The 57,671-nt window shown below is 47.4% G+C and carries 41 protein-coding genes (1 of these 41 running past the window's edge); 22 read left to right on the top strand and 19 right to left on the bottom strand.

Features of this window, described 5'->3' with window-relative positions; genetic code table 11:
- On the top strand, nt 1–1,702 hold the 3' portion of the coding sequence (locus tag QUA34_RS20450; RefSeq protein WP_333389068.1) for a DNA polymerase III subunit gamma/tau. Its footprint begins 380 nt before the window's first position; the window shows 1,702 of its 2,082 coding nt (coding positions 381–2,082); its start codon lies off the left edge, out of view; the stop codon is at nt 1,700–1,702.
- A gap of 137 nt (nt 1,703–1,839) precedes the next feature.
- Here QUA34_RS20450 and clpX read toward each other — a convergent pair whose 3' ends face one another.
- From clpX to tig, 3 genes are all read right to left on the bottom strand, one after another.
- Nucleotides 1,840–3,183, bottom strand: coding sequence for an ATP-dependent protease ATP-binding subunit ClpX (clpX, locus tag QUA34_RS20445; RefSeq protein ID WP_333328174.1), 1,344 nt, complete (start codon nt 3,181–3,183; stop codon nt 1,840–1,842).
- Nucleotides 3,184–3,192: 9 nt separating this feature from the next.
- A complete protein-coding gene (gene clpP, locus QUA34_RS20440) occupies nt 3,193–3,882 on the bottom strand; it encodes an ATP-dependent Clp endopeptidase proteolytic subunit ClpP (protein WP_333075055.1) in 690 nt (229 codons plus the stop codon).
- Between the two features lie 348 nt (nt 3,883–4,230).
- Nucleotides 4,231–5,646 carry a trigger factor gene (gene tig, locus QUA34_RS20435; RefSeq protein WP_333328171.1) on the bottom strand — a complete coding sequence of 472 codons (1,416 nt, stop codon included), beginning with the start codon at nt 5,644–5,646 and terminating at the stop codon, nt 4,231–4,233.
- A gap of 1,015 nt (nt 5,647–6,661) precedes the next feature.
- Between tig and QUA34_RS20430 the strand changes: the two genes are divergently transcribed.
- From QUA34_RS20430 to QUA34_RS20420, 3 genes are all read left to right on the top strand, one after another.
- Nucleotides 6,662–7,705, top strand: a complete 1,044-nt coding sequence (locus tag QUA34_RS20430) for an aspartate-semialdehyde dehydrogenase (RefSeq protein WP_333389067.1) — start codon at nt 6,662–6,664, stop codon at nt 7,703–7,705.
- Between the two features lie 106 nt (nt 7,706–7,811).
- Nucleotides 7,812–8,735 (top strand): 4-hydroxy-tetrahydrodipicolinate synthase, encoded by a 924-nt coding sequence (gene dapA / locus QUA34_RS20425; protein ID WP_333389066.1) that lies wholly within the window; start codon nt 7,812–7,814, stop codon nt 8,733–8,735.
- A gap of 267 nt (nt 8,736–9,002) precedes the next feature.
- A complete protein-coding gene (locus QUA34_RS20420; RefSeq protein WP_333389065.1) occupies nt 9,003–10,892 on the top strand; it encodes a ribonuclease J in 1,890 nt (629 codons plus the stop codon).
- 370 nt (nt 10,893–11,262) lie between these two features.
- Here the strand turns inward: QUA34_RS20420 and QUA34_RS20415 are convergent, their stop codons facing one another.
- The 3 genes from QUA34_RS20415 to QUA34_RS20405 all read right to left on the bottom strand — a co-directional run bounded on the left by QUA34_RS20415 (nt 11,263) and on the right by QUA34_RS20405 (nt 13,789).
- Complete coding sequence (locus tag QUA34_RS20415; RefSeq protein ID WP_333389064.1) at nt 11,263–11,538, bottom strand: MoaD/ThiS family protein; 276 nt, start codon at nt 11,536–11,538, stop codon at nt 11,263–11,265.
- Nucleotides 11,539–11,743: 205 nt separating this feature from the next.
- Nucleotides 11,744–13,042, bottom strand: a complete 1,299-nt coding sequence (gene thrC / locus QUA34_RS20410) for a threonine synthase (RefSeq protein WP_333389063.1) — start codon at nt 13,040–13,042, stop codon at nt 11,744–11,746.
- A 486-nt stretch (nt 13,043–13,528) separates the two neighbouring features.
- The gene (locus tag QUA34_RS20405; RefSeq protein WP_015179186.1) at nt 13,529–13,789 is read right to left on the bottom strand and encodes a MoaD/ThiS family protein; all 261 of its coding nucleotides are present in this window, start codon (nt 13,787–13,789) and stop codon (nt 13,529–13,531) included.
- 494 nt (nt 13,790–14,283) lie between these two features.
- Between QUA34_RS20405 and QUA34_RS20400 the strand changes: the two genes are divergently transcribed.
- A complete protein-coding gene (locus QUA34_RS20400; RefSeq protein WP_333389062.1) occupies nt 14,284–14,571 on the top strand; it encodes a hypothetical protein in 288 nt (95 codons plus the stop codon).
- Nucleotides 14,572–14,973: 402 nt separating this feature from the next.
- Here QUA34_RS20400 and QUA34_RS20395 read toward each other — a convergent pair whose 3' ends face one another.
- The 3 genes from QUA34_RS20395 to QUA34_RS20385 all read right to left on the bottom strand — a co-directional run bounded on the left by QUA34_RS20395 (nt 14,974) and on the right by QUA34_RS20385 (nt 17,233).
- Nucleotides 14,974–15,138, bottom strand: a complete 165-nt coding sequence (locus QUA34_RS20395; protein WP_333389061.1) for a hypothetical protein — start codon at nt 15,136–15,138, stop codon at nt 14,974–14,976.
- A complete protein-coding gene (locus tag QUA34_RS20390; protein WP_333389060.1) occupies nt 15,113–16,489 on the bottom strand; it encodes a cytochrome P450 in 1,377 nt (458 codons plus the stop codon). The genes QUA34_RS20395 and QUA34_RS20390 overlap by 26 nt, the downstream gene beginning before the upstream one ends.
- A gap of 138 nt (nt 16,490–16,627) precedes the next feature.
- Entirely contained in the window at nt 16,628–17,233 is a 606-nt protein-coding gene (locus QUA34_RS20385) for a hypothetical protein (protein WP_333389059.1), read from the bottom strand.
- A 680-nt stretch (nt 17,234–17,913) separates the two neighbouring features.
- On the opposite strand from QUA34_RS20385, the gene QUA34_RS20380 reads away from it, so the two are divergent.
- Nucleotides 17,914–18,522 (top strand): COP23 domain-containing protein, encoded by a 609-nt coding sequence (locus QUA34_RS20380; protein ID WP_333389058.1) that lies wholly within the window; start codon nt 17,914–17,916, stop codon nt 18,520–18,522.
- 134 nt (nt 18,523–18,656) lie between these two features.
- On the opposite strand, the gene QUA34_RS20375 is transcribed toward QUA34_RS20380, so the two are convergent.
- Nucleotides 18,657–18,878, bottom strand: coding sequence for a hypothetical protein (locus QUA34_RS20375; RefSeq protein WP_333389057.1), 222 nt, complete (start codon nt 18,876–18,878; stop codon nt 18,657–18,659).
- Between the two features lie 128 nt (nt 18,879–19,006).
- On the opposite strand from QUA34_RS20375, the gene QUA34_RS20370 reads away from it, so the two are divergent.
- From QUA34_RS20370 to QUA34_RS20355, 4 genes are all read left to right on the top strand, one after another.
- Nucleotides 19,007–19,171: a hypothetical protein gene (locus QUA34_RS20370; protein WP_333389056.1), complete on the top strand. Its 165-nt coding sequence runs from the start codon at nt 19,007–19,009 to the stop codon at nt 19,169–19,171.
- Nucleotides 19,161–20,507 carry a COP23 domain-containing protein gene (locus QUA34_RS20365; RefSeq protein ID WP_333389055.1) on the top strand — a complete coding sequence of 449 codons (1,347 nt, stop codon included), beginning with the start codon at nt 19,161–19,163 and terminating at the stop codon, nt 20,505–20,507. Before QUA34_RS20370 ends, QUA34_RS20365 begins: the two co-directional genes overlap by 11 nt.
- Before the next feature lie 217 nt (nt 20,508–20,724).
- Nucleotides 20,725–22,965, top strand: a complete 2,241-nt coding sequence (locus QUA34_RS20360) for a phosphoketolase (protein WP_333328148.1) — start codon at nt 20,725–20,727, stop codon at nt 22,963–22,965.
- A 79-nt stretch (nt 22,966–23,044) separates the two neighbouring features.
- A complete protein-coding gene (locus tag QUA34_RS20355; RefSeq protein ID WP_333389054.1) occupies nt 23,045–23,644 on the top strand; it encodes a Uma2 family endonuclease in 600 nt (199 codons plus the stop codon).
- A 535-nt stretch (nt 23,645–24,179) separates the two neighbouring features.
- Here the strand turns inward: QUA34_RS20355 and QUA34_RS20350 are convergent.
- Nucleotides 24,180–25,052, bottom strand: a complete 873-nt coding sequence (locus tag QUA34_RS20350) for a class I SAM-dependent methyltransferase (protein ID WP_333389053.1) — start codon at nt 25,050–25,052, stop codon at nt 24,180–24,182.
- Nucleotides 25,053–25,351: 299 nt separating this feature from the next.
- Between QUA34_RS20350 and QUA34_RS20345 the strand changes: the two genes are divergently transcribed.
- The 7 genes from QUA34_RS20345 (at nt 25,352) to QUA34_RS20315 (ending at nt 39,015) form a co-directional block, all read left to right on the top strand.
- Nucleotides 25,352–26,023, top strand: a complete 672-nt coding sequence (locus QUA34_RS20345) for a response regulator transcription factor (protein WP_333328139.1) — start codon at nt 25,352–25,354, stop codon at nt 26,021–26,023.
- Nucleotides 26,023–27,978 (top strand): CHASE2 domain-containing protein, encoded by a 1,956-nt coding sequence (locus QUA34_RS20340; protein WP_333389052.1) that lies wholly within the window; start codon nt 26,023–26,025, stop codon nt 27,976–27,978. The genes QUA34_RS20345 and QUA34_RS20340 overlap by 1 nt, the downstream gene beginning before the upstream one ends.
- A 512-nt stretch (nt 27,979–28,490) precedes the next feature.
- Entirely contained in the window at nt 28,491–29,237 is a 747-nt protein-coding gene (locus QUA34_RS20335; protein WP_333328132.1) for a DUF928 domain-containing protein, read from the top strand.
- A gap of 26 nt (nt 29,238–29,263) precedes the next feature.
- Complete coding sequence (locus tag QUA34_RS20330) at nt 29,264–32,560, top strand: tetratricopeptide repeat protein (RefSeq protein WP_333328130.1); 3,297 nt, start codon at nt 29,264–29,266, stop codon at nt 32,558–32,560.
- A 425-nt stretch (nt 32,561–32,985) separates the two neighbouring features.
- Nucleotides 32,986–33,771, top strand: a complete 786-nt coding sequence (locus QUA34_RS20325; RefSeq protein ID WP_333328127.1) for a calcium-binding protein — start codon at nt 32,986–32,988, stop codon at nt 33,769–33,771.
- Nucleotides 33,772–34,155: 384 nt separating this feature from the next.
- Nucleotides 34,156–35,874 (top strand): S8 family serine peptidase, encoded by a 1,719-nt coding sequence (locus tag QUA34_RS20320; protein ID WP_333389051.1) that lies wholly within the window; start codon nt 34,156–34,158, stop codon nt 35,872–35,874.
- A 399-nt stretch (nt 35,875–36,273) separates the two neighbouring features.
- Nucleotides 36,274–39,015: a tetratricopeptide repeat protein gene (locus QUA34_RS20315; protein WP_333389050.1), complete on the top strand. Its 2,742-nt coding sequence runs from the start codon at nt 36,274–36,276 to the stop codon at nt 39,013–39,015.
- A 48-nt stretch (nt 39,016–39,063) separates the two neighbouring features.
- Here the strand turns inward: QUA34_RS20315 and QUA34_RS20310 are convergent, their stop codons facing one another.
- Both QUA34_RS20310 and QUA34_RS20305 read right to left on the bottom strand, forming a co-directional pair.
- On the bottom strand, nt 39,064–41,022 hold the full coding sequence (locus tag QUA34_RS20310) for a cation:proton antiporter domain-containing protein (protein ID WP_333328113.1): 1,959 nt from the start codon (nt 41,020–41,022) through the stop codon (nt 39,064–39,066).
- A gap of 535 nt (nt 41,023–41,557) precedes the next feature.
- Nucleotides 41,558–42,838: a GH25 family lysozyme gene (locus tag QUA34_RS20305; protein WP_333328110.1), complete on the bottom strand. Its 1,281-nt coding sequence runs from the start codon at nt 42,836–42,838 to the stop codon at nt 41,558–41,560.
- A 113-nt stretch (nt 42,839–42,951) separates the two neighbouring features.
- Here QUA34_RS20305 and QUA34_RS20300 point away from each other — a divergent pair, with 113 nt between their 5' ends.
- Nucleotides 42,952–43,446, top strand: a complete 495-nt coding sequence (locus tag QUA34_RS20300; RefSeq protein ID WP_333389049.1) for a DUF427 domain-containing protein — start codon at nt 42,952–42,954, stop codon at nt 43,444–43,446.
- A 413-nt stretch (nt 43,447–43,859) separates the two neighbouring features.
- Nucleotides 43,860–44,969 carry a diguanylate cyclase domain-containing protein gene (locus tag QUA34_RS20295; RefSeq protein ID WP_333328104.1) on the top strand — a complete coding sequence of 370 codons (1,110 nt, stop codon included), beginning with the start codon at nt 43,860–43,862 and terminating at the stop codon, nt 44,967–44,969.
- Between the two features lie 52 nt (nt 44,970–45,021).
- Here QUA34_RS20295 and QUA34_RS20290 read toward each other — a convergent pair whose 3' ends face one another.
- On the bottom strand, nt 45,022–45,261 hold the full coding sequence (locus QUA34_RS20290) for a helix-turn-helix transcriptional regulator (RefSeq protein WP_333328101.1): 240 nt from the start codon (nt 45,259–45,261) through the stop codon (nt 45,022–45,024).
- A gap of 370 nt (nt 45,262–45,631) precedes the next feature.
- Complete coding sequence (locus tag QUA34_RS20285) at nt 45,632–46,648, bottom strand: methyltransferase domain-containing protein (protein ID WP_333389048.1); 1,017 nt, start codon at nt 46,646–46,648, stop codon at nt 45,632–45,634.
- A 585-nt stretch (nt 46,649–47,233) separates the two neighbouring features.
- Here QUA34_RS20285 and trxB point away from each other — a divergent pair.
- The 3 genes from trxB (at nt 47,234) to rpoD (ending at nt 52,636) form a co-directional block, all read left to right on the top strand.
- Nucleotides 47,234–48,604, top strand: a complete 1,371-nt coding sequence (gene trxB / locus QUA34_RS20280) for a thioredoxin-disulfide reductase (protein ID WP_333389047.1) — start codon at nt 47,234–47,236, stop codon at nt 48,602–48,604.
- Nucleotides 48,605–48,733: 129 nt separating this feature from the next.
- A complete protein-coding gene (locus QUA34_RS20275) occupies nt 48,734–49,618 on the top strand; it encodes an ABC transporter permease (RefSeq protein WP_006632901.1) in 885 nt (294 codons plus the stop codon).
- Between the two features lie 1,851 nt (nt 49,619–51,469).
- Nucleotides 51,470–52,636, top strand: coding sequence for an RNA polymerase sigma factor RpoD (gene rpoD / locus QUA34_RS20270; RefSeq protein WP_333389046.1), 1,167 nt, complete (start codon nt 51,470–51,472; stop codon nt 52,634–52,636).
- Between the two features lie 210 nt (nt 52,637–52,846).
- Here the strand turns inward: rpoD and QUA34_RS20265 are convergent, their stop codons facing one another.
- From QUA34_RS20265 to QUA34_RS20250, 4 genes are all read right to left on the bottom strand, one after another.
- On the bottom strand, nt 52,847–52,999 hold the full coding sequence (locus tag QUA34_RS20265; RefSeq protein WP_015179166.1) for a high light inducible protein: 153 nt from the start codon (nt 52,997–52,999) through the stop codon (nt 52,847–52,849).
- A gap of 125 nt (nt 53,000–53,124) precedes the next feature.
- Entirely contained in the window at nt 53,125–54,555 is a 1,431-nt protein-coding gene (locus QUA34_RS20260; protein WP_333389045.1) for an ABC transporter ATP-binding protein, read from the bottom strand.
- A gap of 87 nt (nt 54,556–54,642) precedes the next feature.
- Entirely contained in the window at nt 54,643–57,195 is a 2,553-nt protein-coding gene (locus QUA34_RS20255; RefSeq protein WP_333389044.1) for a DNA topoisomerase (ATP-hydrolyzing), read from the bottom strand.
- A gap of 244 nt (nt 57,196–57,439) precedes the next feature.
- The coding region (locus tag QUA34_RS20250) for a hypothetical protein (protein WP_333389043.1) at nt 57,440–57,671 on the bottom strand (232 nt) is incomplete at its 5' end.

The following is a 57,671-nucleotide window of genomic DNA, read 5'->3' as shown; positions in this document are numbered from 1 at the left end:
CGACGAAGTTCATATGCTCAGTACCCAGGCATTTAATGCCTTATTAAAAACATTAGAAGAGCCGCCCGATCGCGTTGTATTCGTCCTCGCAACAACCGACCCACAAAGAGTATTACCAACTATTATTTCTCGTTGCCAAAAGTTCGACTTCCGCCGCATCCCCCTCGATGCAATGATTGCTCACTTGCACAAAATTGCCCAATTAGAAAATATCAATATTGCCAGCGATGCAGTACAAATGGTTGCTCAAATCGCCCAAGGTGGTCTGCGAGATGCCGAAAGTTTGCTCGACCAACTAAGCTTATTTCAGGGTGAAGTAACAGTCGAAAAGGTTTGGGATTTAGTCGGTGCAGTACCCGAAAATGACTTAATGGATTTGCTGCAAGCTATTGATACAGATAACGCTACAGCACTAATAGACATGACCCGCCACCTCATGGATCGCGGTCGGGAACCGCTAATCGTGCTGCAAAGTCTCGCCAGCTTTTACCGAGATTTGCTAATAGCTAAAGCTGCACCAAAACGGTCAGATTTAGTAGCTTTAACATCGGCAACTTGGGAAAAACTGGGGGATTTTGGCCGCCATTGGGATGCGGAGTTGATTTTGGCAGGTCAGAAACATTTGCAAACCCACGAAGTGCAAATTAAAAACACTACTCAGCCGCGTTTGTGGCTGGAAGTAACGCTATTGGGATTGTTGCCCTCAGCAATTAGAACTCAGCAGCAACCAACAGCGGAACCAGCTAAAAATATTACTCAACCACCACAAAATCACCCCCCCCAACCCAGGGCGGGCACGGGGGCACCGCCCCTACAATCGGGGGGGAGTCAGATATCTAATATTGAACAATCTTCAGTTCCCAATTCGCAAAATCCTCCGCCTCAGTCGCAGCCTGTGGCTAATCGAACAGAAAGCCCACCTCCTGCAGCGATTCCCGCACCTGTACCAACTGCTGAAACGAATCAAACAAATTATTCACCGACTAATTCAGCCGATGAAATCGATTTAAATCGAGTGTGGGAACAGGTACTTGACCGCGTGCGGCCGCATGGAACTCAATCGCTGCTTCGCCAACATGGACAGCTAGTAATTTTTAGCAATAATACTGCTCATGTTAAGATTAGTTCCCAGCCGTTGCTGAATATGGTTAAAGACAAAGTAGCTAATATTGAAGAAGCTTTTTTGCAAATTTTTAACCGTCGAGTAACAGTAAAAGTGGGATTGACAAATCCCGCTGAAACTAATAATTCCCGCGCTAAGGATTTGCCAAGTTCTAACGGACGTGTTGGCGAAAATCCCAGGAATTCTCATCCTGCGGATGATGTCGGCCAACAGGTGCAGAACTCGGCGAGTTCGGAGATTACAGATGATTTTTTGGGGAATAGGGGAGAAGAACAAAAACACCCGCCAGCGCCTGAAAATACCGCCGTTAATGTGCCCCTAATTTCCGAATCACGATCGCCCACCAACGGCTCTACAGCCTCTCAAAATGACTTTAACGCTCAGGCTATAGCGGTGCGTGATGACGCTCAATATGTCGCGAATACGGCTAGGAAATTGGCTGATATGTTTGACGGGGAAGTAGTCGATTTGTCGGATGACCTGGAGATTTGGGAGTCGAAAACTTTTAGATTGGAATCTGAACCGGATTTTTCCGAGTTATCTTCTGAGTTAGGTGAGGATGATTTTATAGATTGGTAATGTAGATCACTAAAAAAACCGGGTTTCTCGGTTTTTTTAGTAGGGCGCTGCTAAGAGTGGCCGCCCTTCCAGGTTTCTTAATACCCTAAAAGTTTTATGTTTAATTAAAGTCACCTAGTGATTGTGAATATCTACTTTTAAGCTGACTCTGGCTTGGGCAGGGAAGACGGAAGTACCAACAACTCGGCGGTCGATCGCTTCTCGACCATTTCCTTCGTAATCGTACATCGGGCAACATCCTTGCGCGACGGCAACTCGTACATCACATCCAACATCAATTCTTCGACAATTCCCCGCAGCGCCCGTGCTCCAGTTTTGCGGCGGTATGCTTCCTGGGCGATCGCCCGAATCGCCTCTGGCTTAAAGTCCAACTGCACATTATCCATCTTCAGCAGCTTTTGATACTGCTTAACCAAAGCATTGCGCGGCTCAGTCAAAATCGCCATCAGCGTTTCCTCATCCAGCGGTTCCAACACCGCCGCCACCGGCACCCGCCCAATAAACTCAGGAATCATCCCAAACTTCACCAAATCATCCGGTTCCAGTTGCTTGAGTACATCAGCAGCCCGCTTTTCCTTCGGCTGAGCTTCTCCGGGCTGAATAAAACCCATTGACTTTTTACCCGTTCTCTGCTCAATCACTTTCTCTAGACCGACAAAAGCACCGCCGCAGATAAACATGATATTGCTAGTATCAATTTGGATGCAGTCTTGGTAGGGATGCTTGCGGCCGCCTTGGGGAGGTACATTGGCGATCGTCCCCTCCAGCATTTTCAGCAGCGCCTGCTGCACGCCTTCACCCGACACATCTCGCGTAATCGAAGGATTTTCGCTCTTGCGGGCTATTTTGTCAATTTCATCAATATAAATAATTCCGCGCTGCGCCTCTTCCACGTCCATATCTGCCACTTGCAGCAGCCGCAGCAAAATATTTTCCACATCTTCCCCGACATAGCCCGCTTCCGTCAGCGTCGTCGCGTCAGCCACCGCAAAGGGTACATCCAGCATATCCGCCAACGTCTGAGCCAGCAGAGTTTTTCCGCAGCCCGTGGGCCCGATTAACAAAATATTCGATTTTTGCAGTTCTACTTCTTCCGGCGGGTGCTTGCCGCTATTTTTGGCATGGATAAAGCTCAGGCGCTTGTAGTGGTTGTAAACAGCCACCGAGAGCACCTTTTTCGCCTCATCTTGCCCGATCGCATTTTCGTCGAGGTAATTTTTAATTTCCCTGGGCTTGGGAATTTGGCTCATCGACATACTTTTGCCCGAGGAAGCGCGGCGCTTTGGCGTCGTTTCCTGCTTCGGTGCCACCGCCGCAGCAGGCACTGCACTCGAATCAAACAACTCCTCATCTAAAATTTCATTGCACAAGTCTACGCATTCGTCGCAGATATACACCCCGGGCCCTGCGATCAACTTGCGTACTTGCTCTTGAGACTTGCCACAAAACGAACATTTTAGATGGGAGTCGTACTTAGACATAACAGCCTCTTAATTCAGTGCAGTGACATTCTCTCCCGCCGCCGGAAGGTTTTCTTTAGCGATAACTCGATCGACCAAACCGTAATTTTTGGCTTCCTCGGCTGACATAAAAAAGTCGCGCTCTGTATCCGCCTCTAATTTGTCGATCGGTTGACCCGTGTGGTGCGCTAGAAGTTGATTCAGCTTACGCTTATGATAAAGGATTTCTTTGGCTTGAATCTCAATATCAACTGCTTGACCTTGAGCGCCTCCAAGCGGCTGGTGAATCATAATCCGGGAACTCGGAAGAGACATCCGCTTACCGTGGGCTCCTGCTGTCAGTAGAAATGCGCCCATACTCGCTGCCAAACCGTAACAAATCGTTACCACATCGGGGCGGATTTGCTGCATTGTGTCATAAATTGCCATGCCGGCCGTCACCGAGCCGCCGGGGGAATTTATGTACATTTGGACATCTTTCTCTGGGTCTTCGGCATCTAGATACAATAGCTGAGCCACTATCGAGTCAGCAACTTCGTCGGTTACGGGAGTTCCTAAAAACACAATTCGCTCCCGCAGCAAGCGCGAGTAAATGTCAAAAGCCCGCTCGCCCATCCCCGACTGTTCTAGTACCATCGGCACTACATTGCTGGGGCTGGAACTGACATCAAAATCGTTATAGCTTGTAATTAGGTAATTGGAAGATTGAGATACAACCATAAGACACCAGTCAAGGATTCTAGACAATTTGCTGCTGCTGATGAAAGCTTTAAATTAAGCCGCCAGCTTTTAACTATTATGCCTCTTCTGAACAGATATCGGGGGAATGCGGAGTTTTGAGTCTGTGAGATTGCTTTCTGTGTTCGGCGCAACGCGGGCGTGAATCGCAAGGTTCGCGGGGTGAATGAGTTAAAACACTCACTTGTCAATCATAGCTGCTTCTAGTGGACGCCCCGAGGTTTTAGTAAGGATCGGGCGCACCCGGAGCTTGTAGTTAAGGATCGGGTGCGCCGTTAAAATCGCGGTTGATTTCATGCCCCCAATTAGGACATTTGAACAAATTAAGTTCTATTCTTCGCCTACGACTTCCACTTCAACGCTCGTGGCTGCTTCTGCTGAATCTTCAGCGTCCGATTCTTCTGATTCTTCTGCTGCGGGAGTCAGAGAGCCTTCAGGTACGAGTTCGATTGTTCCTTTTTCTTCCAACCATTTCAGGGTTTTTTGTTTGAGCAAGTCTTCGGCTACAAATTCCTGCAACCTTTGGGGGTCAAAATCTCCTTTGGGAAACTGCTTTCTGATTTTTGCTACTTCGGCTGCTACTTCTGCTGGTTCAACAGATAAGGATTCCAGCTTGGCTACTTCTGCCAGAGCTAAATTCTGCTTGAGGCGCTCGATTGCTTCCGGGCGCGAGCGTTCCCGCATCGGGCCCATATTTTCTTCGGTAAACAGTTGGTTGATATCTATGCCGTAATTTTTCAATTGGACGGCTTGTTGATTCAACAAATAATCGATTTCGCGATCGACCATTGTTTCGGGAATTTCCACGTCTATTAGCTGCACGAGGGCTGCTGATATAGCTTTTTCCTTATTAGCTGATGTCTTGTTTTCTTGGTCTGCTTTAAACCGAGTTTCGAGCGATTCGCGCAGTTCTGCTAAAGTTTCAAACTCACTGACTTCTTGGGCGAAGTCGTCGTCCAACTCCGGCAATTCTTTTTCCTTAAGTTCTTTGAGGGTAATCGTAAAGACTGCGGGTTTTCCGGCTAATTCTTCACTGCTATACTCATCTGGGAACTGCACGGAAACTTCTCTAGTTTCTCCCGGATTCATCCCGATCATGCCTTGGATAAAGCCCGGTACAAACTGATTTTCCGATAATTCTACTTGGAAGTCTTCTGCTTCGCCACCAGGAATTTCTGCGGGAGTTTCGCCTTCGGCTGCTTCCGCAAATTTACCGGAGAAATCAACCAAAGCCACGTCTCCCAACTGAGCCGGCCGGCCTTCTACGGGGATTAAAGTAGCTTTGTCCGAGCGATATTTTGCCAATACCTCATCTACCTGAGCCTCATCATACTTAGCTTCTTCTGCTTGAAGCTGCAAACCAGTGTACTGACCCATTTTCACTTCTGGTTGTACATCAACCTTCGCCGAAAAAATCAGAGGCTGTTCTGGATCGAACTTCTCTAGTAATTCTTCAAACTCGGTGCGAAGTTCAAAACTGCCAATTGCGGCAATTTTTTCTTGTTCGAGGGCTTTTTGCAGGGAATCATTAATCAAATTTTCCAAAGCCGTCGCCTTCAAGCGAGTCTGGCCTAGGCGCTGTAGCAAAACTTGACGGGGAACTTTGCCTTTGCGGAACCCAGGAATATTAACCTCGCGAGCAAATTGTTTAATTACTTGCTCGTAAGCTTGTTTTGACTTTTCTGACGGTACTTCGATTTCCAGACCAATTTGGCTAGCTGGAAGTTTTTCCTGGGTTACTTTCATCGGCTTTTTTGATATTTAACAATAGTGTATTGACACTCCCTGACCTAAAGGACAGGGATTCTTAATTCAGCGACTGACCTTAAAATGTTGCGTCCTTGCGGCAATCCTCAAACTTTTTAACCGTAGAAATCCTACCAATTAACGAGCCTGATTCGCAGTCATCCCAGAGGGTCTATCTCCAAAAGCGTACTAGGATATTTACCTAGAGTTCGGGTATGCCCTACCCTACTTAACAAGACTAAATAGTTTGTTTCTCTGGTTAAAGGAACTGTGTTAAGCCCCTAGCTGTTTATAGAGTTTTCGCCGCTCTTTGTCCCCCGGTTTACGCGCTAAAGTGTGTCGTTAACTGTTTTTATGCACTATGGCGCAGGAGTTTAACCTTGACTACTGTAGTATACTAGAAATTTCCTGACTTTTAGGAAGGGATTTAAGAAATTAAAGCCGTCCTAGAAGGACAGGGTTTTAGACCCAATTTCCTTGATAAAATACATACAAATCTGACTTTGCCTGCATTTTAATTTTGTTACGCTTTGACTCGTAACGGCACAACTACAAAACCTTTACCGGATGAGACTGTAAGTCATTGTCGGCTACTTTTTTGGCTCTTGCCAAATAGTTTTGGTTTGAGGATACTAGCTTTTGCTGCTAGGAATGTGGAGGTTAAGTCCACTAATTGCCGATGCACCATAGCACATATCGCCCTGTGATGTCAATCTTGCCGGCCTAGGCAGCTAGTTAAAGTCAATGGATGCGCCTGCGAAAATGCAGATATATCGCAAAACTTAACCGGATGCGGATTGGGCGTGGGCGATTGGCAAAAGATGCTAAACTGGCATTGGGTACGATCGCACGTCGAAATCAGGAAGTCCGATCGCCCGTTTCGGTTAACTGCACCATTGCCATCCTCTCATGCTCCTGATGTCGCATAACATTAATTAAGTTTGATATTGAGAATTGCAGTTATTTAAATTTTTGATTTCGATCGTTTAGACTTTAATTTGTGGAGGAAACTAATTTGTCTCAATCCTATCGAGTTGCCATTTTAGGAGCTACCGGCGCAGTCGGGGCAGAGTTGCTAGAACTCTTGCACAGCCGGAGTTTTCCGATTTCTCACTTGAAGCTGCTGGCTTCGGAACGTTCAGCAGGCACAACTTTGCCTTTTGGCGATGAGATGCTGCCGGTCGAAGCAGTTTCGGCGCGATCGTTTGATAATGTAGATTTGGTGCTCGCCTCTGCCGGCGGCTCTACTTCTAAATTATGGGCTCCGCAAGCTGTGGCAGCCGGGGCAGTGGTAATTGACAATTCTAGCGCTTTCCGCATGGATGCGAACGTACCGCTAGTGGTTCCCGAAGTCAATCCCCAAGCAGCGGCCGCTCACCGAGGTATAATTGCTAATCCCAACTGCACGACGATTTTGATGGCAGTTGCCGTTTGGCCACTTCACAAAGTTAGGCCGATACAGCGCATCGTGGTAGCGACTTACCAGTCAGCCAGCGGAGCCGGGGCAAGGGCAATGGAGGAAATGAAAGCTCAAGCAAGAGCAATTTTGCAGGGGGAAACTCCCAAAACAGATATATTTCCCTACCCCTTAGCATTTAATTTGTTTCCGCACAACACCCCGATTAATGATTTGGGGTATTGTGAAGAAGAGATGAAAATGGTAAACGAAACTCGGAAGATATTTGGTACGGACGAGATTAAAATTACGGCAACTTGTGTGCGGGTTCCCGTACTGCGTGCTCATTCGGAAGCGATTAATCTAGAGTTTGCAGAGCCTTTTAGCGCGATCGAGGCCAGGGAAATCTTAAAGCAGGCAAGCGGGGTTAAGCTGGTAGAAGACTGGAAAGCTAATTATTTCCCGATGCCCGCAGAAGCCAGCGGTAAGGATGAGGTGTTAGTTGGCAGGATTCGCCAAGATATTTCTCACCCCTGCGGGTTGGAGATGTGGCTGTCGGGCGATCAAATTCGCAAAGGGGCGGCTTTAAATGCGGTGCAGATAGCTGAGTTGCTGGTAGAAAAAAATTTGTTGCGAAGCCAAGTGGCGGCGGCTTCTAATTAGGGAAACCCTGGCAATTTGGAAATTGAAATTGGGGATTTTAGATAAACCTTTCATCTGAAATCAAAAATTTAAAATCAAACATCAACAGTCTAAAATCGGAGAAAGTGTGGTAAAGTTTGGACGGGTTCTGACTGCAATGATTACGCCGTTTAAGGAAGACGGCAGCGTTAACTATGCGGTAGCAGAACAATTGGCAGTTCATTTAGCCGATCACGGTACAGATAGCTTGGTAGTGTGCGGCACTACTGGCGAGTCTCCCACTATGACCTGGGATGAAGAGTACGAATTATTTCAGGTGGTACAAAAGGCAGTGGTCGGTAAGGCGTTGGTAATCGCAGGAGCCGGATCGAATTCTACTTCAGAAGCAGTCGCAGCTACCCAAAAAGCAGCTAAACTCGGGTTAGACGGCTGTTTGCAGGTGGTTCCTTATTACAACAAACCCCCGCAAGAAGGTTTATATAATCATTTTCGGGCGATCGCGCAATCTGCTCCAGAATTGCCTATAATGTTATATAACATCCCCGGTCGCACTGGTCAGAATATGTTGCCGGAGACGGTGGCTCGATTGGCAGAAATCCCCAACATTGTGGCCGTAAAAGAAGCAAGTGGCAACTTGGATCAAGCAAGTCAAATTCGGTGCTTGACATCCCCTGAATTTGCCATCTATTCTGGAGATGATTCCCTAACTTTGCCAATGTTGGCAGTAGGAGGATCTGGTGTAGTTAGCGTAGCCAGCCATCTGGTAGGAGAACAACTGCAACAGATGATCAAAGCTTTCGAGGCCGGTCAAGTTCAAGTCGCTACCCAGATTCACTTGCAACTTTTCGACCTGTTTAAAGCTCTTTTTCTCACCACAAATCCCATTCTCGTCAAGACAGCTCTCAAACTTCAAGGCTGGGATGTAGGCTCCACCCGTCCGCCCCTGTGCGATCCACCCGTTGAGGTAACTCAAAAGTTAAAGGACGTACTGAGTCAGCTAGCAGCAGTATCAGCTAGCAAGACGAGCGAGAACGAGTTTTCAGACAACTGAATATTGGTTGTTATCAGTCATTAGTTCTGAGTCATCAGTCATTAGTAATTAAGTGTTGGTAAGTAGCTAACAGTCAAGGATTAAAGACTGAAGATAAAAGAATGAAGACCCAAGACAACTGACTGTACGGGATAGTAAAACCCGCCAGGGATTTTTCCATAAATATTTGGAAAAATATCGCCCTACCAACAAACAGTAGACGAAAGACGAAAGACCACAGACCACAGACCACAGACCAATAACAAAAATAACTAACAAAGGATACGCATGATCAAAAATACAACTGCATCTGCTCTAAAAGTTATTCCCCTCGGCGGGCTGCACGAAATCGGTAAAAACACTTGTGTGTTCGAGTACGGCGACGAAATTATTCTTTTAGATGCCGGTTTAGCGTTCCCGACAGATGGAATGCACGGGGTAAATATTGTCCTTCCAGACATGACTTACCTGCGGGAAAACAGCCACAAAATTAAAGGTATGATCGTGACACACGGTCACGAAGACCACATAGGGGGAATTCCTTACCACCTCAAACAATTTGAAATTCCGGTCATCTACGGCCCCCGTTTGGCGATGGCATTGCTAGCGGGAAAACTCGAAGAAGCCGGAGTGTCTCACCGCACTGAATTGAGGACGGTTCGACCCAGGGATACTGTCAGAATTGGCAAGAATTTCTTAGTCGAATACATCCGCAACACTCACTCGATGGCCGACAGTTTTACGGTGGCAATTCACACTCCCGTCGGAATTGTGATCCACACCGGGGACTTTAAAATTGACCACACTCCTGTAGACGGCGAGCATTTTGATTTGCAAAAGCTGGCGGAGTACGGCGAGAGAGGCGTGCTTTGCTTGATCAGCGATTCTACTAACTCGGAAGTTCCCGGTTTTACCGCTTCGGAAAGTTCTGTGGCGCCGAATTTAGACAGAATTATCGCTCAAGCACCGGGACGAGTGATGCTGACAACTTTTGCTTCGTCGGTACACCGATTGCAAATTGTTTTGGACTTGGCTAAGAAAAACAATCGGTATGTCGGAGTGGTTGGTCGGTCGATGCTTAACGTCATCGCTCACTGCCGCAATCTCGGCTACATCAAGTGCGAAGATAGTATTTTCAAACCGCTGAAAGAAATCCGCAATTTGGCTGAAGATAAGGTGCTGATTTTAACTACAGGTTCCCAAGGTGAACCGATGGCGGCGATGACTCGCATTGCTAACGGCGAACATCACGAACTGAAAATCAGAAAGGGCGATACAGTCATTTTCTCGGCTAATCCGATTCCCGGAAATACGATCGCAGTGGTAAACACGATCGATAAACTGATGATGCTGGGAGCACACGTGGTTTACGGCCGCGACAAAGGCATTCACGTTTCCGGCCACGGCTGTCAAGAAGACCAAAAGTTAATGATTAACATGACTCGTCCCAAGTTCTTCTTGCCGGTTCACGGGGAACACAGGATGCTGATCCAGCACTCCAAGACGGCTCAAAGCATGGGCATTCCCGCTAGCAATATGGTAGTTATTGATAACGGCGATGTCGTAGAATTAACTGAAAATTCAATGCGAGTCGCTGGTCAAGTGCCTTCAGGAATTGAATTGGTAGATGCTTCTCGATCGGGCGTGGTCAAAGCTAGCGTCCTCAAGGAACGTCAGCAGTTGGCCGGAGATGGCGTTGTAACTGTAGCGGCGGCTTTGAATTGGGAAGGCAAATTAGTTGCCAAACCAGAAGTTCACTTAAAAGGTGTAGTGACATCAGCCGATCGCGCGGAGGTGATCAAATTAATCACTCAAACTATTGAAACAGTTTTGAGCGATCGCTGGTCAGAATTTGTAAAACCCGCCACTGCTGACTCGCAAGTTGACATTGACTGGGTAGGAGTGCAAACCCAAATAGAAAAAGCAATTCAGCGAGTGATGCGCCGGGAACTTCAAAGCAATCCCCTGCTGGTATTCCTGATGCAGATTCCTGAAGAAGCAGTGCGATCGGAAAAAGCAGCAGTATCTCCAGGTTCCCTGGAAGCACCTAAGCTATTATCATCGCCCTCATCGGCATCGCCCTCCTTGCCATCGCCATCCTTGCCATCTCCTGCCAATCAGGTGACTGGCCGGCGCCGTCCCCGGACTGCTACAAGGGCAGCTTCCGTCGCCTCCTAAGTTTGATCGTGATTAGCAACCGCAGATGAACGCCAAATGAACGCAGATAGATTTAATGTAATAATTATCTGCGTTCATATGTGTTTATCTGCCTCAATCTGCGGTTAAAAAACCACAGGAATTAAAACTTTCATTTCAACCGCAGACGAACGCAAATGAACGCAGATAGATTTAAATAACTATCTGCGTTCATCTGTGCTTATCTGCCTAAATCTGCAGTTGAAAATTAATCATATCGTTTCCGGTAGCATCGGAATTATTAGCCAAAATTAGGACACCGCGAGTGCCTTTGTCCCTACAATATTATTTTCGGTAGGGACACGGCATTGCCGTGTCCTTTATATCATAAGGAGTGCAACCGGAATTGATATCAGCCACCAGCAACAGCAGGAACAATGCTAACTTCATCACCATCTTGGAGGGCTGTTTTTGAGCCATCCAAAAAGCGGATGTCTTCGCTGTTGACGTAGAAGTTGAGAAATCTGCGGGGTTCTCCCTGTTCATCGCACAGGCTTTTTTTGATGCCGGGACAATTGGTTTCCAGCGATTCAATGAGTTCGGAAATGTTATCGCCGGCGCATTCGATGGTGGCTTGATTGTTGGTAAATTTTTGCAGAGGGGTTGGAATTAAAACTTTAACAGTCATTTTTTAGTCCTTAGTCAGTAGTCAGTAGTCCTTAGTCAGTAGTCACTAGTCAGTAGTCAGTAGTCCTTAGTCAGTAGTCAGTAGTCAGCAGCTTAATAACTAATAACTAATGACTAATGACTGATGACTATTAATCAGTCAGTAGTCATTAGTCAACAGCTTAATAACTAATAACTAATGACTAATGACTGATGACTAATAGCTATTAAACCGAAACTTGTTGCCATTCTAAGCGTTCGAGGGTGCGGGCGCGTTCTAGGGCGCGCTCGAACGCTTCTAGTTTCGGTTCGAGGGTGATGGGTTCGCCGATGTAGCCTTGAACTGCTTCTTGCGTTTTCAAACCGTTGCCGGTGATGTAAGCGACGGTGGTTTCATCGGGATTGATTTTACCTGCTTCTACGAGTTTCTTCAAGACTGCGATGGTCGTGCCACCTGCGGTTTCTGTGAATATGCCTTCAGTTTCTGCTAGCAGTTTCATGCCTTCGATGATTTCGGTGTCGCTAACGGATTCAATGTTGCCGCCTGTTTTGCGGGCGATTTCCAAGGCGTACATACCGTCGGCTGGATTGCCGATCGCGATCGACTTAGCAATTGTATTCGGTTTCACCGGTTTGACGAAATCACGGCCTTCGCGGAATGCTTGGGCGATGGGGGAACAGCCGTCAGCTTGGGCACCGCTGAATCTGACTTTCTTTTCGTCCACTAAACCGACTTCGGTGAATTCTTGAAAACCTTTGTAAATTTTTGTGAATAAAGAGCCGGAGGCGAGGGGAGCGACGATGTGATCGGGCAATTGCCAGCCTAGTTGTTCGGCAACTTCGTAACCGAGGGTTTTTGAGCCTTCGGAATAGTAGGGACGCAAGTTGATATTGACAAATCCCCAGCCATGTGTATTGGCGACTTCGCAACAGAGACGGTTAACTTGGTCGTAGTTGCCGTGAACTGCCATGACAGTTGGATTATAAATCAGAGTGCCGAGGACTTTGCCTGCTTCTAAGTCGGAGGGGATGAAGACTACGCAGTCGAGTCCGGCGTGGGCGGCGATCGCAGCGGTGGAGTTAGCTAAATTGCCGGTGCTGGCACAGGATACCGTTGTGAAACCCAATTCTCTGGCTCTGCTGAGGGCGACTGACACCACTCTGTCTTTAAAGCTGAGAGTGGGCATATTGACGGCATCGTTTTTAATATAAAGATTTTTTAGACCGAGGCGGCGCGCCAAGCGGTGGGATTTTAATAGAGGAGTCATCCCAGTGCCGACATCGATGACGTTATCTGTAGCGACTGGTAAAAATGCGCGGTAGCGCCAGATCGAGTTGGGGCCGGCTGCGATGGTTTGGCGAGTGACGGTGCGGCGGATGGCGTCGTAGTCGTACTTGACTTCAAGCGGGCCAAAACAGCAATCGCAGACGTGCTTGGCTTGGAGTTCGTACTCTTCGCCGCATTCTTTACATTTGAGGGCTGTGAAGGTTGCTGCTGTGGATTGTGTTCGGGTCGCCTGGGTCATAGCTCAACTCTCTAGTTTTGCGATGTTTGTTAATTCTTTTCCCAGAATACCACGCTCAAATTAGTGCGTCAACCATACCCGACTTTTTTCGTCGGGATTGATTGTCAGTTAAACAGTGGTGTATTTAACTTGGATCTTTTGGCGGGCGAGACGCTTACCCCACAAGGATTTGACTTGTTTTCAGGAGCGGGCTGGGAATCGAGATTGTCAGGCCCGCACGCAAGCTTGATCGAGTTCAAGGATGATTTGCCGCCGGAATTGTTACAAAACTTAATAAATCTTTTTTGGGCTAACAATTGGGCAGTCGTGCGATCGAACACAACTACAAAACCTCGAATTTTTGATTAACTGAGATATGGCACCATTCTCAAGAACAGGCAAGATGCTTGTTCCACAAGAGATGAATTTTCTTGTGGAAAAGGCATCTTGCCTGTTCATAAAAAGCTTATTGAGAATGGTGCAACATTTTAGATTAACCAACTTAGCCTACCCGCCGCTGACGGGGGGGATGAGGACAACTTCGTCGCCGTCTTGGAGGATGGTGTCGGGGGAGACGAATTCCAGGTTGAGGCCGAAGCGGGTGCGATCGCGCCATTGTTCTAATTGAGGATATTGGGCGATCGAGCTTTCGAGCACTTGAGACACTGGGGTTTCGGGAGGAAGTTCTAATGTAAGTTCCGAAACGCCGTAGGCTTCACCGAAGGCGGCGAAAAGTTTAACGGTGATGGTAATCGAAGAGTTAGACACGGCGGTTGAGTGCGATCGACGGTTTGGCAATTATCAACTACACCATACAATTAATTAGGAATTAGGCACGTCGAAGCTTAGAATTGAAAGCAGCAATCTCTAGTTAAGTTTTACCCCATCGGGTAAAGAGGATAGTTGATTGCAGCAAAAAGTCTTAACAGGATTGTATGTTGATCGCTCTCACCAACCAGGCGTTAGAAGCAGTTAGCATCCACTTCGATGCAGCTAGCTAAGGTCTAGTGGGCTGTTGTTGAGGCTAATGCGAGAATATTTTTTGAGGATGCGGTATAGATACTTGACAGTAATTGTGAGAGAGTACAAAAAGATTGCACTAAATTTAGCAGGCAAAAACGCAGACAAGGCCCTGCCAACCCGCTTCTCCTGACTAAAAATCAGGTGATCTAGTGCGGCTTGGGATGGTCAAACCTTTGCCATGCTTAGCAAGCTAGCCGTTCTATCTAAGAAGAATACTGCAGTTAACGCGATAGAAATATATGGCACATAACGATTTTAAAGTGCTTCAAATTATTGAAGCTAAAGGCTGGTATGCCTTTGGGAGTACGAAGCAAAGCCAGCACGTAGAGAGGTGGGTAAGACCTGTCGTGTGTTGGGTTTTAATAGAAGATAAAAAAAAGCGACGAATTGTGACTGCTACCGCTAGCTATCAGATCGAGATTGATGACAAAGAAGTCGAGTTTTTTGCCCACGAAAGCGAAATTCAAGATATCGAGAGTCTCCCGAAGTCTGTCTCGGTCTCGGAATTTCTGAAAACCGAAGATTGAGAGAAGGGCGGAAAGAACTCATTTAATAATTTATTAATTATTCCTTAGTAATTCTTTAAACTTGCTAAGTAAGCCACTGCCAAAACAGAATACCCATAGCCTCGACTTCTTGAACAAGTCGGGGATCTATGCGAATGCGTGTCATGTCCTTCTTCCCTCTTCTTCCCTCTTCGCTCTTCCTTCTTCCTTATAAAAAATAAAGAGGCCGGAAGATTGCGGGCAATGCCAACACGCTTCCGACCTAGCTGAATAACAGGGTATGCATATGTTTTTAAAGTATGGCAGGCAGGCTTTCGAGATATCAAGAGGGCTATTGCAATTACCCACTTTTGCTTTCAGGGTATATTTGCAAGGTTCATACCATTTTAGACTAAAAATTTGAAACTTGAGAGCGGGCGATGGTTACAGGTTAAGGATTCTAGCTGTTTTTTGGTAGCGGGTGCTACAAAAAATGGTGGCATTGGCGGACGATCGCACATTCTCGCTAAATTGTTTGCACTCAAAGCCCAAAGTTCGATCGCCCCCTGCAACTGCTGCGACTTTAAACCCCACTAGCAACAGGTTCACGCTTCTGCTGCGACATCCGCCGCCCTAGCAGGGCCATCCGCACGCCGCCGGCAGGCCCTAAAGTTACCCCTCGGCGTTTGGCCTGTACGGGTTTTTTCTCGGCCAATACTAGCTCAAAATCCCGCAAAATGGTTGCCAGCACGAGTTTCATCTCCAACTGCGCCAGCGCCAAGCCGATACAGCGGCGACTACCGCCTCCAAAAGGCAAATACTCATAAGGCGAGAATTGCCTCTCCAAAAACCGTTCCGGTTTAAATTGCAGCGGTTCTGGATACAAATCCTCCCGTCTGTGGGTCAAATAAATCGAGCCGACGACAACCGTGCCCGGTTCGAGTTGATATCCCATCAGTTCCACGGGCGTGAGCACTTCTCGCGGAAACGTGAGCATTGCCACGGGGTAAATTCGCAGCGTCTCCTGACAAACTGCACTCAGGTAAGGTAAGCGGAAAATCGTCATGGGGTCGGGATTTTCCCCCAAACTGTCCAATTCTTCCAGCAACTTCTGGCGCACGGAGGGCAAGCGGTGAATCCAGTAAAACGCCCAAGCTAGGGCCGTTGCTGTGGTTTCGTGGCCGGCAAACAGCAGCGTCATCAACTCGTCGCGCAATTCTTCATTGGTCATTGGTTGCCCGTTTTCGTCGCGCGCGGCCATCATTAAGCTGAGAATGTCGGTGCGGCTGGCGTCTGGTTGCTGTCTGCGTTCTTCAATTTCGGCAGAGATTAGTTCGTCAATTTTCCGCTGCCGCTGTTTCATGCGTCCCCAAGGACTCCAAGAGCCCCAATCTTGCTGCATCCAGGCGAAAAACAGTATGCTCGATCGCAGGGGAGAGTTGGTCAAATCGAGGACTGCGGCAAGTAGGGGCCTGATCTCTTCCAATCGCGGCCCGTCATCCATGCCGAAGACAGCTTGCAAGATTACCCGCATGGTGACTTCCTGCATCGCGCTGCGGGCCACAAAAGGTCGATCGACCGACCATTTGCTGGCAACATCTTGAGCGATATCGCAAATTAGTTGGCCGTAATTCCGCATCCGTTCCCCGTGGAAGGGTGGCATCAATAATTGGCGCTCGCGTTTGTGCCTTTCTCCCGAGAGAATAATCATAGATTGTTCTCCCAGCAGGGGTTTGAGAATACTGTTCAGGCTGCCTGGAGCGTGAAACGCGTTGCTGTTGAGCATCTCTTGGACAGCTTGCGGGTGGTGGATCATCACCAATGGTTTCCCGTTGTTCACTTGAGCTGTGAAAATGTCGCCGTATTGTTTGGCACATTTATCCATGAATGTCAGGGGATCGCCGATCCATTGAATTAGCTGCACAAAGGGTGGAGCTGTGGGGCCGTTAGGTAGTGTCATAGGAATTACCTGGGTTTGGGTCACAGAACTTAGCAGCATCAAAAAACTTCAAAGGGTTTGAAGGTTTATTCAATCCCTCCCAACCCTTGTTTTTAAGGGGAGAATTGTGTAAGTCCCATCTCCAATAATTTTAATAGCTTATTCTCGAACTGTGCTCAAAATATCCTCTCCAAGCTCTGTAAAACGAACTGTTTTGATTTGCCAAGGAGCATAACTGGTTAAAGTTTGGCGCACGCCCCCGAATAAACCTAACATTTGACAACTGGACAGATTTTGCAATTTCTGCCGTGAACTTCCCGATGCACGAAGATCCACGGTAGCTATTCCGAGGTCGCGATCGATATTGAGGCGATAACCAGCCAAACCAAGACTATCGAAAATCTGCTGCTTTAACACTTCATTAACCGCCGATGACATTAACTGGCTCTCTGGGCCTGTAACTGTTTCCGGCTTCAGAGTTTGACACAAATTATCTACCTTATAAACCGTAACGGTGACAGTATTTTCTGAGAGGGTAGCACTGCCTAAAACTGAGGCAACAGAGTTAGAAGGTTGCGTTAATTGACTCGATCGAGCCTCAATTTGATTTCGCGTTAGCTGTAGGTGTTGGAAGTGAGGGGCGCTTGCTGAGAGTTGCCTCTGCTTTTCGGTTGAGGTAGCTGCATCTGAGCTAGAACAACTGCTACCGCCTATCAAAATTAACGAAACGCCTAAATATCCTAACTGTTTGCAGATACGGTTCATAGTTTTTAATACTCTACTAAACGTCAGTGTATGGAGGGTGAATTTTGGTGGTAGAAAGCACTTAGACCCTGATTACACTCACTTAGAAGTATTTCCCGCAGTACGGAGATGAAAACAAGTTAAGAGTTCTTGTTAATACGTGGATTTTAGTGTTAGATCAGGTAATAGGGGCTTTACCCCTCGCGGGTATGACCCAGCAGTGTACCTGTCTCAGCAGATCAAGCTCGCGACCCAGCTCGTAAGTGATATCAAATACCTTGTCAGTGGTGTGATGTACCGTTGCAACTCGATCCTTTCCAAGGTCTGAGGTGAAAAGCCTCTTTCCGGTTGGTAAAAGCCTGAGTTTGATTAGTAGTAATGAGGACAGAATTCAGAGTGGTGCGCGCATTTTAAGCTCGGCTTCGGAGCGCTTTTTTAACAGCGCCGAAATCGCGGTTAGAGGGAATGTGCAAGTCGCGAACAATATCAAAACTTACGTATCAACAGCAAAGAAACCGGGTTGTTTAACCAGGCATAAGGGCTGCAACGAAGTGTTTTCGTAAAAAAAACTGGTTTCTGGTCAAGTCGGGAATCACATAATTCCCCAGTCAGCGGATCTTTAAGGAACAGGCGTGTCAAGGGTGTTATCGCAGCATTCGGTGATTTTTGTGCCGAATCTCATAAAACACAGTGAAAAAATCATGAAACAGCAATTATGGACAAAAGTTTTGGTGGCAACAGCCATCGCCCTCAGCGGCCTGACGGTTGCTTCTCAACCGAGTTACGGTCGGCGAGCATCGGGGGAAAGTGGATTTTGGTGCAGTATCTCGACTGGTGCGCCGGTGACGGTGTACCAAAACGCTCAAGGTGCCGTAGAGCCTTGGATTGAGTGGACTTCCGATTATTTCTCCGGTTCTGGCTACGATCCGGCAACTCGGTGTCAATTAGTGAGTCAACGCCTCGAAATCTATCGCCGCCAACGAATGCTTAAGTACATTACTGCGGGCCAAATGAACGGCCAGAACGTCATCTGTACGGCGAATCAAGTCAATGGGCGGTGTCAAAATTTGATTTATACCCTCAGACCCGGCCAAGACCCGATCGGCTCTTTGTATAATTTGTTGGCTTGGCGCCAAGGATATGTCGGGATGCCGTCTTTTGATGAAAGCAGTAAAATTCCTTACATTGATGTCAGCGAAAAGCTAGGGGAAAACATGGAGGATGAGGCGCAACTACCCCCTTTTCCCCACCGTTCGGACAGCCTTAAAGATTGGCAAATTTTCCATCCCATCACCAATTCCAAGGATTGAGGTGGCAAATTTGGCGCGTCAAACAGCGGTACGCATCCCGACGGGAATGTCTCCTGGTTCTGGGACGATCGTCCGGCAGCAGGGCTAAACCTATAGGGTGCTGACTAACTAGCAGGTTGTGGCGATCGGGCTTGTCAGCGACGACAGCCTCCTCCACCCACTGCTAGGAGTTCTGAGGCGGCTTGGCGATATCGATCGGGCGATCGTTCAGTTTCGCAGCGCGATCGAGTATAAAATAGCACCATTGAGCTTTGAGCCAGGAGCGGTGTCTGAGCCAGTGTTGGCAGTAGGCTTTCCTGCGGGTGCTGAGGTTGGGAGTTTCGCTGACCACGAATTTCAAAGGTGGTACCCGCCACGTGATTTATCCGTGGAGTCAATCCCAAATCGAAAATCGAAAATCCTCAAGCCCCCGCATTTATCCGTGGGGTCGCCTCTAAAATCTAAAATCTAAAATCTAAAATCGATTGACGCGGGCTTCGTTTCGGTGCTGCTACCCAAATCTTTGCCTCAAGGTTATAGCTTGGGCTATACAAATGAGGTTAAAATCGGTACGAGTGGCAGCCCGATTTTTAATGCCAAAGGTTTCTTGGTTAAGATTAACGGTAGGGGCAAGTATCGAGATCCAAATTTTGGCGTCTATGAAGAATGAAGATGGAAGTGAACCAACAGCGGAATTATCGGAGAAAAAGGTTAAATCCAGTTGGGGAATTCCGATTAGTATATATTTGCAGTTCGCCTCGTCTCCAGAAAGGGAGTTATCGATGAATGTGTGGAGTTTGCGGTTTGACGCGCTGACAATCATCTTGACAGGTGCATTAACAGTGACGGCGGTTGTCAGCCAACAATATGCTGCCTGTGCCAAAACAGCCGAAGAAATTGCCCAGCTAGCGACGTTGACAACTGTGGAAGTCAACAATACACTGGGTTTTTTTGCTAGTGGATCGGGAGTAATTATTGCCAAACAGGGTAATATTTACACTGTTCTGACAGCTAATCATGTGGTGGCAAGCCTCGCTCAAAAATACAGCATTCGCACTCATTTGGAGAAGGATTATGCTGCGATTAGAATACAGCGCTTACCAAAAAATGACCGGGATATAGACTTGGCTTTGATACAGTTTCAGAGCCGAGAACAGTATCCAGTAGCACCAATGGGCGAGTCAGAACGTGCTGTTGTTGGTTCTGCTATCTATGTTTCTGGCTATCCGCTGCCTATTTCGGGATTTGAACGAAAACTTGAGTTTACTGCTGGCATCATCTCTTCTCGCTTGGGCAGCGCCTCATCAGGATATCGTCTGCGCTACCAAGCTGTAACCAGGCGCGGGATGAGCGGCGGGCCTGTATTTGATGCTGATGGCAGGGTGGTAGGAATTCACGGCCAGGGGGATACTGTTGGCACAATTAGGAGTCAGTGGAACGGTCAGATTGAGGAGATAAAAACGGGGTTGAACGCGGCAATCCCGATCGATGCTTTTAGGGAGTTGCTATCACAAAATAAGCATAACGGTTTTGATATTCTCAGCAATCTTTCTATCAGCAGCGCCTCGGATCAAAACCAACCGAATCGGGGTTATGGAGGATTTGTCTGCGATACCTCAACAGGCGAGCCGGTGACTGTGTATCAAAATCCGCAAGGTTTCAGGGAGCCTTGGATTCGCTGGAGTTCTAATTTCTTTTCTAGTTCGGGCTACGATCCTCTAACTCGCTGCCAACAAGTCACTCAGCGCCTTGAGAATTATAACCGAAATAAACAGCTAAATTATGTGACTGTGGGTATGGTAAATAACCAGAAAGCGATTTGCACGACTAGCCGTGTTAATGGGCCTTGCGAAGGTTTGATCTACACCCTGCGGCGCGATCAAGATCCGACTCCTGCACTGAGCAGTTTTTTTGTTTGGCTGCGGAATCAAAAGGCTGTGCCTTCTCTTTCTGAAAGCGGTACTGTGCCTTATATAGATGTTCGGGAACGGCTAGAACAATTTTAGATTTGGGATTTGAGATTTAAGATGGATTAGTAATGCGTAAACACAGAACCCCGACTTATGAAAAAAGTCGGGGTGCTCAAACAACTACTTATTAGCTTAAAAATTGAGATATTTTCCTTATTTATCACTGACATAATAGAACTAATGATTTTTTGGAACACGGAAGCTATAAAATTACTCTTACATTAATCCAATTCCAATTTTTCAGGTATCAAGCATGACAGCAACTACTCCGCAGGCAACGTCAACAACGCCCGCTTTTTGTGAAGGCATTCAATATTTTTCTGAAACAGTCCCTGGTTTTGACACTTATGGGAAAGCACCTGCGATCGCCGAGGGGAGCAAGTCGATCGCCGATCCTGCCGATCCCGTCGCCGTCTTTCAAACGATGCTGGGAGCAGACGCCCTGCGCTACCTGACGCTGCAAGTTACCGCTAGCAAGGCATCGGGACATCCGGGGGGTTTTGCTAGCCAAGCTGAGGCTTATGCCGCTTTGGTAATGCTCGGACACAAGAACATTGTCACCGAAGTCGGCCATCACGCGCCGGGATTTTACAGCGCCATGTTTCTCGATCGATCTTTGGAGGATATGGGAATTTTCAACGTGCAGCAAGTGCGCGATAAATTCCGAGAAAAAGACGGTTTGTTAGGACATCTTTCCGGTTTCATTCCCGGCCTTTTAGCGCCTGCAGGCCCCCTCGGACAAGGGCAGCATTTCGCAATGGCTGGAGCGCTTTTGCACCCCGACAAACTGTTTGCTTTCACAATGGGCGACGGCGGCATGGGCGAACCCTATCCGATGAGCAGCATGGCGCATTTCCACACTGCTTATCCCAAAGCTACTAACTTTTTGCCTGTATTGGTTTGGAACGGATATTCTCAGGAACATCACAGCATGGTTTCGACTAAAACTAATGCTGAAATGATTGCTTATTGGCAAGGCAACGGTTTTGAAGAAGTTATCTTAGTTGATGCTAAGGAATTTGACGATAAAAATCAACCGGAAGATTATGTTGACAGCACTGCTTTTTCGCTCGAACAGCGGATGGCATTTACCAAAGCTGTTTTACAAGGAGTTGACAAAGCGGCAAAATCTGCTCTCGGCGGCAAATTAACTGCGTTTATTATCAAACAGTTGAAAGGTGCCGGCGTCCACGCGCGCGGAGCAAAATCTCACAACCTTTATCCGAAAGATACGCTGGATGCACCGCACATTATCAGTGCTTTAAAAGAGCGCGCTTTGACTGCGGCCGCTTGGGATCTGGTGCGGAAAAATTGCGAGCGTGCGGGCGGCGGGCCGGCGGCGAAAACAGTTGTTACTGAGTTTACATTGCCGCTGCCCGATCTAGGCGAATTGCCTTTAGAAGAATTTGCCGTTGGGGGAGAACCGAAGATTTCGACGACAGCAATGGGACGTTTGGTAGGGAAAGTTGGCGAGCGCGATCGTACTTTTCTTGTCACTAATGCTGACGGCAATGAAGCATCGGCAATTGCTAATATCAACCAAGCTCTCAAGATTATTCACCCGACGACAGATGACCTGTACAATCAATCGCCAAACGGTCAAGTTTATGAACCTTTGAGTGAAGATGCTTGCGCTGGTTTAGCCGTAGGTTTATCGCTATTTGGAGCGCGGAGTTTGTGGTGTTCCTACGAATCTTTTGCCATTAACGGTTTACCAATTTGGCAAACTGTAACCCAAGCAATGGCAGAATTGCGTCGTCCAACTCCCGCAACTGTCACCTTATTTACAGCGGGTGCATTGGAACAAGGCCGCAACGGTTGGACGCACCAGCGGCCGGAAATTGAGGCTTATTTTGCGGCGATGATGCGGAACGGAAATGTGTTTCCTTTGTTTCCACCGGATGCTAACAGCATTCAAGCTTGTTACGAGTGGGCTTTGACTGCTAAAAATAAGGGAGTTGTGATTACTGCGAGCAAGTCACCGCTGCCAATTCGCACTACTTTTGAACAGAGTCGCCAGGGTTTGCAAGACGGTGCAATAGTGCTGCACGAAGTCGATTCCCCGCAAGCTTCCCAGAATCAAGGGGGGAGCAAGAAAGTTGTGTTTGCAGTTGTCGGCGACATGACTTTAATGCCAGTGTTTGAAGCAGCGGCATTTTTGGAAACAGAAGGGATTGGAGTGCGGATTGTTTCTGTTGTGAATCCTCGGCGTTTGTATCGTGCTAGCGATGTTGCTTGGGATACTTGTTCGGAAGCTGACGGCGGCTTTTTGAGCGATGAGAAATTTGCCGAATTGTTTGGCGGAGATGCCTTAATTGGCGTGACAGGCGGTGCTTCTGGGATGTTAGAACCTGTGATGCTCCGCAGCAATTGCAAGCGGGATACTTTCGCTTGGAAGCGGGGGGAAACTACTGCTAGTGCTGGTCAGTTGATGGCGTTTAATGGGTTGACTGCTGAGGCGTTGACTAAAAGGGCGATCGAGCTAGTTCATTAAGTTAGAATGTGAGTGAATGCCCCTGCCTGGTTTGTGCTGGGTAGGGGCTAGTAATATTTAAAATAGGATTGTGATACCTATGACAGCAAAAATTTTAGAAGAAATAGGTACGCTTGCGGAACAGCGATTGATTCTCCCCGGTTATTATACTTGGGAGCAATTTGAGGCGATCGAATCTTTGATGGCCGACTCTCCGGGTTTACGGATAACTTATCTTGATGGGTGGATCGAGTTTATGACAGTGGGCGAAGCACATGAAAGCTTTAAAAAAGCGATCGCTATATTACTGGAAGCATACTTTTTTGAACTCGGAATTGAATTCTTTCCTGTAGGGAGTGCAACTCGCAGAAACCGGGCAAGAGATGTATCATTTGAACCAGACGAGTCTTATTATATAGGTTCCATAAAAGAGCATCCCGATTTAGCCGTGGAAGTAACGATTACTAGCGGTAGCACCAATAAACTAGCTAAATATCTGCGACTTCGCATTGCTGAAGTTGGGTTTTGGGAAAATAATCGGCTTGCTGTCTATCGGCTGCGCGAGGATGATTACGAGCAAGTTTCAAGAAGTGAGTTTTTGCCGGAATTGGATTTAGAATTGTTGGTACGCTGCGTGTTAATGCCTTCAAGGATTGAGGCAAGGACAGAGTTTCTTAATGGGGTTCGCCAAGTGGGTTGAATGCTGAGGAGTTTGTCAAAAGTGCGATCGCCTACGAGGGCTTCGCTAACGACTTGATTGGTTAAGCTAAAATGTGACAGACAACCATTGGCTCTCACAAACAACCTTTGGGCGATCGGCTCCAAGGATTTATTAGACTTGTAGGTGTAAAGTTACTAAGCTCAGAAATATGAAAATTTATAGGTTTTATATTAAATATTTTAGAATCGGAATTATTCCTCTCTCTTTTCTCGACCTCGGCGTTAATCTGCGTCAATCCATTGTCATCTGCGGTTAATACATTCTCTTTTTTTTACCGCAGATGAGGGCAGATAAACGCAGATAAACGCAGATAAATTATATCAATTCCGGTGGCAGCGTCCGTGATTTTTGGCTGTTGACTAGATTTTACGACCGACGATGCTAGCGGATATGATATGATTCTAGAGCTATACGTGCAGATTGAACCTAATGTTGAGGGAAGAATTTATTCTGAATTTTTTCTGGTTTACTGTTAGATAAGTTTGCTTTGTTAGCTGGTATTTGAGCAAGAGTGCTAGAGGTTGTGCTGCGACGGGACATCAATATTGTGTGAAATATCTGTCTTAATTTTATTGCTTTTTTCCCCGCAAGCCATTAACCAAAAACTCATCATCGATCGATCGCCCGCAGCGACAAACTCATCCCGCGAAACCAGATAGCTGGCTATTTCCGACTCTGAAATCAGCCCTTGTTTGACCATCTGCAAAATGGGCCCGGAGTCCAGCAAAGGTTCAAACGCTTCAATTCCCATTAAATCGCTGTGGCTGACAACCGCTTCTAAATCAACGCTACAAAACCCAGCTTCTTTGAGAATGCGGCACAGATTTCGCCCGATGCATAAATTGCCGCCCCGCGATGCCATTACCTGCTTGAATTTCTCCCTGACAATCTCGACTGACAAAGGTGGATTTGTCAGCCAAAACAAATCCGCGTCGCTATCAATAATCACCAGTTTGCCGCCCGGTTTCAAGATGCGGAATATTTCTCTAGCTGCGGCGACGGGCTCTGGGAGGTGAACGAACAGCAAACGGGCGATCGCAAAGTCAAACGTATTATCATCCAAACCAGTATCCGCAACCGATGCTTGGACGTGATTTACTCGATCGCCCCCTTTGTCCTGCAAATATGCTACTGCTTTTTCGTGCAGTACCGGGTCGATTTCTACCGCTGTCACCGAACTGTTTGGCAGCAATTCTAAGAGTTTTTCCGTGAAAAATCCCGGCCCGCTACCAGCTTCCAAAACATTCATCCCGTCGGCTAAACCGAACCAAGTTAAATTGCGCGCTTCCTTTTCCCAACTGAGGAGAACTTGACTTTTTAACCGCTGGATTTCTGCGTCAAGTTCCAGATTGTACGTGCTGGCTTGATACGAACCTTCTGCTGCCATAAAATCATTCTTTTTCCTGCTGCGACACCTAGATTATAATAGAACTGCGCTTTAGCGCAATTCTCGTTGCGGACATCCACAACCCCAGTTGGCGGACAGATGCAGGACGGGAGCCAGGTAATTCCTCTATTGTAAGAAGATGACCGAGACGATTTTAGATTTGGGATTTTGAATGAGAATTTCAGCGGTTTAAAGCCCCTAGTTTCAACTAGGTCACAAATCGAAAATCGTAAATTCCAAATCTAAAAGGGGTGGACGGATTACCTAAACTGACGATGTTGTGTGGCAACGAATAAATTATGCCCCAGACTTTACCTCAACCGGAGAAACGAACATTTTTACTTGTGGATGACCATGCGATGGTGTTAGGTGGGACGCTTAACATTCTGAAGCAAGAATATCCAGAGGCAGACATTCTGACGGCTCCGACGGCTCAGGCAGCCCTTCAGCAAATAGCGCAGACGACGCCGGATTTGGTGATTGTGGATTTGGTGATGCCAGAGACGACCGGCGAAACAGCTCAAGCGAATTCAGGGCTTCAACTCCTCAAAACCTTGATGGAGCAGTATCCGAGTCTGAATATTGTGGTGCAGAGTGCCCATGTTCGGACTTTAGTTTGGCTGAAACCGTCGATCGACAATCACATGGGCGGCTTCACAGTTGTCGATAAGAGCCAGCCGATGAAAGACTTGCTGGCAATGGTTGATTGGGCGCTGCATGAGCGGATTTATACACCCCGAGAGATCCGCAATGGGCTGCAACTCAAACCCGCCTGGATGCAGGTGTTGCAATTTGCTTTTCACGAGAGCTTACAGGATACTGCGATCGCCAAACGGATGAATGTTTCTGAACGCACTGTGCAGTATTACTGGACTAAGATTCGAGATGTGCTAGAGGTGTATCCTGATGATGATAAGAATCTGCGGATTCAAACGGAAGTGCGAGCTAGGGAAGAAGGATTGATTGATTAGTGAAGCCCGATCGATGGCAAGCAGTGAAATCGGATGTCACGACTTGGGGACGAGGAGCGCTTCCAGGGGTGATGGTGATTGTCGCTGTGATGATGGCTAGATTGAGCGGTGCGCTTCAGTTTTGGGAGTTGGTTGCGTTCGATCAATTTCTGCGTTTGCGTCCTCCTGAGCCAATGGATGAACGGATTGTAATTGTCGGCATCACTGAGGAAGATATTCAACGCGCTAGAACTTATCCGATTCCCGATCGCGATATTGCCGATTTACTCAAACGGTTGCAAACGTATGGCTCGATCGCGATCGGGCTGGATATTGTCCGCGATATTCCGGTGGAACCAGGTCATGCTGAACTAACATCGGTGTTTCGCAGCAGCAAGAATGCGATCGGAGTGGAGATTGCTTTGCCCGATCGCAGTGGCTTTATCGTCAAACCTCCGCCCGCGCTACCACCCGAACAGGTTGGCTTTGCAGATGCCGTTCTCGATGCTGATGGCTACCAGCGCCGCAGTTTATTGGGCGCTGGTAGCCATCAGCAGGAATACCGTTTTTCCTTCGCAATCCGGCTGGCAGAGCGCTATTTAGCAACCCGAGGAATTAAGCTAGGTAATGGAATTCGCGATCGGGAGGCGATGCGCTTTGGCAGCATTGAATTTACCAGAGTGCAGTCAAACTCTGGCGGATATGTGGGGGCGGATGCAGGCGGCAACCAAATTTTACTGAATGTTCGCAGCGGGACAATGCCATTTCGCGTGCTTTCCCTGGAGCAAATCAAGGCGGGACAAGTAGATCCGAACTGGATTCGAGGCAAAATTGTGCTGATTGGGATGATGTCTTTTAGCGCGAAGGATCTGGCAAGTTCAGGTGCGATCGCAGGTATCAATCCCGGACGGATTTACGGAGTCGAAATGCAAGCCCACGAAACCAGCCAGATGATTAGCGCGGTGCTCGATCGGCGGCCGTTGCTTCAGGTTTGGGGGGAGGGTTGGGAAACGCTCTGGATTGCGGTCTGGGGACTGTTGGGGATGAGTTTGGGACAATTTCTGCGATCGCCCTGGAAAATTTTGATCGGGCTCTTAGTCGCCAGCATTAGCCCGATCGCGCTCTGTTATTGGCTGATTCTTTTGGGATGGTGGGTGCCGATCGTGCCTGTGTTGCTCGTACTCGTGTTGAATGGGGCTGGGTTGACGGCAGCGTTATTTTATCGCCACGAACAGGAACTCCGACTGCGGTTGGAAGAACGTCAGTTTGCGATCGAGCAGACCTTTAATGCAATTCATAGCGGCCCGTTACAAACATTGGTTGGAATTTTGAGAACTGCTCAAGGAGAAGCCACACCGTCGCCATTTCTACCGGAGTTGCAACGCTTGAATCAAGAATTGCGGGCAGTTTACGGCTCTGTGCAACGAGACGCGATCGCGGATGAACCGCATCTCCGCATGGGAAGTGCGATCGAATTGGCCCTGCAGGCTCCATTGCATGAATTGCTCTACAAGGTCTATTCCAACACGCTCGAACAAGAATTGCCCTACCTCAAAACGATCAAATTCAAAATTGTGCAGTTCGATCCCTTGAACACCTCGCATCTGCGGTTGGAACACAAGCGAGCACTCTGCCGCTTTCTAGAAGAAGCGCTCTGCAATGTGGGGAAACACGCGATCGAAGCCACTCGCTTGACCGTAATTTGCACTCAAGAGGGCGATCGGCAGGTGATTCGGGTGGCGGATAATGGTAGGGGGAAACAGTCTCAGTCAGAAACGCTTAGCTTGGCTGCAATCGATCGAGACAGGGAAATAACCGAAGATCCAAACCCTAAACTTCAACCTTCAGGATTAGGAACCCAGCTTGCAAAGAACTTAGCCAAACAGTTAGGCGGAGCATTTCGGCGCTACCCGAATCAACCGAAGGGGATGGTGTGCGAGTTAACCTGGCCAGCAAAACGGCGGTGGTTCTGGTGATCGCTGTGGCTCACGCTTGTTATATCGGAGCTAATTGAGATGAGATATTGCACCCTTTTCAATAAGGCGTTTATGAAGGGGCAGGATGCCAGTTCCACAAGAAATTCACTCTTTGTGGAACGGGCATCTTGCCGGTTCTTGAGAATGGTCCAAGAGCTCAGATATAACGATCGACAACACGGCAACTCTGGATACGGCAAGGCCCAAAGCGTGTCAACTTAAGCTGTCACTCCACCCAGTCCTCCCGCCCACCCGCCAGTCCACCAGGGAATGAATTCCCTGTCTCATAGCGAAAGTCCTCTCAAAGAGGACTGAAGAACTCATTAGTCGTCTTCAGACGACTTTCGCTTTGAGGCAGGGGTTTAAACCCCTGCCGGACTGCCGGACAGAGGGTTTGCCCTTAAGCTGACACCAATATCTTTGCACCTTCCCGCAAACGAAGCTTGCGGGCAGTCCTCTATTGTGTTTTTGTATTGTTGATTACTGTAGAAATAGTTACACAGGGGATTGCGATGATGACTCACGAGTGGAAGCGTCGAACCGTTTACTCTGCGGGCATTGCGAGTTTAATGCTGAGTGTTTCGTTCTGGGTCGCTCCTGTAGCGCTGGCAAAATACACTCCTCCTGAAAACCCTTCTAAACCGAAAGAAACGGGGACAAATACCACTCGCAGCGGCGGTTGTGAAGGTAATTCATCGGCGAGATTGACTGCCTTAGTGCCGTTTAGCCATGTGGGAGTGACGATTTCTGGGCATCCGACCTTTACCTGGTTTGTACCCGATAGCCCTCCTCGTCCGCTGCAATTGAGGCTGTTTACTCGCACGGGACAACTGCTCTACAGAACCGAGATGCAGAGTCAGCCAGGAATAATGTCGGTTGCTTTGCCCTCAAATCTCCCCCAACTGTCGATCGGGCAATCCTATCAGTGGCAAGTGGTGTTGGTCTGCGATCCGGATGATCCTGCGAGCAATGTGGTGGCGGCGGCAGAAATCCAAGTAGTCCAGCCTGCTGCGTCGTTGCAGTCTCAACTTGCAGCAGCCCAAACTCCCCAACAGCGGATCGACTTGTATGCGGAGGCGGGGCTGTGGTATGACGCGATCGCCGAAGCGCGCAAGGCCTCTGAGACTTCTCAAAACCAAGCGGCTGTGCTGGAATTGCTAGATTCTCTCGCTAGTTCGGAAGCCGAACCTTTGAAAGATTGGAGCGATCGATTGCGACAAATTAGGGCGATCGAACAACAGCGACAAGGACAGCGCTAACCTTCGCAATCCAAAGACTAAATCCTATGAAATCTTTCTCGCTAAAACTGCTTAAATCCAGTAATTGCAAAGTGCGATCGCGTTTTCTCTTTCCCCTCGCTTTTTGCCTTTTGTCTGTTGCCTTTTATATTCCTCGGCACTCTCAACTCCCGGTTGTTGCTCAAACTACGGATGCCCGTCAAGCAGAGGCCGATCGGCTACTGCAGCAGGGGATACAACAGGAAGAGACTGGCCAATTAAGAGGAGCGATGAATTCCTGGCAACAGGCACTGCAAATTTATCGCGCCCTCAAAAACCGCCGAAAGGAAGGTGTAACACTAGGCATTTTGGGAGTTGCTTACCGCTCAGCAGGCAACAATGCTAAAGCAATTGAGTATGCACAGCTCAGTTTAGCCATCGCCCGTGAAATTAAAGACCGCCAAAGTGAAGGTTTGGCACTGAGCATTTTGGGACTTGCTTACGCCTCTCTGGGCAACTATGACAAAGCCATTGAGTATGCACAGCTCAGTTTAGCCATCGCTCGTGAAATTAAAGACCGCGGGGTAGAATATGAGGCTCTGGGCAATTTGGGACTTGCTTACATCTATCTGGGCAACAATGCTAAAGCAATTGAGTATGCACAGCAGAGTTTAGCCATCGCCCGTCAAATTAAAGACCGCCGAAGTGAAGGTTTGGCACTGGGCATTTTGGGAGCTGCTTACCTATCTCTGGGCAACTATGACACAGCGATTGAGTATGCACAGCTCAGTTTAGCCATCGCTCGTGAAATTAAAGACCGCCGAAGTGAAGGTTGGGCACTGGGCATTTTGGGAGGTACTTACAACTCTCTGGGCGACTATGCCAAAGCAATTGAGTATGCACAGCAGAGTTTAGCCATCGCCCGTGAAATTAAAGACCGCCAAGAGGAAGGTAGGGCAGTGAGCCTTTTAGGACTTGCTTACGCCTCTCTGGGCAACTATGACAAAGCCATTGAGTATGCACAGCAGAGGTTAGCCATCGCCCGTGAAATTAAAAACCGCCGAAGTGAAGTTAGGGCACTGAGCTATTTGGGAAATGCTTACAACTCTGTGGGCAACTATGCCAAAGTCATTGAGTATTCACAGCAACAGTTAGCCATCGCTCGTGAAATTAAAGACCGCCAAAGTGAAGGTTTGGCACTGGGCAATTTGGGAAATGCTTACAACTCTCTGGGCAACTATACCAAAGCCATTGAGTATGCACAGCTCAGTTTAGCGATCGCCCGCGAAATTAAAAACCGCCAAAGTGAAGGTTTGGCACTGAGCATTTTGGGAGGTACTTACAACTCTCTGGGCAACTATGCCAAAGCCATTGAGTATGCACAGCTCAGTTTAGCCATCACCCGTGAAATTAAAGACCGCCGAAGTGAAGGTTTGGCACTGAGCATTTTGGGAAATGCTTACGACTCTGTGGGCAACTCGGCCAAAGCCATTGAGTATTCACAGCAACAGTTAGCCATCGCCCGCGAGATTAAAGACCGCCAACAGGAAGGGAATGCACTGGGCAATTTGGGAAATGCTTACAACTCTCTGGGCAACTTTGCCAAAGCCATTGAGTATTCACAGCAGAGGTTAGCCATCGCCCGCGAAATTAAACACCGCCGAAGTGAAGGTTGGGTACTGGGCATTTTGGGACTTGCTTACAGAGATCTGGGTAACTATGCCAAAGCCATTGAGTATGCACAGCAAAGTTTAGCCATCGCCCGCGAAAGTAAAGACCGCCCTGGGGAAGGTTTGGCACTGGGCGTTTTGGGATTCGCCCACCGCTTTTTGGGCAACGATGCCAAAGCCATTGAGTATGGACAACAGAGTTTAGCCATCGCCCGCGAAATTAAAAACCGCCAACAGGAGGGTATGGCGCTCCACAACCTTGGAGCGACGTTTTTAAAGGCTGGCAACCCAACAGAATCTGAGAAAATGCTGATCGATGCGATTCAAGTTTGGGAATCGATGCGACAAATGCTCGGTTCCAACGACGCGAATAAAGTCTCCATCTTTGAAAGACAAGCTCGTACTTATCGCCTTCTACAACAAGTCCGGGTGGCTCAGAATAACCCCAATGCCGCTTTAGAAATTTCCGAACAGGGACGCGCTCGTGCCTTGGTCGATCTCCTGACACAGCGTTTATCATCTGATGCTGCTAATCCGGTTATTAATACTTCTCCCAACGGCGAGCAAATCCGCCAAATCGCCAAAGCACAGAACGCGAGTTTGGTGCAGTATTCCATCATCTACGAGGAGTTTGAGATTCAGGGCAAACAAGTAGGGCGAGAATCCGCCCTCTACATTTGGGTGATTCAACCGACAGGCGAAATCACCTTCCGCGAAGTCGATCTCAAACCCCTGTGGCAAAAACACAACGCCTCCCTAACAAGCTTAATTATTGGCAACCAAGAATTCCTCGCTGTTCGCAGTCGCAGCAGTTTTGGCTCCACTCAACCCCAACCCAACTTACCGACGCTGCATCAACTGCTGATCGATCCCATTGCCAGCTTCTTACCAAAAGATCCCAATGCCCGCGTCATTTTCATTCCCCAAGACTCCCTGTTCCAGGTGCCCTTCCCCGCCCTGCAAGACTCTGGCGGCACTTACTTAATCGAAAAACACACCATTCTCACCGCCCCTTCGATTCAAGTATTGGATTTGACTCGACAACAACGACAAAAGTTAGCCAATCAGCCAGCTAACAGCAGTAACGCTCTAGTCTTGGGCAATCCCACTATGCCAAGCGTGTCTCTCTCTCTGGGAGAACCTAAACAGCAATTGTCTCCTCTACCTGGAGCCGAAGCTGAAGCGATCGCGATCGCCCCTCTACTCAACACTAAAGCCATCACAGGCGCACAAGGGACAAAGGCTGCGATCGTCCAAAAAATGCCCCAGGCATCGATTATTCACTTAGCAACCCATGGATTGCTGGATAATGTGCGCGGATTGGCAAGTGCGATCGCCCTGGCTCCTTCTGGTAGCGATGACGGCTTATTGACCGCAGAAGAGATTTTTGACATGAAACTGCAAGCAAGCTTAGTTGTTTTGAGTGCTTGCAACACTGGAGAAGGCAGAATTACCGGGGATGGAGTAATTGGTTTGTCGCGGGCTTTGATTTCGGCAGGAGTGCCGAGTGTGATTGTTTCTTTATGGGCGGTTCCCGATGCGCCGACATCGGAATTGATGCAGGCATTTTATCAAAACTTGCAAAATAATCCCGACAAAGCACAGGCACTTCGGCAGGCAATGTTAACCACGATGAAAACTCATCCCCAGCCTCGAAATTGGGCGGCATTTACTCTGATTGGGGAGGCAGAGTAAGTTTTTATTAATAGCGAATTGGCTCAATGTTTTTCTCCTAAATTTTCTCCTAAATTATATCAATTCCGGTACAACCTGAATAATAGAGCAGACGGCAGTGCGGTTTCCCTACCCAAAATAACATTGTAGGGAAACGGCTCTGCCGTCTCCTTTTCGGAGACTAATAATTCCGATGCAATCGGGAACAATCTTTATTTTTTAGTCGGCGCAGGCAGACTTTGTTTGTGTAGACGCGGTTTCAACCGCCGAGTTATCTCAATCTCAAAACTGATGGAAGTGAACCATTTACTCTACATATTCACATACATTGCACTTTCCCGCAATCTATTTTGCACCTCCTACTTCATCAAGTCTGTGGCTAGAACGAATGATTTTCCCATCGGGGTTGCTTAAGATTTAACTCAAGTGTTAAGAGGATTTTTTTTATGGCTTTACAACCCGATTCGTCAGAACTTCAACGATTAATTGGCGACAATACATCCGAAGTTGTTACTTTGTCGATCGCAGATGCAACTAATTTTCCTTTGGGAGTTTGGATGCTTGCAGGTGACGATGTAGTCACTGGCTCAACAGCTAATGATTTGGTTTATGGCAATGAAGGAGAAGATTTTATCAGCGGAGATTTGGGCAACGATTCTTTATTCGGAGGCAAAGGTAAAGACTTCCTGACTGGAGAAGAGGGAAATGACTCTCTCAGTGGCGGTCAAGATGCAGATTTTCTAATAGGTGATGCAGGAAACGATATTCTCTTGGGCGGCAGAGGCAATGATTTGTTAATCAGCGGTAGCGGAAATGACACTCTGGTGGGAGGTTTGGGTCAGGATATTTTAGCAGGTTTGGATGATAATTATTCAATCAAAATCGGGGGCAGTAACTTGTACGTCATCCAAGCAGAACCCGGAGTTACAGATGTCAATAATGCCGATTTTGTTCTAGGTTTCAGAGTTGGCGTCGATCGAATTGGATTGGCAGGTGGTTTGAATGCTACTGATGTAGACTTGCAATACGTGACAAACATCACAGTTTTATTGGACTTTGATGCACCAGAAATTTTCAACCTATTGACCCCGCCCGGTACATTAGATGATCAACCAGTACAGACTCAAGGCACTCTAATTAAAGTTAGGAATTCCGGCGAGATAGTAGGCTTTGTGGAAAATGCAAGAGTGGCAGATCTTCAAGGTAGTATTATCTCTGCTCCGGGATTTTGATCGCTTTTTACAGCTTCGTAGCGAGGAATAAATTCCTCATCAATGGCTCTTGAAAACTTCAGTGCCTAAAAGCGACATTTATATCTGAAAGAGGACTATTGAGTTATATTCTTCAGTCCTCTTTTAGAGGACTTGTGCTATGAGACAGGGAATTAATTCCCTGGCGGACTGTGGAATGAATCTTTGTTCGCGATCGCGTCTCAATAATCTTAACACTGATGGAAGTGAACCATCTACTCTACATATTCACCTACATTGCACTTTCCCGCAATCTCTTTTGCACCCCGTACTTGATCAAGTCTGTGGGTAGAACGGATGATTTTTCGATCTGTGCTACGTAAGATTTAAATCAAGAATGAATCTAAATATCTGAGGTTTTAAATTATGTTAGACATCACAACTAATCCTAACGATCGCCTTTATTTCAATCAACAGTCAAACGAGCTCGCCCAATCCACATTTCCGGCTAACAGCGACTTGCTCAATGGAGCGATCCAGCCATTGAATATTCCTGGTTATAATGCTGAATCTAGCTTGACTCATCCTACAGCATCCAGCTTCGACTCACAGAAACAGATAGCAGATTTTATTGTAGCTAATGCAGGCGCTGGCTTCAGTTACTCTGCGAGCGAGCGAGTTACTGGCGATGTCGCCGATTCTCAACTCAAACCGCAGTCACAATCGGCGAATATAAACGCAGATCCGCTAACAGGAACGATATCTGCTTCCCAGTTGAATTTCGCCGATCCAGGTAACTCTCTTTCGATAGCTCGTAATATTGTTGGTGTTGAAAATGGTAGCATCAACTTAACTGATTTTGTCGGAGTTGGAGCTTCCAACCATTTCTATCGATTCGATATCAACACTAAGAGCAATTTTAGCCTGCGTCTAGACGGTTTGAGAGCAGATGCTGACGTAAAGCTAATTCAAGATAGAAACCGCAACGGTGTAGTTGATTTTGGGGAAACTATTGACTACTCTCTTGAGAGTGGCATCGCCCCCGATGTCATTAATGTACCCAATCTGGCTCCAGGAACATACTATGTGCAAGTCTCTAGCTTCTTAAACAACTCTACCAATTACAACCTGAATCTTTCTGCCACCTCTATTCCTGAACTAAATATTCCCACATCTAGCGGCACTTTTAATAGTAATTACGGCTACGGCTTGGTGAATGCAAATGCAGCAGTTTCCAACACCTTAAACCGCTCAATTACTTTCCCTGATCTTCCCGATTTGGGCGAGAATAATTGGGCGCTAGATGTCATAAACGCACCGGAAGTTTGGAATCAAAACATTACCGGAAATGGCATTGTTGTAGCTGTCGTGGATAGTGGTGTTGACTACACCCATCCTGACTTGGATGACAATATTTGGCGGAACGCTGGTGAAATTGCTGGAAACGGCATCGATGACGATCGCAACGGATATATTGATGATATTCGGGGTTGGGATTTTGTGGCTAGCGACAACAACCCAATGGATCTGGATTTCGACGGTCACGGGACTCACATAGCAGGTGCGATCGCGGCGGAACGAAATGATTTTGGCATCACAGGAGTTGCGCCCAATGCTAAGATTATGCCTGTCAGAGTGTTAGACGCCTTTGGTTACGGCGAGTTGAATAATGTTGCTGCTGGAATCCGGTATGCTGCTGATAATGGAGCAAATGTAATTAACCTCAGTTTGGGAAATGAGTTTTACCCTTCCAACCTGGTGAATGACGCAATTGAGTATGCAAATAACAAAGGCTCTGTTGTGGTGATAGCAGCGGGAAATTCGGGTTTTAGCCAACCTGATTACCCAGCTCGTAATGCCGATCGCTTGGGAATTGCAGTGGGCAGCATTGATATAAACGGCAGGATGGCTGACACCTCGAACCGTGCGGGTTCCACACCTTTAGATTACTTAGTTGCTCCGGGAGTAGACATCTATTCTACAACTCCCTATAGCACCTATGACACCCTAACTGGCACATCTATGGCAACGCCACAAGTAGCGGGTGTAGCGGCTTTAGTTTTGAATGCTAATCCGACTTTGACTCCAGCTCAAGTTGAGCACATTTTGACGACAACTTCTAATCGGAATGGGTTGATAGGATAGCATTGCAAATCCCGACTTAAGTCCTGCGGATATTAATCGAGCATTAGAGCAGACGGCTCTGGATATGGACGATCTAAACACGCCAGGTTTTGATTTTGGACTTGACTACGCCAGTGGGAAATGGTTTGATTCAAACCGATCGGGCGATCGCTAAAATAGTCGTCTAATTCAGATTAGAGTCCCCATCCCTGCGGCGAGATTGGGGAGACAGAGTAAGCTTCTATGAAGGTCGATCGCCGGTGGCAGAGTGAGGCGATCGCACGACGACGGCAGAAAGAGCGATCGGGCTAATTCTCTAAATTCCAACTCTAGAATCCTATGCTGTATTCCCCATTTAAGCGACTCAAATCAACCCACTCTAGGGTCACTCATGTTTTCCTAGCTTCCATTTCCCTGTTCGTGCTTGCCACTATCCCCCTATTAACTACTCCTGACTCTCTCTTCCCAGCGATCGCTCAAACTACGGATGCTCGTGAAGCAGAGGGCGATCGGCTAATGCGGCAGGGGCTTCAACAGTCTGAGACTAGCCAAGTCTCAGCAGCGCTGAATTCCTGGCAACAGGCACTGGAAATTTATCGCTCCATTAAAGACCGCCAAGGGGAAGTTAATGCACTGGGCATTTTGGGAGCAGCTTACTTCAATATGGGCAACTCTGCCAAAGCGATTGAGTATACACAGCAGAGTTTAGGCATCGCCCGCTCCATTAAAAACCGCCCAAAGGAGGGTGTGGCACTAGGCGTTTTGGGAGGTGCTTACACCTCTCTGGGCAACTATGCCAAAGCCATTGAGTATTCACAGCAGAGTTTAGCCATCGCCCGCGAAATTAAAGACCGCGAGAGGGAGCGTGTAGCACTAAGTAATTTGGGAATCGCTTACCTAAATCTGGGCAACTATGCCAAAGCCATTGAGTATTCACAGCAGAGTTTAGCCATCGCCCGCTCCATTAAAAACCGCGACGGGGAAGGTAAGGCACTGGGCTATTTGGGAGTCACTTACATCAGGCTGGGCGACTATGCCAAAGCCATTGAGTATCTACAGCAACAGTTAGCCATTGCCCGCTCCATTAAAGACCGCCAAGGGGAAGTTAATGCACTGGGCAATTTGGGAAATGCTTACCGCTCTCTGAACAACTATGCCGAAGCCATCGAGTATTCACAGCAGAGTTTAGCCATCGCCCGCTCCATTAAAGACCCCGAGGGGGAAGGTAATGCACTGGGCAATTTGGGAGTCGTTTACATCGATCTGGGCAACCATGCCAAAGCCATTGAGTATCTACAGCAACAGTTAGCCATCGCCCGCTCCATTAAAAACCCCGAGGGGGAAGGTAATGCACTGGGCGCTTTAGGAATCGTTTACATCTATCTGGGCAACCATGCCAAAGCCATTGAGTATTCACAGCAGAGTTTAGCCATCGCCCGCTCCATTAAAAACCGCGACGGGGAAGTTAATGCACTGGGCGCTTTGGGAGCCACTTACTTGAAGCTGGGGAACTATTCCAAAGGGATTGAGTATTCACAGCAGAGTTTAGCCATCGCCCGCTCCATTAAAAACCGCGACGGGGAAGGTAATGCACTGGGCGCTTTAGGAATCGCTTACCTCAATCTGGGGAACTATTCCAAAGCCATTGAGTATATCCAGCAACAGTTAGCCATCGCCCGCTCCATTAAAAACCCCGAGGGGGAAGGTACGGCGCTCAACAACCTCGGAGCATCATTCTTAAAGGCTGGCAATCTAACAGAATCTGAGAAAATGCTCGTCAATGCGATTCAAGTTTGGGAATCGATGCGTCAACTGCTCGGCTCCAACGATGCCAATAAAGTCTCCATCTTTGAAGAACAAGCTCGCACCTATGTGACTTTACAACAAGTCCGGGTGGCTCAGAATAACCCGATCGCCGCTCTAGAAATTGCCGAACGGGGACGTGCTCGTGCGTTTGTCGATCTACTGACACAACGCTTATCGTCAGGTTCTACCAATCCGGTTATTAACACTTCTCCTGATCGAGAGCAAATCCGCCAAATCGCCAAAGCACAGAATGCCACTTTGGTGCAGTATTCCATCATCTACGATGACTTTCAGATTCAGGGAAAACAAATTATAGCGCGTGAATCCGCGATTTACATTTGGGTAATTCAACCGACAGGTGAAATTACCTTTCGTCAAGTTGACCTCCAACCCCTTTGGCAGAAGCACAACGCCTCCCTAGCCAGCTTGATCATTGGCAATCAAGAATTTCTGGCTGTTCGCAGTCGCAGCAGTTTTGGCTCCACCCAACCCCAACCCGACTTACCGACACTGCATCAACTGCTGATCGATCCCATTGCCAGCCTTCTACCCAAAGACCCCAATGCCCATGTCATTTTCATTCCCCAAGGTTCCCTGTTTCAAGTACCCTTCCCCGCCCTGCAAGATGCTAGTAGCACTTACTTAATCCAAAAACACACGATTCTCACCGCCCCTTCGATTCAAGTTCTGGCATTAACTCGACAACAACGGCAGAAGTTAGCACAGAAGCAACCTAAAAGCAGTAATGCTCTAGTATTGGGCAATCCCACGATGCCTAGTGTGTCTTCCTATCCGGGAGAACCCAAACGGCAATTGTCTCCTCTACCGGGAGCCGAAGCCGAAGCGATCGCGATCGCCCCTCTGCTCAATACTCAAGCGATCATAGGCGCTCAAGGTACAAAAGCCCAGATCGTTCAAAAAATGCCCCAAGCATCGACTATTCACTTGGCAACGCATGGATTGCTCGATGATGTGCGCGGATTGGGAAGTGCGATCGCCCTGGCTCCTTCTGGTAGCGATGACGGCTTATTGACTGCAGAAGAGATTTTCGATATGAAACTGCAAGCAAATTTAGTCGTTTTGAGTGCTTGTAACACTGGAGAAGGCAGAATTACCGGGGATGGAGTAATTGGCTTGTCACGCGCTTTGATTTCGGCAGGAGTGCCCAGCGTGATTGTTTCTTTATGGGCGGTTCCCGATGCGCCGACATCGGAATTGATGCAGGCATTTTATCAAAACTTGCAAAATAATCCCGACAAAGCACAGGCATTGCGGCAAGCAATGTTAACCACGATGAAAACTCACCCCCAGCCGCGAAATTGGGCGGCATTTACTCTGATTGGGGAGGCCGAGTAAGGACGATCGCCACAACCAGATTACAGAGTACGATCGAGGATACTGCCCCTATCGGGAAACTGGCGGCTGCAAAACTTTAGCATCCTTTGCTATTTCCGCTGACTCCAAAACCTCCTCTAAAACCGGAGAAGGAATCGGCACTTCTTCAACTACCTGATGCTTTTCCAAAGTCAAGCGAGACTGAGATGAACCCGACAATCTTTTCAACAATTTCGGTGTCGGATCGTACAGCAAATAAATAATTCGATCGCCTGCTTGCCAAATCTGGGTCGCCGACACTACTTGCAAGTATCCTTGCCTTTCCAGCAGCAGTGGCACCAACTCCCCGGCTTTAACCAAAGCTTGTAAGTGAGCAATCTGAAACTGCAATCCCTCTGTTTTTAACTCAGTTTCCCCCAATTTCACTTCGCCGTCGCTCAAATATTCGTTCCAATCCTTCAGCGACAAATCCGAGACAAAAGCTTGATTGATTTTAGTCGGATTTGCAGGCATATTTGCTTGCGGCTCTTTGGGGAATATTGCCAAAACCCTCGGCGGTGCAAACTCTTCGGCTGCTCGCTGAGCTAACACTAAGTTTACCTCGCCATTGTTAGTCATTGCCAAAAAAGTTCCCATCGATTCCAGTCCGGCTTCTTCTAACACGCTGTGGTCTAGAGCACTGCTCAAAAACACCCGCAAACCCTCTCGTTCGGCTTGTTCGCAAGCTTCGGGATTTGTGTCGATAATTGCCACAGATTCTCCGCGTTCTTGAAACAAGCGAGCAATTAATCTGCTCAAAGGATTTGATCCGACAATTGCTGCACCAGTTGCCGATTTTGAGGTGATGCCCAACAGTTGAGCGATCCGGCCGGCCGTTAGTCCCTGGACGAAAACTGTCATAATAATTGTTAGGAAAACTAAGGCTTTAATCGAGTCGCCACCGTTGATTCCCCGCTGGGTGAGCAAAATTGCAAATAAAGATGCGATCGACGCTGAGACAATTCCCCTCGGCGCTACCCAACAAACAAATAATTTCTGCCGCCAATTCAGTCCGCTATTCCAAGTACAAAGCCAAACGTTGATCGGCCGCACTACCCACATTAAAGCTAAAACTGTAAACAAACTTCCCCAACCGAGGGCGACCACACTAGCGAGGGATAAATCGGCCGCCAGCAGCACGAACAGCATGGAAATAGCAAGGACTGTCAGTTGACCTTTAAACCTCCTCAGCAGCCTTTCTTCCGGCACAGCAGCGGCTCTGAGGACGATGCCGGATAGGACTGTTGCCATCAGTCCCGATTCGCTGCGGATTTCTTCTGCTAAGCCGAAGAATCCCCACAAACCGGCTAAAACTACTAAGTTTTTGAGGTCTTCGGAGAGAAATTGCGATCGCTTGAGAATGAATCCCAGCAGCCAACCTCCCGCAACTCCGATGACTGCGCCAACTAATAGTCGCACGATTAAATCTCGGAACAAAACCAGCAAATCAGCATTGCCGTTCAAAATAATATTCAGCACCAATACTGCCAGAATTGCTCCGACTGGATCGATTAAAACGCCTTCGGCTTCTAGCAAGGCGGCAACTTTTTTGTCAACGGATACTTGTTTGAGCAAAGGGCCGATTACTGTCGGGCCTGTGACGACTACTAGAGAAGCATACAAAAATGCGATCGGCCAGGGAAATTCCCCCAACCAGTGTGCGGCCATTCCGCCGCCAATTAGGGTAATTAAAGTGCCTACGGTAACTAAATTGCGGATGCTGCCGGAAAGTTTTCCCAAATCTCGCAATTCCAAATTCAAGCCGCCTTCAAACAGAATTAAAGCTACGCAAAGGGATACCATAACTTCCAAACCGCTGCCCAGCAGATTGGGGTGCAGCACTCCGAAGCAGTCTGGGCCGGCTAAAATGCCAAACAACAGCAAAAAGACGATCGCCGGAACTTTCAAATAAGCGGCGAGAACTTGAGCGCTGATGCCACAGATGACGGTCATGACCATCAACAGGGTGATGTTAAAGGAGATTTCCATAGATATAATTGTTACAGGCTGCCCGCTTAGTTTTAAATGTTCGATCGCGGGTAATTGGAGTGCAGGCGCTATTTTCGGCGCAGCTTACCAACTCGGCACGTCCCTGGATTTTTCCCAATAAGATTAAAAAAACTTGATAGTCGCTATAACTTTATCAGATAATTCTCTTGGCGTCAAAGATGGGAGTAAGCTGTAGCTAAGCGAGAGATTGTCTGTTATGTTAGAGAGTTGGACGGGGATGCGGGCACAGAGGGAGAGGATTTGACGAATTTTGATGGGGAGTCATTCGATTTTAGATTTTAGATTTTGGATTGATCCCACGGATAAATTCGGAGGCTTGAGGATTTTAGATTTTCGATTTGGGATTGATTCCACGGATAAATCACGTGGCGGGTACCACCTTTGAAATTCGCTTGTCAATCTCAAATCTCAAATCTCAAATAGCAAGAGTTGTCGGCTTTCCAATTACAGAGCGATCAAACCCCCAAATTTATCTGTGGAGTCAATCTCCCATCTAAAATCTCCCATCTAAAATTTATAATCGACTGGCATTCTGCCACCTGCTAAAAAACTCCGATAGAATGGCCGGTGAAACTCGCCCCTCCAGCCAATCTAAAGCCTGGTTTTGCTGGGGTGCGGCCCGATAAAATTTGCACGCATCTATCAGCCGAATCGGAGAATTAGTGACAATAGATTGAGATCGCCATTTTTGTGCAAACTCGTTAATAATAGCCGGAGAAAGTTGTTTTTGCAGCCAATCTAAAGCTTGGTCTTGTTGTGCTAAACCGCGATAAAATTTGCCCACATCTATCAATCGCAAATTACTGTCTTGAGGTAAGGTAGTTGCCCGCCATTTTTGAGCAAATTCCCCTAAAACAGAGGTAGAAACTTGACTTTGCAGCCAAATTAAGGCAGTATCTTGGCTAGCCTTAGCTTGATAAGACGAGAATACCTGAGTCAGCCGCACGTCTGATATGGGAGGGGGAGTCGGAGTGGGAGTCGGCTGCGGAGTGGGTGTCGGGGCTGGAGGGGGAACAATTACTTTGGGAGATTTTCGCATCAAAGCGGCCCAGGTTTTGAGGCTGGCAATACCGTCTGGATTGAGACCTTGAAATTTCTGAAACGAGATGAGCGCCGCTGTGGTGGTAGCTCCAAATTTGCCGTCCATCGCGCCTTGATAGAAACCTTTAATTCTTAATTCCTTCTGGATGTCTGCAACTTTATAACTTACGGCGCCTTCTCGGACGCTTTCAAAAATATTGGTGTCTACATTGCCCGATACGCCTGACACGCTGCCACTGTCGCTGTATTGCCAAAAAGTCCAAGTTTTCCAGCCACCGGGCACCCAAGGTTCCTCAGCACTGGTATAGTGAGCAATCCACAGTGGGTAATCGGCAAACCGTGTTGTCCCCAGGTTGTCCCAGAAACCGGGGTAAGTGTAGATAATCGGCCGCATCAAGGTGGCTTTTTCGACTGCTTCTAACCAAATTGCGGCTCGATCGCACAATTGAGTCGCACTCAAACCCCCTGTAGTTTCCATATCCAAGACTGGCGGCAAATCCCCCGGTTCGAGTTTTACAGTTTTCAAGAACAAATCTATTTGTCCTTGAATGCTGCTTGCAGGTTGAAAAAAGTGGTAAGCACCGCGTTGAATCCCCGCCGCTTTCATCGCCGCCCAATTGCGAGCGAAAGTTTGGGCAACGAACGTTGCACCTTCGGTCGATTTGACAAAACTGAAGGTAATACCATCCCGCGCAACGGCTGGCCAATTGACATTGGGCTGGTAGTCGGAAACATCTATACCGCGAATACTCATATTACCAAGAGTTGAGAAAAGCTGGTTTGCTCTGAAGCAGCGACTCGATTAAGGGTACATTAAATTGTAATGCTAAGTCGCTAAGTGTTTTTTTTGCAGTGGAGATTGTGCGAATGAACTTCGATCGAATAGAGCCCGGCCCTGGTCAAGAGTCTGTTTGGGATTACCCACGTCCCCCTCGGCTTGAGGAATCGACCAAACACGTACAGATAATTTTTAATGGAGTGACGATCGCCGACACGCGCCGTCCTCAGCGGGTATTGGAGACAAGCCACCCTCCTGCCTACTATATCTGCCCCGATGACATCAAAATGGAATATTTGCACAAAACTTTACGGGGTTCTTGGTGCGAGTGGAAGGGACAAGCCGGTTATTACACTGTGACGGTAGAGTCGAAAGAAGTAGTAAATGCTGCTTGGTTTTATCCCAATCCTAATCAGGTTTTTGCAGCTATTAAAGATTATGTGGCTTTTTATCCGAGCAAGATGGATGCCTGTTATGTGGACGGGGAATTAGTGCAATCTCAACCAGGGGATTTTTACGGTGGCTGGATTACCAAAGATATTGTCGGCCCGTTTAAGGGAGGGTCAGGAACGTGGGGGTGGTGAGGGAAGGTTGAGTTTTGAGTTTTGAGTTTTGAGTTGAGAACAGCGACAGAAACCACGTTTTTTTTTACGCAAAACCTCATTACAGCTTCGACTCGGTTTAAATAAAAAAACCATGTTTATTGAGTTTGTGAGCGCCGCGAATGAGTTAAGGATTGGCTCTGAAATCTTCTTCTGACGACGCAAAAAGCCAACCGTAAAAAAAATGAATAATAATTCAATAGCTTTCTAATTGAGTGAGGATAAATCAATGTAATGCAATGCAGGCAAGGCATAAGCTAACGCCGCAGCTTATCCCTTGAAAGAAACAGTGTAGTCAAGAATACAGTGACTGTTCATAAATAAATGTTAGTATAAGTTAATATCTGACACTAGCTTTGTTGCTTCTTTATTATTTATTTATTCGGATCTGCGCTGTGTCTGTTGAATTTATTGAGCCGTCCAACTCGCCAGAAAACTCACCCAAAAATTTATCTTTAGAGTCTACTCTTAAGGATCTGGCTCTCTTCAATTTTCAGGTTGACTCCTCATATCTCGCCAAAGAAGTAGCTCGGTGGTTTCAATCTAACCCGCTGCTTCCGGGAGTTATCTTAAACGTAAATGGGGAATTTTTAGGGATGATATCGCGTCGGCGATTTATGGAACGCATGAGCCGCCCTTACGGAGTAGATATATTTGCTTGCAGACCGATTATAGCCTTGTATCAAATAGCTCAAACCGATATTTTGATTTTACCAGGAGTAGCCTTAATTGTCATGGCAGCTCAGCGCTCCGTGCAGCGACCGCCGGAACTACTTTACGAACCGATTGTTGTGCAGTTAGAACCTCAAGTTTACCGACTTTTAGACGTGCACCAACTCTGGGTAGCTTTATCCCAAATTCACCAACAAGCTACTTGGTCTATGAGCGAACTTTATTACAATTTATCCCTTACGCAATCCGAGCTAGAAGCAGCTAATTCTCAATTAAAAGCAGCTAATTCCGAACTGTATCGCCTTGCCAACTTAGATGGCTTAACTCAGATTGCTAACCGCCACTGTTTTAACGAATACTTAGAGAAAAAATGGCAAGAATTGGGAGAAGCTGCTGCAGAAATATCTTTGATTTTATGCGATGTTGACTTTTTTAAGAGATACAACGATACTTACGGACATCAGGCGGGAGATGCTTGCTTGCAGCAGGTAGCCAAAACTATTGTTGAGGCTGTACATTACTCCGCAGGCGCCGTTTCCGGGGAGACTCTGGTGGCTCGTTACGGCGGTGAAGAATTTGCGGTAATTTTACCCCGCACTTCGTCTGAAATAGCTGTTTGGATTGCAGAGCAAATTCGAGTTTGGGTAAAAGAACTAGAAATCGAACACCTTAATTCAGCGGTGTGTTCTTTCGTGACGCTGAGTTTGGGGGTAGCAAGCACGTTTCCTCATCCCGAAACTTCTCAGGAAAATCTGCTTGCAGCGGCAGACCGTTCGCTTTATCAAGCTAAAGACCGAGGTCGCGATCGAGTGATTTTAGATTTTAGATTTTAGATTGGAAAAAGTTATCCACGGATTTATCCGTGGGCTTGTTTAATGGTTTCGATCACAGATTGTCTGGCAAATCGCCGATCGACCTGCCGATGCTAGCCAGCAATTTCTCCAAAGCTTTCATCTGCTTGACGGTGAACGTGGGTACGTTCTTCCCCAACTCCCAACGGCTGATTGTTTGCGACGAAACGCCAAGCTCTCGCGCCAAATCTTCCTGACTCATGTCCAGTTCTTCCCTGAGCTTCTTCAAATGCGACTCTTCATCTTCTGGTCGCGGAACGGGCTTTTTCGGCATAACTTTGATCGCACATTTTTTCTATAAGATGCTTAAGCATCTTAGGATCGCGAATTAAATTACTTACAATTTTAATTGTTATTGTGGGATGGGCGTCCCGCCCGTCCAAAAAAGACGGGCGGGACGCCCATCCCGCAAACTTGTGGAAGTTATTTAATTCTCATTCCTTACTTCCTTCCCCGTAGAAGATTATCTACTTCTGATTCTTCCTTCGCGTCCTTCGCGTCTTCGCGGTTCAATCATACTAATTTTTCCGACCCGCCAACAGTAATTAAACAACAAACAGATCGCCCAACGGTAAGGCGCATAGCTCGAAAGGCGTGATCGCTCCTATTGTCATTGGAACTGTTATGGGGCGATCGTCCCGTGCTTACAAAGACTCGCACCAAGCACGTTCTGCCGTCCAGTGTCTGTCTGAAGATTCATAAATCCTCAACCCATCCAACCCGGCATTCTGCATCATCTCCTCAACTTCATCCAGCGTAAATGCTGCTTGCAACGAATCGCTGAATAACTGTTTCTGGTGCGCGTTGCAATCTCCCGCATACAGATTGACTAAATTATCCCTGATTTCCGCTTTTTCCGGCCGCAGCAAATCCCGCAAAAAAATTGCTCCCTGTGGCTTCAACACCCGCTTGACTTCCTGCAAAAACGGCAGCGGATCGGGCAAATGGTGGATAATGCTGTTGGAAATCACCATGTCAAAATAACTGTCTGGATACGGCATGGCTTTAGCATCGATCAGTTCCAGCTTAATTTGCGATCGCACGCCCGCCTTTTCCACATTTTGGACCCCGACTTTCAGCATATTTGCCGACAAATCAATGCAAGTCAACTTCCATGCTGGCCGCAGTTGAGAAATTGCGATCGGAATTCTCGCCGTACCCGTCCCCGCATCCAAAACGTTTCCAAAAACCGGCCCCAACGCCGCAGCACTCTGAGCAAAAGCAGCATTAACCTCAGCAAAGTCCATCGAATCGTATTCGATCGCCTCTTCCAAGGAATCCATCACTTCCGGTTCCAAAACTCGCTGCATAAAATTTATCTCGTTATCTGGCATTTCTATATATGGGTTCAGTTTCGCCTGCAAAAGCTCGACTAACTCCGGTTCCATATATTTGTAATTGTCCGGGATTTGCAGACAAATAACTTTCTTGCCTTCGAGACTTTCGGGAAATTTGCTGCGAAGTCGATCGCCATGCTTCTTCTCCATCACAAATATCAAATCTGCCCAACTGACAAGACCCTCAGTTACTCTGATTCTTGCACCTTTTTCGGTTCCAGCCGATCGCACACTGTAGCCACTAACCTTCTGGCATATTTTCTCCGCAGTCAAACTTCTCCACTTATTCTGACTGCACACAAACAATATCTTGATTTTATCCATTCAGACACAATTACAAAATTCTATGTTTATCGTGGCACGGGCGTCCCGCCTGTGCTTCCAAAGCGGTTAAAAATTTCCTTCTAATTTCTCCCCGCTGGCACCTTGCATACCACAAATCATGTATTTTGTCAAACTTGACAAAATCTGCGTTACAATTATTAAACCATAAAATGCGGATTTTGCATAAACAATTGTACTTGTTACATTTGCAGAGTTCGCTAATTTTACGATTTTAAAAGCTTTCAGCGCTAAAATTTTAAATTAGTCATAATGCCCCTGGATTATGAAAATCGTACCACAAGCCTCAAAGCCAGTAAATAGGTAAAATAATTGAGAATGAAGTCAATAATTTTGCTCATCTTTAGATTTTCTTAAGATTTCAGCAGTCAAAATAGATCGAACATTTAAAACTAAATCGACTTTTAGATTGTTTTTGCTTATTAAATTAGCTGGAATTGCCCCGAAGATGGATCGACCCTCAAAAATAGATAGAGATGCTCGATCGCCCAATGGCATCCCACCAAACTCGATCGAACTCTGCTAGAATTAGTAAAACGAAGTCGTTATGAGTTTAAGTAAATAGCTATGACCAACGAAACCGTAGAAAACCTAGTAATTATCGGCTCCGGACCCGCAGGCTACACAGCAGCCATCTACGCCGGGAGGGCAAACCTGAAACCCGTAGTGTTTGAAGGCTACCAAGCCGGAGGTGTCCCCGGCGGTCAACTGATGACCACCACAGAAGTAGAAAACTTCCCCGGCTTTCCCGAAGGCATCACCGGGCCGGAACTCATGGATCGGATGAAAGCTCAAGCAGCGCGCTGGGGTGCGGAGTTATACACAGAAGATGTAATTTCGGTGGATTTGAGCCAGCGTCCGTTTACAGTGCGATCGGAAGACAGAGAAATCAAAACCCACACGATAGTAATAGCTACAGGCGCGACGGCGAAAAGGCTGGGGCTGCCTAGCGAACACGTATTTTGGAGTCACGGCATTTCTGCCTGTGCCATTTGCGACGGCGCTACCCCAATTTTTAAAGGAGTAGATTTAGCTGTAATCGGCGCGGGCGATACCGCAGCGGAAGAATCTATTTATTTGACAAAATACGGCTCTCACGTACATATGCTGGTGCGGCGCGATCAAATGCGCGCCAGCAAAGCCATGCAAGACAGAGTGCTGAGCAATCCCAAAATTACCGTGCACTGGAACACCGAAGCACTGGATATCTTGGGCGAAGCGGGCGGCAAAATGGACGGGGTGAGACTTAGAAATATCGTGACAGGTGCCGAGAGCGATTTGCTGGTGAAAGGATTGTTTTATGCGATCGGTCACACTCCCAACACTCAACTGTTCCAAGGTCAGTTAGAACTCGACGAAGTAGGTTATATCGTTACCAAACACGGTTCGGTAGAAACCAGCGTCGAGGGAGTTTACGCCGTCGGCGACGTACAAGACCACGAGTTTCGCCAAGCCATCACCGCCGCCGGCAGTGGTTGCATGGGGGCGATGCTGGCAGAAAGGTGGCTGTCGTCCAATGGTTTAGCTCAGGAATTCCGCCAAACCGAGGAATCCGAGCAACCCGTCGCAGCACCGGAGGCTCAAAAAGTACGCAAAACCAGCGCGAACTTTGATATCCAAGACACGCGCCACGAAGGAGGTTATGCTTTGCGGAAGTTGTTCCACGATAGCGATCGACTGATTGTGGTCAAATATGCCTCTCCGAGTTGTGGGCCTTGCCACAGCCTCAAGCCGATTTTGAACAAAGTAGTAGATGAGTTCGAGGGCAAAATCCACTACGTGGAAATTGACATCGAAGAAGATCCAGAAATTGCTGAAAATGCTGGCGTGATTGGTACGCCGACGATTCAGTATTTCAAAGACAAAGATTTGGTGGCTGAGCTCAAAGGAGTTAAGCCGAAAAGCCAGTACCGCGAGTTAATTGCCAGTAATTTGTAGAAAGGCAAATTAGCAAAGACTTTTTAACCGCTGATATCTGCGTTCATCTCCGGTTAAAAAGTCTTCCTATGGTTTTCGGTAAATATTGATATGCTGATGAAAACAAATCTGACGCACGAATTATCAATTATGGCTCAAAGCCGCCTCCGACTGCCGCGATTTCTCAACAGTGCCTCACCGTCAAGCCTGTCAATGAAAATGATGTGGGCAGGTTTGACAATAACTGCCGTGTTTATATTGGTAGCCACCTTGTCTCCAGCTATGCAAGCTTGGGGATGGCTGCAAAATCCTACGGAGGCTTTGATTAACCCCATCCACGAACCGCCGTCGGCGAATTATTGGTTTGGTACTAGCCGCAGCGGCTACGATGTGTTTTCCCGCACGCTGTTTGCTTCTCGGGCGGCTTGGCAAGTGGTGATTTTAGCCACATCTTTGAGTTTGTTTATCGGTGTGCCGCTGGGTTTGGTTAGCGGTTATTTGGGCGGTAAGCTCGATCGAGTGTTGTTATTTTTAATGGATACAATTTATACTTTGCCGGGGCTGCTGCTTTCTTTGACGCTAGCGTTTGTAGTGGGAAAAGGAGTTTTGAATGCTGCGATCGCCCTGAGCATTTCCTACATCCCTCAATATTACCGCGTCGTCAGGAATCACACCGTCAGCGTCAAAACCGAATTATTTGTCGAAGCTGCGCGAGCAATGGGTGCTGACACTTGGACAGTGCTTTCGCGCTACCTGTTTCTAAATGTAATTCAGAGCGTACCTGTGCTGTTTGCGCTCAACGCTGCCGATGCGATTTTAACATTAGGAGGTTTGGGATTTCTCGGATTAGGACTTCCCGAAGCAACTCCCGAATGGGGACACGACTTGCGTTTAGCTTTAGATGCGCTACCTACTGGCATTTGGTGGACGGCTTTGTTTCCCGGTTTGGCGATGACTTTAATGGTGGTGGGACTGTCTTTGGTGGGGGAAGGATTAAACGAGTTTGTTAACCCCCGCCTGCGGAATCAGCAGTAATCTGTCTTGGGGTTAAATTAAGTTCGCAGTCAGGACTTTAGTGGTTATTCAGCAATATAACAAAAACTGAAGTCCTGACTACAAACACACGCTATAAAGAGATGGTAAGATCAGCCCGATTAATTAATTACTAAATCTTTCTCTCAATAAGGTTAATTCTTTCTAGTAAACCTTCGTTGGGTTGTCAATATAGACAGGGAGCGGAAATTTTTCTTGATAGCTTCATCCCCTAACGGTCAAGCCACATAATTTAAACCAGAGTAGAGGATAAAGCGAGACTCTGTGCTTTCGGAGGACACGCTGTAAATAATAACAAAATTTTGAGCATCGCACCAACGTCCTACCGTTCCATTGCTTTAAGTATCCTGAAGTTTAGGCCTTCTCTAACCATAGCAAGCACATCGCTAACTGGATAAATTTTTCTTCCCTGGCGGAGTTATCATCGGCAGGCAGTTGCAGCAACGTCGGCTGTGGCTTTTTTTCCGTCTGCTTGAAATTATCAAGACAATTCGGGAATCCTACCTACAATTGATGGAAGGAGTTTATTGAATCTTCACACTGTCACAATGTATTTAAAGGAATCGTGAAGTTATACTTCCGGGAGATGTCGAATTGTATTGTTTGTGAGACCCTGCGATCGCGCAAGTGCGAACCGAAAGCCAAAAATTTTAGAGAAGTCCGCAGCCCAGAGTTGCGCGGCGGGTTAACTCTCAGTAGAATTTATCCTGGTGGTTTTTGCCATGGACGCGACAAACTCGTGTCGAACTGCTTAAATAAGAATGTGACGTTAAGAACTTAATGTGATTTAACGTGAAAATTAAACCCAATTTCTGAGATTTGAGCTAACTTAACAATGAAAGCCCCTGTTGCATTACTCAACCCGCAACGCTTCATTGGGGGTCAGAGTCGGTCTCTAATCCAGAGTTACCGACTTAAAACTAAAGCTACGAGCTTTATTCAATCGCAGATTGCGTATGATTCAATTCAGGGAAACAGGGTAATGATGGGTGTATCTACACGGATTGTATTGGTTCCAATTTGGGCAACTCAAAAATTGTCTGCTAACTGTCTGGCCAACTACGCCGCAGCCGTTCACCCAGATATACGCAGAAAACAGGGCCGTTTGATCGTGCCAAAGTTTTTGCGGGCCGTTCTCAGGATTTAGCAGAGCCGGACATGAGTTAGTATTGTCAAGCTAAGCTGACAGAGTTTTCCTAGTTCTTGACCAACAATGGAAAACAACTTCCATTTTTTGTGAGAAAGGCTACAATCGGGAAGGTCTTTGCAAGATCCGATTCTCCCCGTTTGGTGCTTCAACCCTCTGCTGTTGCATTTGAGGCAGCAGACCGGCATCCAAGGTGGCGAAAACTTGCCGTGCAACTGTCATGTCTGACAACCAGAGTGAAAGCAAGGCGAATCAAAAGTTCGACACCTCCAATACAAAAGTTAGAGGGTTCCGTGCGGGAAAACTTGTACGGGTAAAAGCTCGAAGTACCGAGTAAAAAAGCCAGTATTTTTGGAAGTGTGATCGATCGCACTTCATGGTTTGCTTCTGGGGGCAAGGTATTGCAGATGATGTGGTAACTCGCTCCGAAAGAAAAAGCCGCTAGCTCAATTTAAGGTCGCGATGTTAAAATCTGCGATCAATTGAATGCGCTGACTGCTTCAAACCAGAACTCGAACCGTGACTCATAAAACAGGTGCAGTTTCGGTAACAAATTCAGCTAGCAGACCAAAAATCCCACTATTTCTTCCTGCGGGAATGTCAATCCTGGCTAACTTGTCTAAACTACAAACAGACACTATTCCACTGTTATTTATTCTTTAATTCAGGAGCATGAGGAAGACGGCATGATCCCAGCTAACACCGTACTCGCAACCACAATTACACCGGAAATGGAAACAATCGAGTTGCTTCGGGGCGCCGAAAGCGTTCTACCTGAGAGCGAGTTAGAACTCTTTATCGACGAAGAAGACGATCGAGAAGAATTCTTAGACTCTCAATCTGAGGAAGATCCTAAATCTGGCAAAGGCGCCAAAGCCCGCCGTCGGGCACAGGCAAAGAAAAAGCATTATACTGAAGACTCTATTCGTCTTTACCTGCAAGAAATCGGTCGGATTCGACTGCTGCGAGCTGACGAAGAGATTGAACTAGCACGCAAGATTGCAGATTTGCTGGAATTAGAGCGAGTTCGAGAACAACTGCTCGAAGAGTATAACCGCGAACCCAAAGACAGCGAATGGGCGAATGCTGTAGATATGGCACTTCCTGCATTCCGTCACCGACTCCACGTCGGTCGTCGGGCCAAGGAAAAAATGGTGCAATCAAACCTGCGTTTGGTGGTGTCGATCGCCAAAAAATACATGAATCGCGGTTTGTCTTTCCAAGATTTGATTCAGGAAGGCTCTTTGGGTCTGATCCGGGCCGCTGAAAAATTCGATCACGAAAAAGGCTACAAGTTTTCTACCTACGCAACTTGGTGGATACGTCAAGCCATCACCAGGGCAATCGCCGACCAATCCCGCACTATCCGCCTGCCTGTTCACCTTTACGAAACCATTTCGCGCATCAAGAAAACTACCAAACTCCTGTCTCAGGAAATGGGTCGCAAGCCTACGGAAGAAGAAATTGCTACCCGCATGGAGATGACGATCGAGAAGTTGCGGTTCATTGCTAAGTCCGCACAGTTGCCCATCTCTCTAGAAACTCCGATCGGCAAAGAGGAAGACTCACGTCTGGGAGATTTTATTGAATCTGACGGGGAAACACCAGAAGATCAAGTCTCGAAAAACTTGCTTAGGGAAGACTTGGAAAGCGTTTTGGATACTCTCAGCCCCCGAGAACGAGATGTACTGCGGCTGCGTTACGGCTTAGATGACGGACGGATGAAGACCTTGGAGGAAATTGGTCAAATCTTTAACGTCACTCGTGAGCGGATTCGCCAAATCGAGGCTAAAGCCCTGCGGAAGTTGCGCCATCCCAACCGGAACAGCATCTTAAAAGAATATATCCGCTAGAGTAATTTGCTAGCATCACCCAAAAGAGTGATTCGCAGTCTTTTGGGTGGGAGACCCCCCGCCCCGGTTTCAGCTATAGCTGTTAAATTTTGTGCGGCTAACAGCAGGGAGCAATTGGCTATTTGTGGCCCAAATCGTGCTGTCAAAATTTTGGGAGTCCGTTACGGAACTCCCAAGCTTTGCAGTGTCACAAAAGTCTTAACTAGAAAATTACATCACGCCCCAAAAGTGAAGCAGACCTTGACCGGAAACCAATTCGATGATGACAGCGGCAGAGAAACCAATCATCGCCAAACGACCGTTCCAATTTTCGGCTCCTTCGCTGAAGCCCCAGTTCCAAGCGTTGCGTTTTTGTTCTTGCATAGTGCGAACTCCTTTCGTTAACTTGTGTAAGGCTTATGTAAATAAATATAACATTCCTTGATAAAAATGCAAGCTTGTGATTAGTGACATCGGTCACAACGGTCGATCGACCTTGATGATTTTGCCTAACGAGGAAAAATAGCCAACTCGGTATCAGGGTCGAACAAGTGAATTTTGTCATGGGCGATGGCCAACCAAAGCTCCTCGCCAACTCGGATCGATCGCTCAGGAGGAACCCGCACTTGCATCCGCACGGCCGGGGCATCCGTCAAACAAACCCCCAAATAAGTTTCGTGTCCCAAAGCCTCTACAATTTCCACTTGTACTGAAATATTTTTCGTAGCCGGAGGGTTAATGCTCAGATGTTCCGGCCGAATGCCCAAAATTAGGCCTCGCCCGTCATATTGTTGTAGACTTTTAGCCCAAATATCGGGTAAAGTAAAGCGAAATTGCGGGTGAGAAATCAACAGCGGAGCACTAAATTCCACCGACAAGAAATTCATCGGCGGAGAACCGATAAACTCAGCAACAAACAGATTAGCCGGCTTGTTGTAAAGCTCTAGAGGTCGAGCTACTTGCTGAATCTGGCCGACCTTCATAATAGCAATCCGATCGCCCATAGTCATCGCCTCAGTTTGGTCGTGAGTCACATAAATAGTTGTAGTGCCCAACTGTCGCTGCAACTGCACAATTTGCGATCGAGTTTCCGCCCTCAATTTCGCATCCAGATTCGATAGCGGTTCGTCCATCAAAAACACTTCAGGATTCCTAGCCATCGCCCTACCCAAAGCTACGCGCTGCTTTTGCCCTCCCGAAAGTTGTTTTGGCAAGCGATTTAAAAGAGATTCTATTTGCAATAATTCAGCTACCTCTCGCACTCGTTTTCCTACAGCCTTTTCCCGTTCCGACCAATAGCGCAAACCCGGAGGCAACTTGCGAGTCGCTCCTCCTAAAAAGTCCTCAAACAAAAGATAAATAAGAGGATTTTTTAAAGAATTAGAAGCTAAATAATTAATAACCTCTTCTAGCTTATTCCTAATTTTTTCTATCTTCTGGCTGCTTCCTTCTTCTCCTTGTATCTTCCCCCTTATCCCTTCTTCCTTCTTCCCTCTTCCTTCTTCCTTCTTCCTTCTTCCTTCTTCCTTCTTCCTTCTTTCGTCTTTCTCCCTTTCCGAGCGACGCAATCCAAAGGCGATATTATCGTAAACTGTTAGGTGAGGATAGAGAGCATAATTTTGAAATACCATAGCGATATCTCGGTCTTTAGGAGGCAAATCGTTAAGGAGCCGAGCGCCAACCCAAATATTGCCGGCAGTCAAAACTTCCAAACCGGCGATCGATCGCAGCAAAGTGCTTTTTCCGCAGCCAGAAGGCCCCACCAACACCATGAATTCCCCGTCTTCGACCGTCAGGTTAATGCGCCGCAAAACGCTGTTAGACGCAGGGCGATCGGCTAGAGGTGAGACACTTTCTGCGACGGTGTTTGCTTCTTTTTCCTGTTCTCCTTGGCGGAGGGGAAAACTTTTGTAGATATTTTCTAATACAACTTGCGCCATTAAACAATTTTAGATTTGAGATTTTAGATTTTAGATTGGGCATGGGGCTTGCTCAATGCCCGATGCCCAAGGCCCAATGCCCAATGACTATTGACTGCTGATAACTTTGATGATTCTTTCACCCGGATTGAGGTCAAAAACTCGATCGCCCGCAGCATCTTTCCCCCAAAAAGCTATACCATCAATAGTCGATCGCAACAGGCGGCCAGAATTAGTAAAAAGTTTGACATCCGTACCCGGAACAGCCTGCAGCAACCCAACTAAAGCATCTTTAGGCTCTGAGAAACGAAAAGCTTGAGTGCCAATTTCCCCCCGGTTAGTAAGTCTGACAGAACCTGCGGGCATTCGTTTTGCCCAACCCAACTCAGAAAATAGCACCAGACTGTCGTTCGCGTCCAGAGTGATGCAACCCACCAACTCTTCCTGCTTCCGCAACCTGGTTACTTGAGATCCCTGGGCTGCGCGGCCCATTGGTGGCAATTGTTCATCATCAATCTCAAACCGGAGGACTCGGCCTCCTGAAGTTGCGATCGCCACTTGCTCGCCGACTTTACCCAGACTCGCACAGCGCAGCCGATCGTCCTCCTTGAGTTTAACAACAGTAACGCCACGATTAGTCAAATCAGCAAATTCCTGCATCGGCAAGCGCTTAATTTTCCCTTGCTGAGTCAGAGTTACTAAATCTGCCGCTTCCGAATTTTCCGGCAAAATAAAGTGTGCAACTGTGATTTCCGACAAAGCGCGACCGGCACTATCTTTAGTAGCACTCGGCGACAACAAACTAACGATCGGCGTTCCCCGGTCTTTGGCGCTACTACTAGGAATATCGGCCACTTTCAGTGGGTAAGCTTTGCCGTTAGGAGTTAAAACGACCAAAGTGCGATCGGTTTTCGTCAGATTTGCCGTCAAAATAAAATCTTCATTTTTTTCTAAAGCTGAAACCGATTTTTCGCGACTTTTCGAGCGTGGCTTTTCCCCAGTCGGCAAGCGTCGCACGTACTGCTTGTGCGAAAATTCAACAATAGTTTCCTCTGCCTCTATAACCGGCAATAAGCTAGGCTGAATCGTTGCCGGCGACAACTGCTTCACCGCAGAATTTTTCTTACCAGCAAATTGTGATTCGGCGTTTGCTGCGCGTCCGGTTCCATTGGCGAATTTAGTGCGGCGGGGGTCAGCGTACTTGCGTTTGAGCGAGCGAAATTCCTTCTTTAAAGCCTTCAAAAGTTCGCGCCTGTCGCTCAACAACCGCTGCAATTCTTGAATATTAGCCATCAACTCATCAAACTCAGACTGCAAATTTTGCCTTTCCAAACCAGTCAGCCTCCGCATAGGCATCGCCAAAATCGCATCAGCTTGACTTTCGCTCAAATTGAGGCGAACTTGCAAAGTTTGCTTAGCAGTAGAGCCGTCAGGAGAATTTCTGAGAATGTCGATCGCGGTATCGAGATTTGTCAAAGCCAACATTAAGCCTTGGACAATATGACAGCGACGTTCCGCAGCCTGCAACTCGTAATTGTAGCGGCGGGTAAGAGTCACTTCCCGGAAATCCAGAAATTCCTGCAACAATTGTCTGAGCGTCAACTGTCGCGGTTGACCGTTGACAATTGCCAGCAAAATCGCCCCAAAATTTGTTTGCAGGTCAGTTTGTTGATAAAGACGAGCCAGAACCGCTTCTGGGGTAAATTCCCGCTTGAGTTCAATCACCACTCGAATCCCTTCGCGATCACTCTCGTCACGCAAATCAGAAATACCGTCGAGGCGGCCAGCATTGACCAACTCCGCCACCTTTTCAATCCAAGCCGCCTTATTTACCTGAAACGGAAACTCCGTCACCACGATCGCCGTTTTAGTACGCACCTTGCGATTACCTGGCACCTCTTCCACCCCAGCCACACCCCTGACCGCAATGCTGCCTCGACCCTTAGTGTAGGCGTCAACAATGCCCTCTGTAGCAACGATTTCCCCTCCGGTTGGAAAATCCGGGCCCGGAATCAGTTCTATCAACTTCTCGTCGGATAGTTCCGGGTTTTCAATCAAAGCAATTAAACCGTCTACCACCTCTCCCAAATTGTGTGGCGGGATATTAGTTGCCATCCCCACAGCAATGCCCGTACAGCCGTTGAGTAACAGAAACGGCAACTGAGCAGGCAGCGCCGTCGGTTCCTGCTGCGAACTGTCAAAGTTAGCAGTAAAATCAACAGTTGCATCGCCGACTTGGGTTAGCATAGCTTCGTGGGCGATCGGTGCCAGCCTCGTTTCCGTATAGCGCATAGCAGCCGCCGGATCATTGTCCACCGAACCGAAATTGCCGTGACCCGCCAGTAAAGGATAGCGGCTCGAAAACTCCTGAACCATGCGTACCAGAGCGTCGTAAACCGATTGGTCGCCGTGGGGGTGATATTTTCCCAAAACATCTCCAACTACCCGGGCGCACTTACGGTAAGGTCGGTCTGGCGTCAGACCGAGTTCGTGCATCGCGTACAAAATTCGACGGTGAACTGGTTTTAAACCGTCGCGGACATCAGGCAAAGCTCGCCCGACGATCACACTCATGGCATATTCGAGGTACGATTGCTGCATCTCGGCGTGCAGAGGCGTAGAAATTACTTGCCCGGAAAGTAGGTTGAGTTGTTTAGCCATGAGTCCTTGTGTCCGTTAATTCCTGAGTGAAAACAGCCTCTGTCAATAATGCCGAGGTTCCCTGTCTCGATTTAAAAGTCTTTGCAGCAGGCGAACCGAAAGTTCGATCCAACCGCCCAGTTGAAGAATAAAAATAAACTTAACTTGTGAAAGCAGAATCAGAGTCCCGAAGACGGGCAACACTTGCCTCTTACTCTCCACTCTTACCCTAACCTCTATGTTGCCTTCATTTGTGCCTACCTGTCTATTTACCTTCTGCCGTGAGAAGGTTGATTCGCAGGAAAACACTGAAGGCCAGAAACTCAGAACCTAGTGAGGCTTTAGCTCTTCCTAGGAAAGCGTCACAAGGGACTTGAGTCCCCGTCAATCCATGATAGAATTTAATTGCAATTAGGAATAATATCAGGTTCGGGTAATTACTTATAATGTGAATTCGGCCGCTCGAACTTGAATTCGGGCGCTCGAACTTGAATTCG

Origin of the sequence: Microcoleus sp. POL10_C6 (assembly GCF_036701585.1) — a bacterium.
Classification (GTDB): Bacteria; Cyanobacteriota; Cyanobacteriia; order Cyanobacteriales; family Microcoleaceae; genus Microcoleus.
Note: the sequence above shows the minus strand (reverse complement) of the source record. Positions and strands in the feature narration are given on the sequence as shown.

Coding starts and splice junctions, on each gene's coding strand:
- clpX (WP_333328174.1), bottom strand. CDS start 3,183: ATGTCTAAGTACGACTCCCATCTAAAATGTTCGTTTTGTGGCAAGTCT.
- clpP (WP_333075055.1), bottom strand. CDS start 3,882: ATGGTTGTATCTCAATCTTCCAATTACCTAATTACAAGCTATAACGAT.
- tig (WP_333328171.1), bottom strand. CDS start 5,646: ATGAAAGTAACCCAGGAAAAACTTCCAGCTAGCCAAATTGGTCTGGAA.
- QUA34_RS20420 (WP_333389065.1), top strand. CDS start 9,003: ATGATCAAAAATACAACTGCATCTGCTCTAAAAGTTATTCCCCTCGGC.
- QUA34_RS20415 (WP_333389064.1), bottom strand. CDS start 11,538: ATGACTGTTAAAGTTTTAATTCCAACCCCTCTGCAAAAATTTACCAAC.
- thrC (WP_333389063.1), bottom strand. CDS start 13,042: ATGACCCAGGCGACCCGAACACAATCCACAGCAGCAACCTTCACAGCC.
- QUA34_RS20400 (WP_333389062.1), top strand. CDS start 14,284: ATGGCACATAACGATTTTAAAGTGCTTCAAATTATTGAAGCTAAAGGC.
- QUA34_RS20390 (WP_333389060.1), bottom strand. CDS start 16,489: ATGACACTACCTAACGGCCCCACAGCTCCACCCTTTGTGCAGCTAATT.
- QUA34_RS20385 (WP_333389059.1), bottom strand. CDS start 17,233: ATGAACCGTATCTGCAAACAGTTAGGATATTTAGGCGTTTCGTTAATT.
- QUA34_RS20380 (WP_333389058.1), top strand. CDS start 17,914: ATGAAACAGCAATTATGGACAAAAGTTTTGGTGGCAACAGCCATCGCC.
- QUA34_RS20365 (WP_333389055.1), top strand. CDS start 19,161: ATGAAGAATGAAGATGGAAGTGAACCAACAGCGGAATTATCGGAGAAA.
- QUA34_RS20360 (WP_333328148.1), top strand. CDS start 20,725: ATGACAGCAACTACTCCGCAGGCAACGTCAACAACGCCCGCTTTTTGT.
- QUA34_RS20355 (WP_333389054.1), top strand. CDS start 23,045: ATGACAGCAAAAATTTTAGAAGAAATAGGTACGCTTGCGGAACAGCGA.
- QUA34_RS20350 (WP_333389053.1), bottom strand. CDS start 25,052: ATGGCAGCAGAAGGTTCGTATCAAGCCAGCACGTACAATCTGGAACTT.
- QUA34_RS20345 (WP_333328139.1), top strand. CDS start 25,352: ATGCCCCAGACTTTACCTCAACCGGAGAAACGAACATTTTTACTTGTG.
- QUA34_RS20335 (WP_333328132.1), top strand. CDS start 28,491: ATGATGACTCACGAGTGGAAGCGTCGAACCGTTTACTCTGCGGGCATT.
- QUA34_RS20330 (WP_333328130.1), top strand. CDS start 29,264: ATGAAATCTTTCTCGCTAAAACTGCTTAAATCCAGTAATTGCAAAGTG.
- QUA34_RS20325 (WP_333328127.1), top strand. CDS start 32,986: ATGGCTTTACAACCCGATTCGTCAGAACTTCAACGATTAATTGGCGAC.
- QUA34_RS20320 (WP_333389051.1), top strand. CDS start 34,156: ATGTTAGACATCACAACTAATCCTAACGATCGCCTTTATTTCAATCAA.
- QUA34_RS20310 (WP_333328113.1), bottom strand. CDS start 41,022: ATGGAAATCTCCTTTAACATCACCCTGTTGATGGTCATGACCGTCATC.
- QUA34_RS20305 (WP_333328110.1), bottom strand. CDS start 42,838: ATGAGTATTCGCGGTATAGATGTTTCCGACTACCAGCCCAATGTCAAT.
- QUA34_RS20300 (WP_333389049.1), top strand. CDS start 42,952: ATGAACTTCGATCGAATAGAGCCCGGCCCTGGTCAAGAGTCTGTTTGG.
- QUA34_RS20290 (WP_333328101.1), bottom strand. CDS start 45,261: ATGCCGAAAAAGCCCGTTCCGCGACCAGAAGATGAAGAGTCGCATTTG.
- QUA34_RS20285 (WP_333389048.1), bottom strand. CDS start 46,648: ATGGATAAAATCAAGATATTGTTTGTGTGCAGTCAGAATAAGTGGAGA.
- trxB (WP_333389047.1), top strand. CDS start 47,234: ATGACCAACGAAACCGTAGAAAACCTAGTAATTATCGGCTCCGGACCC.
- QUA34_RS20275 (WP_006632901.1), top strand. CDS start 48,734: ATGGCTCAAAGCCGCCTCCGACTGCCGCGATTTCTCAACAGTGCCTCA.
- rpoD (WP_333389046.1), top strand. CDS start 51,470: ATGATCCCAGCTAACACCGTACTCGCAACCACAATTACACCGGAAATG.
- QUA34_RS20265 (WP_015179166.1), bottom strand. CDS start 52,999: ATGCAAGAACAAAAACGCAACGCTTGGAACTGGGGCTTCAGCGAAGGA.
- QUA34_RS20260 (WP_333389045.1), bottom strand. CDS start 54,555: ATGGCGCAAGTTGTATTAGAAAATATCTACAAAAGTTTTCCCCTCCGC.
- QUA34_RS20255 (WP_333389044.1), bottom strand. CDS start 57,195: ATGGCTAAACAACTCAACCTACTTTCCGGGCAAGTAATTTCTACGCCT.